Here is a 46,647-nt window from a genome sequence, read left to right on the forward strand (position 1 = left end):
GGCAGAGGCGGCGCGCGAGCGGCTCGATCGCGTAACGCCCGCCTCCCCCTACCTCAGGCTTGCTCAACCGGCAGCGCGGGCTGTCGAAATCGATGGCAATCGCCTGTGGCGGGCGCGCTTCGAATCACTCACGGCCGATGAAGCGGCGCATGCCTGTGCCGAGCTCGGCGCCCGCAATGAGCCCTGCTACACAGTCGCCCCCGGACGATAAACGCGTCGCTGTTTCAGGCCAAAAGCCGCCTGTCGGTTGACTTAGCCTGCCTGCTCGCACACTTTCCGGCGCCCTGACCGCAGCCTGGTCACCCTCATCCCGCCCCGGAAATGAACCCGATGAATGTTGTCGTCGTAGAATCCCCTGCCAAAGCCAAGACCATCAATAAATATCTCGGCCCGGACTTCATCGTGCTGGCCAGTTTCGGCCATGTGCGCGATCTGCCGGCCAAGGATGGCTCGGTCAAACCGGACGAAGATTTCGCGATGATGTGGGAAGTCGACCCGGCCTCGGCCAAGCGCGTCAAGGCGATCGCCGATGCGCTCAAGGACTCTGACCGCCTGATCCTCGCGACTGACCCGGATCGCGAGGGTGAAGCGATTTCCTGGCATTTGCTCGAGGCGCTGACCAAACGCAAAGTCCTCAAGGACGTCAAGATCGAGCGCGTGGCCTTCAACGCCATCACCAGACAGGCCGTGCTCGACGCGATGGCGCATCCACGCGCCGTCGACATGGAATTGGTCAATGCCTATCTGGCCCGCCGGGCGCTGGATTACCTGGTCGGCTTCACCCTGTCGCCGGTACTTTGGCGCAAACTGCCCGGCTCACGCTCGGCCGGCCGCGTGCAATCGGTCTGCCTGCGCCTGATCTGCGACCGCGAGCTGGAAATCGAGAAATTCCGCTCCGAGGAATACTGGTCGGTGGATGCCGACATCGCCTCGGGCAGCGACAGCTTCCGCGCCCGCCTCGTCACCCATGACGGCAAGAAGCTGCAGAAGATGTCGCTCAAGGATCGCGCCATGGCCAATGCGGCCGTCGCGGCGATCGAGGCTGGCAGTTTCACCATCAATGCCGTCGAGGCCAAGCCGACCCGGCGCAATCCGCCGCCGCCCTTCACCACCTCGACCCTGCAACAGGAAGCGGCGCGCAAGCTCGGCTTCTCGGCAACGCGGACCATGCAGACGGCGCAGAAACTCTATGAGGGTGTCAATCTCGGCGGCGAGACCACCGGTCTGATCACCTATATGCGGACCGACGGCGTCTCGATGGATGGCAGTGCCATCAACCAGGCCCGCGATGTCATCTCACGCGAACACGGCGCGCTTTACGTGCCCTCGGCGCCGCGCGCCTATTCCACCAAGGCGAAAAACGCCCAGGAAGCGCACGAAGCCATCCGGCCGACCAGTTTCTCGCGCCTGCCGGAATCGCTGAGCCTTGATGGTGATATGGCGCGCCTCTACCAGCTGATCTGGCGCCGCGCCATGGCCAGCCAGATGGAAAGCGCCCGCTTTGAGCGCACCACAGTCGACATTGACAGCGCCGACAAGAAGACCGCCCTGCGCGCCGTCGGCTCTGTTCTCCTGTTCGACGGTTTCCTGGCCCTCTACCAGGAAGGCACGGATGATGAGGAGGACGAGGCCGAAGCCCGTCTGCCAAAGGTCGTCGCCGGCCGCGATGTCGGCATCGCCAAGACCCATGCCGACCAGCACTTCACCCAGCCGCCACCGCGCTTCACCGAAGCCTCGCTGGTCAAGCGCATGGAAGAACTCGGCATTGGCCGGCCGTCGACCTATGCCTCGACGCTGCAAGTCCTGTCGGCGCGCGACTATGTCCGGCTTGAGAAGAACCGTTTCTATCCGGAGGACAAGGGCCGGGTCGTCACCGCCTTCCTCGAGAATTTCTTTGCGCGCTATGTCGAATATGATTTCACCGCGGCGCTCGAAACCCAGCTCGACAAGGTCTCGGCCGGCGAGCTCGACTGGAAGCAATTGCTGCGCGACTTCTGGACTGATTTCCGCGCCGCCATCGACGATATCGGCGAGCTGCGCATCACCGCCGTGCTTGATGCGCTGAACGACGCCCTGGCGCCGCACATCTTCCCGGAAAAGGAAGATGGCAGCGATCCGCGCCTGTGCCCGTCCTGCAAGGAAGGCACGCTGAGCCTGCGGCTCGGCAAGTTCGGCGCTTTCCTGGGCTGTTCGAACCATCCCGACTGCAAGTTCACGCGCCAGATGAGCCCGAATGATGAGGGTGCCGGCGATAGTGATCGCGAGATCACCGTCGATCCGGTCACCGGCTCGATGATCATGCTGAAGAATGGCCGTTTCGGCTGGTATCTCGAAATTCCCGGCGAGGACGAGGACGCCAAGCCCAAGCGCGCCTCCATCCCCAAGGGCTGGGATCCGCACACCCTGAGCGATGAACAGGCGATCAAACTCATCGCCCTGCCGCGCACCATCGGGGCTCACCCGGAAGACGGCGAGCTGATCACCTCGAATATCGGCCGCTATGGCCCCTATGTTCATCATGGCAAGACCTATGCGAACATTCCCAATGTCGAGGATGTGTTCGATATCGGGGTGAACCGGGCTGTCGCCGTACTGGCCGACAAAAAGGCCGGCGGCGGGCGTCAGAACTCCGCCACGACGCTGAAGGATCTCGGCGAACATGATGGCAAGCCCTTGCGGATCATGAGCGGCCGTTTCGGTCCCTATGTGAAGTATGAGAAAATCAATGCCACCCTGCCCAAGGGCACCGATCCGGAGACGGTGACCGTCGAGCAGGCCATGGAATGGGTCGAGGCCCGCGCCGCCAAGGGTGCCAAGCCGAAGAAGAAGCCGGCGGCCAAGAAGCCGGCTGCAAAGAAAAAGGCTCCAGCCAAGAAGAAGGCTCCGGCCAAGGCTGCGGCAGCAGACGCGGACGGCACGGCCAAGAAAGCGCCCGCCAAAAAGCCTGCGGCGAAGAAGGCCCCGGCCAGGAAGCCGGCCGCCAAGAAGCCTGCGGCGAAGACACCAGCTGCCGGAAAGGCGGATTGATCGCGGTGAGCGAACACGAAAAACCCTCCGGCTTCAGCCGGGAAACCCTGATCGAGGCCATCAAGCGCGGGGCCGGCGCTCTCGACAAGCGCGGCCTGGCCCGCGCGCTCGGCCTCAAGACAGGCGAACAGAAGAGCTTGCTCAGACAGGCCCTCGGCGGTCTTGAAGCCGAGGGTGTGATCCGCCGCGACGAACAACGCAATTACGCCCTGGCCGGTGAATTGCCGCCGGTCTGCGTCGTCGAGATTACCGGCCGCGATATCGATGGCGAATTGCTCGCCCAGCCACCCCGCGCCGATGGCGATACCCCGCTGATCCGGCTTGCGCCGGGCGAAGGCGCCGGCGGGCGCGGCGATGCAGCGCTCGGGGTTGGCGACAAGGCGCTGGTGCGCCTGACGCCGGACGATGAGGGCGGCTATGAAGCACGCCTGATCCGCAAGCTGGGACATTCGGTCCAGAAGATCCTCTGCGTCCTGCGCAAGCCCGCCAAGGGCCCCTATCGTTTGATCCCGGTTGATCGCCGCTCGCGGCATGAACTCGTGCCGGCCAAGGGCGAATCCGACAAGGCCAATGATGGCGATCTGGTGGTGTGCGAACTCGCCAAGGAACGCCGCAACGGGCTGAAGACGGCAACGATTCTGGAAGTCCTCGGCGATGTCGATTCGCCCGGTGCCGGCAGCGTCATTGCGCTGCACTCGCATGGCGTCCCGATGGGGTTCGCCGATCTGGAGATGCGCGAAGCGGAAACCATCGCCTCGGCGAAACGGCAAGGTCGCGAAGATCTGCGCGCTTTGCCCCTGCTGACCATCGATCCGGAAGACGCCAAGGACCATGACGACGCCGTCTGGGCCGCTGCTGATACTGATCCAAGGAATGAAGGTGGCTGGATCGTGATGGTCGCGATCGCCGATGTCGCCGCCTATGTCACGCCCGGCAGCGAGCTAGATCGCGGCGCCTTCAAGCGTGGCAATTCGGTCTATCTGCCCGACCGCGTCGTGCCGATGCTGCCCGAACGCCTGTCCAATGATTTGTGCTCCTTGCGCGAGGGCGAGGAACGTCCCTGCCTGGCTGTGCGCATGGTGTTCGACGCCCGCGGCCAGAAGAAGAGCCATAAATTCCTGCGCGGCTGGATGAAGTCGGCTGCCAAGCTCTCCTATAACGACGCCCAGGCGGCGATTGACGGCAAGGGCGACGCCAAGGCGAATGCCCTGCTCGACACAGTCCTGCGGCCGCTCTGGAGCGCCTACGCCGCCCTGTGCATCGCTCGCGCCAGACGCGAACCGCTTGAGATCGACTCGCCCGAACGGCGCGTCCGGGTCGGTGCCGACGGCCAGGTGACGGGGATTGAGCTGCGCGAGCGCTTCGACGCCCACCGCCTGATCGAGGAATGCATGATCCAGGCAAATGTCTGTGCGGCCGAGACCCTCGAGGAGCGACGCGTGCCCCTGATCTACCGGGTGCATGAAGAACCTTCCCGCGAAAAGATCGATGCACTGGCGGACTATCTGCCCAATGTCGGTTTGAAGTGGACGCGCGGCGACAAGATCGCGACCAGCCGCTTCAACCATCTGCTCAAGCAGGCCAAGGGCGGCGAACATTATGAGACCGTCAATGAGGTCGTTCTGCGCAGTCAGTCACAGGCCGTCTATCACACTGTCAATCAGGGCCATTTCGGCCTGCATCTGCAGCGCTATGCCCATTTCACCTCGCCGATCCGACGCTATGCCGACCTCACCGTCCACCGGGCCCTGATCCGCGCCCTCGATCTGGGCAATGACGGCCAGAGCGATGAGGAACGCAGCCGCCTGACCTCGATCGCCGAGGAAATCACCCAGCTGGAACGGCGCGCCATGGCCGCCGAACGCGATGCGGTTGACCGCTTTGTCGCGCTCTATCTGGCCGATCATGTTGGCGGGGAATTCCCCGGCCGCATCACCGGCGTGACACGCTTTGGCGCCTTTGTCCGCCTCGCCGCCACCGGCGCCGACGGGCTGGTGCCGATCAGCCGTCTGGGCGAGGAGCGCTTCGTCCATGATGATCGCGCCCACGCCCTGATCGGCGAACAGACCGGTGGCCGCTACCGGCTCGGCATGTCTGTCACCGTGAAAATCGAGGAAGCCACCCCGATCACCGGGGGCCTCCTGCTGGACATGGTCACCGAGGCCGAACCGGGCCCTCGCCCCAAGCGCGGTACGGGCCGCAGCGCTCCGGCTGGCGGCCGCACCGGCGGTCGGCCCTGGAAAAAGGGAAAACGGCGGTGAGTGACGAGACACGCAAACCCGCGACCAAAGCCCTGCGCCCCCGCCTGGCCGCCTCGCTAATCCTGACCCGCGGCAGCCGCCAGACGACGGAAGTGCTGATGGGGCGCCGCTCGGCACGGCATGTGTTCATGCCAAACAAATACGTATTTCCGGGGGGCCGCGTGGATCGCGCTGATCTCACAGCGCCCCTGGCGAAGGATCTCCCGTCAGACATTCTGACGGTCATGAGCCGGGTTATGCCCGAACGCCGGGCGCGGGCGGCCGCCATCGCCGCTGTGCGCGAAACGGCTGAAGAAACCGGTCTTCTGATCGCACGCGAAGCGGTGATCCGCTCGCGGCACGACAATTGGGCCCCCTTCCGGGCCTCCGGCGTCGCTCCCGATCTGTCAGGCCTGCGCCTGATCACCCGTGCGGTGACGCCACCGGGGCGATCGCGGCGTTTCGACACCTGGTTTTTTACTGCCGATGCCAGCGCCTTGTGCGATGAACGGGCGCCGGAGCCGAGCTCCGAGCTTGAAGATGTACAATGGGTGCCGCTGGACAGGGCCCGCACGCTGGACCTGCCAATGGTGACGCACTTCGTGCTCGACGAGCTCGGCCGTGTCCTGCCGCCATCACCTCAGCCAACCCGCTGGATACGCGACGTACGTGGCAAGATGGCAATCGAGACTCTGTGACCGGCCCAGGTGCACAAATCAACTGACGCACAATGCGGCGCTGCCTATAGCTGAGCCATGTTTACGCGTCTGACAGCTCCACAATATGGGAATACCCGCGCCCTGATTGCGGCGATCTGCTGCGCTGCCGTGTGCGGCATCGTATTTGGCCTGTCCATGCCGTTGATTTCACTACGTTTGGAATCCATGACCGGGTCCGCTCTCGTGATCGGCCTGAACGGCGCAGCCCTCGGCGTTTCGACCCTGGTGATGGCGCCACTGGTGCCACGCCTGATGGCGATGGTGCCGGCGCGGACGCTGTTGATCGGATCCCTCAGCCTCGCGGCGGTGACTTTTTTGCTCTTCCCGGCTTTGCCATCCGTCGCGCCCTGGTTCGTCCTTCGCTTCGTCGTCGGTTGCTTCATCACCGTGGTCTTTGTCGTCTCGGAAACCTGGATCAACCAAATCGTGACGCCGGAACGCCGCGCCTTCATGCTCGGCGTTTACGGCACCGCCTTGGCCGGCGGGTTCGGGATTGGCGGGTTGATCTTCGCCGGCTTCGGCCCGGCCGGCGATCTACCCTTCTTTCTCGCCAGCGCCGTGTTTCTGATCGGCATCGCTCCGGTTGCCCTGCTCCAGAGCCCTCAGGCCGTCGCCCCGGCGCGGGAGGACTCCTCGATGAGCGCAATCCTCAATGCAGCCGGATCGGCGCCTGCGGCCATCCTGGCGGGCCTCGCCTTCGGCGCGATCGAAACCTTGATCTTCTCGATGCTGCCCGTCTATGCCGAACGTATCACGATTGATCCGGTTTCGATTGGCATGATGGTCTTCGCCGTCGCCATGGGCGTGCTCTCCTTCCAGATACCGCTCGGCTGGATCGCTGACCGGACCGACCGGCGCGGCACACTGATCGCGATTGCTGCGGTCGCGACGCTGGGACCAGTCCTCGTCTGGATGGCGGGGACACATCTCGGCCTGCTTCTGCCGATACTCTTTATCCAGTCCGGTATCGCCAGCGGGCTCTATACGGTGGGCCTATCACTGCTGGGCGAACGCTTCACCGGCGGACGGATTGCGGCGGCCAACGCGGCCTTCATTTTTGCCTATGGGCTTGGCTCGCTGCTCTCGCCTCCGGCTGCGGGCGTGGCGATGGACGGCGTTGGGCCGGCCGGCCTGCTGGTCGTGCTGGCTGCAACCGCGGGCGCCTATCTGCTCTTCCTCGCTGCGACGCACCTGAAAGCGGCGCGTAGCAGTTGACACCTGCTGCGCCTTGCGTATGTTCGCGCGCTCTCGCGACGGCATGGGGCCGAGCGCGCGCGCAGCATCAGGACGACTGAGCCATGGCGAAACCTACTACCATCAAGATCCGCCTGAACTCCACGGCTGGCACGGGATATTTCTACGTGACCAAGAAAAACGCGCGCACCATGACCGAAAAGCTCGTGCTGAAAAAGTACGACCCGGTTGCCCGCAAGCACGTCGAGTTCAAAGAAGGCAAAATCAAGTAAGACGGGTTTCTGTCTGACTTGCCAAGCGTAGATCGGGCCGCAGCACACGCTGCGGCCTTCTGCGTGTTTGGACGACGGGTCGTGCGCAATTGCGGAAAATCGGGTGTCTGAGGCCGGAGCTGCGCGCAGAAACCCCGGCGGCAAGACTGACAGCAATGAGATGATCAACCGGTATCAGGCCGCGACGCTGGTGGCCGCCTCGACGCGGTTACGTCCCTCGCCCTTGGCGAGATAGAGCGCTTCATCCGCCCGGCGCAACAGAGATTCGGCGGTTTCGCCATCCTCGGCCTGGGCACAGCCAATACTCACCGTCACGCTGGTGGTACGGCCGTCACCGATCGCGAACGGCTCGGCCGCAATCGAGGCCCGCAGACGCTCGGAGGCGCCCCTCGCCTCTGCCAGCCCGGCCCCGGGCATGACAATCACGAACTCCTCGCCGCCATAGCGCGCCGCCAGATCGAGCGCGCGCAGATCGCGCTGTATCCGCTCGGAGAAACCGCGCAAGACATAGTCGCCGCCTTCATGGCCAAAGCGGTCATTAATGCTCTTGAAGTGATCGATATCGGCGATCAGCAGGGAGACCGGCGCGCCGCCATTATTGGAGCCTTCCATCGCCTGATGCAGGCGCGAGGCGATATAGCGGCGATTATGCAATCCCGTCAGCGGATCGGTGATCGCCATTTCCAGGCTCTCATCGAGCTGGGTGCGCAATCGATCCGCATAGCGCTTGCGCCGCAACTGGGTGCTCACACGGGCCATCATCTCGCCGGCATCGACCGGACGATGGATAATATCATTCACGCCCAGATCGAGAGCGCGCACAGCGCTCGGGGTATCCCCGGGATTGATCACGGCCAGGATCGGCATTTGCCGGGTCGCGGCGTCGGCACGGACACGGGCACAAAGCCGCAGGCCGTCAAAGCCCGGCGAGGTCAGGTCGACAATCAGAAGATCGGCGTTTTTCCGCGCCGCTTCGAGCCCCTTGACCGGGTCCGTCTCGACCTGGGTGCGGACCTGGGCGGGCATCGCCGCGGCATAGCGGGTCGCGGCGCGCGAATCGGCGCTGATCACGACGGCACAGGCCACGGATTCCAGCTCGCCGAGCGGCTCCGACATCACATGGCTCAGCGCATCGCTCGATTCGCGGTGGCGCAATTCATCGAGCACTGTCTTCAGGCGCAGAAGGGAGCGCACCCGTGCAAACAGGGTGACATCATCAATCGGTTTGGTGAGAAAATCATCGGCACCGGATTCCAGGCCGCGGATACGGTCTTCGCGCTGATCGAGCGCGGTCACCATCACAACAGGGATATGCCGGGTGCGCGGCTCGTCTTTGAGCAGCCGACAGGTCTCATAGCCATCCATGCCGGGCATCATGACATCAAGCAGAATCAGATCGGGCTGTTCAAGCTTGGCCGCTTCGATGGCCGCGAATCCGTCAACAGCCGTGCAGACGTCGAAATATTCGGCCTGAAGCTTGGCCTCAAGCAGCCGGACATTGGCCGGCTGGTCATCAACAACCAGGATTCGCGCGCTCATCGCATCGCCCCCTAATCGAGAAACTGTCGGACGGTTTCGATAAAGGTGGTCACCGTGATCGGTTTCGACAGATAGGCCTCGCAGCCCCCCTGGCGAATCCGCTCCTCATCCCCCTTCATCGCGAACGCGGTCACTGCCACAATCGGAATCGAGCACAAGGTCTCGTCATCCTTCAGCCATTTGGTGACTTCAAGGCCGGATACCTCCGGCAATTGAATATCCATCAGGATGAGATCGGGCAGATGTTCACGGGCCATTTCCATGGCCTTGAAGCCGTCCTTGGTCTGCAAGGTCTCATAACCATGAGCCTCGAGCAGATCGTTGAACAGCTTCATGTTCAGCTCGTTGTCTTCGACAATCAGGACCTTTTTGGGCATGACCTGCAGCATGTCGATGACGCGCTTCCCGTTGTTTGAGCGCTTGTAACGCGCCTGTTGAACCCCATCCGCAATAAACCCGATCTTCCTTAACCAACAATGAGTCAGCGGCCACTTTCATCGCCAAAGGGAACAAGATAAGAACAAATGACGGCCTGGGTAGTATATCGGCACCGGAAAGCGGCGAAAGCATGAATCGAATCGGCATCGATCTGGGCGGCACGAAAATCGAGGCCGTCGCGATGGACCCGCAAGGGGCGGTTATCGAGCGCCTGCGCGTGCCCGCGCCGCAGGCCTATCGCGACACTCTGGAGGCGATCGGCGGTCTGGTGAATGCGATCGAGCGCGAATATGGCGACGGCAGCCGCGTCGGTATCGGGCATCCCGGCTCGATCAGCCCGGCGACAGGCCTGATGCGTAACGCAAATTCCACATGGCTCAATGGCCATCCCTTCGCCCGCGATATCGAGGCCGCACTCGGCCGCCCGGTCCGCCTGGCCAATGACGCCGATTGCTTCACCCTGTCAGAAGCCGTCGATGGTGCCGGCCAGGGCGCCGGCATCGTGTTCGGGATCATCCTCGGCACCGGCGTCGGTGGCGGCATTGCGGTCGACGGGAAATTGCTGCACGGCGCCCAGGGGATTGCCGGCGAGTGGGGCCACAATCCCCTGCCCTGGACCAACGAATCGGATCAGCCGGCCGCCTCGTGCTGGTGCGGCCAATCGGGTTGCCATGAAACCTGGCTCTCCGGACCCGGCCTGGCGCGCGACCACGCGGCGCGCAATGGCGGCGATCTGGGCGCGGCAGACATCTTTGCCGCGGCGGAAGCCGGCGATGCCCCGGCCCGCCGCAGCGTCGAGCTTCACAGCGACCGGCTCGCCCGCGGCATCGCCAGCGTGCTCAATATTCTCGATGCTGAGGTGGTCGTGCTCGGCGGCGGCGTCTCCAATGCCCCTGGCCTGGCGGAGCGTGTCACCGCCCGCCTGCCCGATTTCCTGTTCTCCGACATCGTGCGCACCCGTATCGTCACGCATCGTCATGGCGACAGTTCCGGCGTGCGCGGAGCGGCCTGGCTGTGGCCGGCCGGGACGCCATGAGCGCGCGGGGCTATTGCCGCGTCTGCCTGACACCACTCGCCGAGCCGGTCGATGCCTGCCCCGCCTGCGGCTCACACCGGCATTTGTTTCACCCCGAACTGGGCACGCTCTCGATTGCGCATATCGATTGCGATGCGTTCTACGCGGCCGTCGAAAAGCGGGACAATCCCGAACTGGCCGACAAACCCGTCATTATTGGCGGCCGCCAGCGCGGGGTTGTCTCGACCTGCTGCTATGTCGCGCGCATGTATGGGGTGCATTCGGCCATGCCGATGTTCAAGGCATTGAAGGCCTGCCCGGACGCGGTCGTGATTAGCGGCGATCATGCCAAATATGCCCGCGAGGGCGGGCGCATTCGCGAGATGATGCGCGATGTAACGCCCTTGGTCGAGCCGCTCTCGATCGACGAGGCCTTTCTCGACCTGACCGGCACGACACGGCTGCACGGCGCGCCGCCAGCCCTGACGCTGCTCAGACTGCAGCGCCGGATCCAGAACGTGGTCGGGATCACGGTTTCGGTCGGACTGTCCTTCAATAAATTCCTCGCCAAGACCGCTTCCGATCTCGACAAGCCAGACGGTTTCGCAGTGATTGGCGAGGCCGAGGCGATGGACTTCCTCGGCCCCCGGCCGGTGCGGTCAATCTACGGCGTCGGCCCGGCCTTCGCGGCCAAGCTGGAGCGCGACGGCCTGCGCACGCTCAATGATATCCGCCGCCACAGCGACAGGGACATGGCCAGACGCTATGGCGATTTCGGTTATCGCCTGGCACGGCTGGCGCGCGGCGAGGATCATCGCCGGGTCGAACCGGAGAGCGAGCGCAAGAGCGTCTCCTCGGAGACGACATTCAATGCCGATTTCAGCGAGTTGAAGCCTTTGGAAGATCAGCTCTGGCGCCAATGCGTCAAGGTCGCCGACCAGATGAAGGCCAAGGCAATTTCCGGCTCCGTCGTGACGCTGAAACTGAAGACGTCTGACTTTCGCAGCCGCACCCGCCGTCGCACCCTGAACGAGCCGAGCCAGCTGGCCGATACGCTGTTCAAGGTCGGCCGCGAGCTGCTCGCGCCAGAGGTTGATGGCACCCGCTTTCGCCTGATCGGGATCGGCTTCTCCGCCTTGCAGGCCGCGGTCGGCGATAGCGGCGACCTGCTCGATCCGAATGCGATCCGCCGCGCGACCGCCGAGCGGGCCATGGACAAGGCGCGGGCCAAGTTTGGCGGCGACGCGGTGGTCAAGGGGCGGATGTTGAAGCCACGCCCCGATCCTGGCCCTGCAAAACCTGATCGAACCAGTTGAACGGCATCGGCCAGAAGCCCTGCGCCGCCTGTTTGAACGCTCCGAAATGGCCGATCTGGCCGGCACCGACCTCGGCCGGTGCAAGCCGCAGCAATTGCGTCTCGGCCGCGCTGTAGATCGCCAGCAGGTCCTCGGCCGCGCGCCGGCTCGCCAGGGTGTCGTCGGCGAAGGTCCAGTCGATGATCGGCGCGGTGATGCGATCGAAGACATGCGGTCCGAGAGCCGCCAGCTCATCGCCGAAATAGCCCGGTTTGAAAGCCCAGCGGCGCCATTGCTTGAACACACCGCGCGGCAGGGCCATCCCGCCCCAGGCGCCGCCCGAGGGAATATGGCCCGTCAGCGCCAGGCAGGCCGGTCCGTAGGCGAGCCAGAAGAAGAGCGCCGTCGGCCGGTAGCTCGGCTCGTGGGCGCCCCAATAGCCGGTACCGGCGCAGACAATGGCATGCGCCGCCGGCTTGAGCCCGTTATCGGCAAAGCCCAGCAAATGCCCGCCTACCGAATGGCCGAGCGTATAGAGCGGGCCGTCCGGGACCAGAGCCTGCGCCCGGTCGAGCGCGGCGGCGAAATCGAGCCGCCCCCAATCGACGATATCGGCCTGAAAGCCCCTCATCTGCTGCGGTGCCGAACCGCCAATGCCGCGATAATCATAGAGCAGGCAGGCATAGCCCATGGCGGCACCCTGGCGCGCGATGCGGCGGTAGAGTTCCTTGGGAAATCCCGTACCCGATGAGATCAGCACGGCGGCTTTCGGCGCTTCGGGCGCGATGATGAGGCCGGATAGCTGATAGCCGTCACGGGCGTCGAACCGGATGTCTGATTCGTGGATCATTGTGCTCATCGCCGCATCTTGCCTGATGACGTGCACGTCAAGTCAAGACTTGCCGTTTGCATGCCGCCAATACGCCGCTAGTCTCGCGCGAACCTACTGAATGGAGCCCCCATGTCCGCCTTCGAAACCCGCCTTGCCGAATTGGGCATCACCCTGCCCGAGCCCGTCGCACCGGTTGCCAATTACGTGCCCTTCGTGCGCACCGGTGACCAGGTCTATATCTCCGGTCAGGTCTCCATCGGCCCCGAGGGGCTGGTCAAGGGCACACTCGGTCTGGATATGGATGTCGAGGCCGGCCAGGCGGCAGCGCGGCTGTGCGCGATCAATCTGATCGCCCAGCTCAAACTCGCCTGTGGCGGCGACCTGTCGCGGCTGAAACGTGTCGTCAAGCTGGGCGGATTCGTCGCCGCCGTGCCCGGCTTCACCGACATCCCCAAAGTCATCAATGGCTGTTCCGACCTGATGGTCGAAGTCTTCGGCGATGCGGGCCGGCATGCCCGCTCGGCGGTATCCTGTCCGGTCCTGCCGCTGGGTGCTGCAGTCGAGATTGATGGCGTATTCGTGATCGCCTGACCGGCAGTCATTGCACCTTCCCCCCTCGCGCCTCTGCCCGCTCTCGTCTAGACAGGGCGGCAGGAAAAAGGATTTGTCCCATGTTGCGTCTGATTGCGATCTCTACTGCCGCCACCCTCATGCTCGGATGCCAGCAGGCCCCGGCCGATGCGCAATTGAATGACCGTTCCCGCGAGGAAGTCGGCGAGATCGTGCGCGCCTATATTCTCGAGAATCCGGAAATCATCGAAGAAGCACTGATCGAGTTGCAGCGTCGCGCCCAGGCCCGCGAGATGGAAAATGTTTATGCCGCGATCGAACGCAATGTGTCGGCGATTTACGGCGATGCCCGCGATCCGCGTTTCGGCGGCGCCGAGCCGGACGTCACCATCGTCGAATTCATGGATTACAAATGCTCCTATTGCCGCGTCGCCAATGAATGGGTGACCGACGTCAATGAGCGCTATGGCGACCGCGTCCAGTTCATTTTCAAGGAATATCCCATCCTCGGTCCCGATTCGCTGGAAGCCTCCCGCGCCGCGCTGGCGGCGCTGCGTCAGGGTCCGGAACTCTATGAGGTCTTCCACCGCTCCATGATCAATGCCAGCGGCCCGCTGCCGGCAACACGGATCGACCAGCTCGCTGCGCTGGCCGGGGTCGATGTGGCGCGGATGCGAGCCGATATGGAAGACGAGGCGATCATGAATCACATCCTCGATGTACGCGCGCTGGGCCAGGCGCTCGACGTCACCGGCACGCCCTTCTTCATCGTCGATGGTGTGGTTGTGGCAGGCGCCAATGAGCTGGCTCTGGAAGCAGCGCTGCAGACCGGGCTGGGCGGCTAGGAGGCCGTCAGATCAGGCCGGAAAGCGGGCTGGACGGGTCGGCATAGCGCTTTTTCGGCATGCGGCCGGCGAGATAGGATTGCCGGCCGGCGATGACGGCATGCTTCATCGCTGACGCCATCAGCACCGGGTCCTTCGCCTCCGCGATGGCCGTATTCATCAGCACGCCATCACAGCCCAGCTCCATCGCGACGGTCGCGTCCGACGCCGTGCCGACGCCGGCATCGACGATGACCGGCACCGATGATTGTTCGATGATCAGGCGGATATTGACCGGATTCTGGATCCCCAGGCCCGAGCCGATCGGGGCACCAAGCGGCATGATGGCGCAACAGCCGATCTCTTCCAGCTTCTTTGCGAAGACCGGATCATCGGAGCAATAGACCATGACGTCGAAGCCGTCCCTGATCAGCAGCTCGGCGGCGCGCAGGGTCTCGACCATGTCGGGATAGAGATGTTTGGGATCGGACAGGACTTCCAGCTTGACCAGGTTCCAGCCACCGGCCTCGCGGGCCAGACGCAGGGTGCGCACGGCATCCTCGCCGGTGAAACAGCCCGCCGTGTTCGGCAGGAAAATATATTGTTCCGGATCGATGAAATCGACCAGCCGCGGCTCGTCGGGATTGGACAGGTTCACGCGCCGGATCGCGACGGTGATCATCTCGGCGCCGGACGCTTCCAGGGCGCGGGCATTTTGCTCATAGCTGGCATATTTGCCGGTGCCGATGATCAGGCGCGATGAGAGTGTGCGGCCGGCGACCACCAGCGGTTTGTCCTGCAAGGCCTGCGTCATGATTGATCCGTCTTCCATTTTATCCACCTCCGACGAAGGCGACGATTTCGATGCGGTCACCCTGGGCCAGCGCATCGAGGCTGTAGCGCGAGCGGGGCACGATTTCCAGATTGCGCTCGACAGCGATCTTGCGCCCGTCCAGCCCGAGGGCATGCACCAGATCGGCGACAAGACTGCCCGCTGGCATGTTTCGCGCCTCACCATTGACTGTCAGTTGCAACACGGCTTCCGCTCACTCCGCTTGTAAGTGGGATGGCTGACGTCGTAGAACTTATGCGGGCTGTAAGGCAAGGCCATGACGAAACCGATCTACATTCTCAACGGGCCGAACCTGAATCTCCTCGGCAGTCGCGAGCCGGAAATCTACGGAGCCATGACGCTCGATGATATCGCAGCTGCCTGCGCCGCCCATGCCGGCAAGCTGGGCCAGGTAATCGAATTCCGGCAATCCAACCATGAAGGCGTGCTGGTTGACTGGCTGCACGAGGCGAATCTCAAGGCCAGCGCCATCGTCTTCAACCCGGGTGCCTACACACATACATCTGTGGCTTTGCATGACGCGGTTCGCGCGATAGAACCCCCTGTCATTGAAGTTCACTTGAGCCAGACCGCCGCCCGGGAATCTTTCCGGCACCACTCCTTCGTCGCCTCTGCAGCCAGAGGCAGCATTACCGGACTTGGTCTGGCAAGTTATCTGCTGGGAATCGACGCAGCATTGCATTGCCTGCATCACTGACGGATCCAAAAGGCCCAAATCATGAGTTCTGAGACCCGAAGCCGTTCGCCTATCGACCCTGAAATCGTGCGCGAGCTCGCCGATATCCTGCGCGAAACCGATCTGTCGGAAATCGAGGTTGAGCGCGGCGATCTTCGCCTGCGCATCGCCCGCCAGCTGCAGGCCGCCCAAGTGGTGCAGGCTGTCGCCGCACCGGCCGCCGCCGCTGCCCCGCCAGGCTATGCTGTCGAGACGCCGGGACCGGTCGCCGGCGCCGGTGACCTCAGCGCTCATCCCGGCGTCATCAATTCGCCCATGGTCGGCACCGCCTATCTGAAACCCAATCCGGAATCAGACAATTTCGTCAAAGTCGGCGAAATGGTAAAAAAGGGCGACACCATCCTGCTGATCGAAGCGATGAAAACCTTCAATCCGATCATTGCGGAAAAATCAGGCAAGATTTCGGAAATTCTTGTCGAAGAAGGCCAGCCGGTCGAATTCGGCGAGCCGCTCTTCATCCTGATCTAACGCTCACCCCTGCCGCGAGCGCCAAACATGTTCGATAAAATCCTGATCGCCAATCGCGGCGAAATCGCCCTTCGCATCCACCGGGCGTGCCGTGAAATGGGCATTCGCACCGTCGCCATCCATTCGGAGGCCGACGCCAATGCCATGCATGTGCGCCTCGCCGACGAGAGTGTCTGCGTCGGCCCGGCTTCGGCCGCCAAGAGCTATCTCAACATACCCTCCATCATCGCGGCGGCGGAAGTCACCGGCGCCCAGGCGATCCATCCGGGTTATGGCTTCCTGTCTGAAAATGCCCGCTTCGCCGAAATCGTCGAGGCTCACGACCTGACCTTTATCGGCCCGACGGCCGCGCATATCCGGATGATGGGCGACAAGATCACCGCCAAGAAGGCCGTGATGGCTGCCGGGATCCCCGTCGTGCCCGGCTCGGAAGGCGGCGTTTCCAATATCAAGGAAGCCAAGGAAATCGCGGGCGGGATCGGCTACCCCGTGCTGGTGAAGGCGGCATCGGGTGGCGGCGGTCGCGGCATGAAGGTCGCGGAAAACGAGGAAAAGCTCCAGGAAGCCATGGAGACCGCTTCGGCGGAAGCTGCGGCGGCCTTTGGCGATGGCACCATTTATCTCGAGAAGTATCTCGGCCGGCCGCGCCATATCGAAATCCAGATCCTCGCCGACATGCACGGCAATGTCGTGCATCTGGGTGAGCGCGATTGTTCCTTGCAGCGCCGTCACCAGAAAATCCTCGAAGAGGCCCCCTCGCCGGCCCTGACGGCCGAGGAGCGCGCCACGATCGGCGAGACCGTGCGCAAGGCGATCGAGGTAATCGGCTATCGCGGCGTCGGCACGATCGAATTTCTCTACGAGAACGGCGAGTTTTATTTCATCGAGATGAATACGCGCCTGCAGGTCGAACACCCGGTGACCGAAATGATCACCGGCATTGATCTGGTGCGCGAACAGATCCGTGTCGCCGATGGTGCGCATCTCGATATCCGCCAGGAAGACATCACGTTTGAAGGCCATTCGATCGAATGCCGGATCAATGCGGAAAACCCCCGCACCTTCGCGCCCTCGCCGGGCAAGATCACCGATTTCCATGCGCCAGGCGGGCTCGGTGTGCGGCTCGATTCGGCGCTCTATACCGGCTATTCCGTGCCGCCCTATTATGACAGCCTGATCGGCAAGCTGATCGTGCATGGCCGCACCCGCGCCGAGGCGCTGCTGCGTCTGCGCCGCTCGCTGGAGGAAATGGTCGTCGGCGGGATTGAGACCTCGATCCCGATCTTCCTCAACCTGCTTGAGGAACCGGAATTCGTGAATGGCGATTACCATATCCGCTGGCTGGAAGACTGGCTGGCCAGCCGCGAGGCCTAGACAGGCGGAGACTTGATGCGCGGATTCGGGGCCACAGAACTTCTCGAATGCTACGCCCGCGGGGTCTTCCCGATGGCGGAAGGTCGCGACGATCCACGCATCTACCTGCTCGATCCGGACGAGCGCGGCATCCTGCCGCTCGATGATTTTCATATCCCGCGCCGATTGCAGCGCACGGTGCGCCAGGAAGTGTTCCAGGTCAGCATCAATCTCGACTTCCACGCCGTGGTCGCAGGCTGTTGCCAGTCGGCACCGGGCCGCGAGGAGACCTGGATCAATGACGGGATTTTCAGCCTCTATGCCGAGCTGCATCGCCAGGGCCATGCCCATAGCGTCGAGTGCCGGCGCGGCGGCGAGCTGGTCGGTGGCCTCTATGGCGTCTCACTTGGCGGCGCCTTCTTTGGCGAGAGCATGTTTTCGCTGGAACGTGATGCCAGCAAAGTCGCGCTGGTACATTTGCTCGCCCGTTTGAACGCCGGCGGCTATGCCCTGCTCGACACCCAGTTTACGACAGAACACCTGGAAACCTTCGGCGCCCACTCGATCACGCGCGATGACTACAAGGCGCGGCTCGCCCGGGCATTGAAACTGGATGGGGATTTCCTGGCGTTACCGGCGCAGGTCAATGGCCAGGTGGCGCTGCAGCAGGCTCAAGCCTTGCAGTCGAGCACCCAGACATCATAGATCGCGTGCTCAAGTGGGTTTTGTGCCGGCCGCGAGGCGAACATCCAGCCGGAGAAGACCATCTCGCCCGCAATATCGACGCCAAAGCCATCGGTCCGGCGATCGACGACCTGCAGGAAGGCATAGGTCTCGGGCGTCTCTTCCGGCGGCCGGCGGCGGCAATACCGGGCTGTGATGGTCAGGGCGCCGAAATCGACACTGTCGCCAATGCGCACTTCAAAATCGCGCGTCCGCGCTGTCACCTTGTCGAGGCCGCGCAGCACAACAATTGAGCCGGGCTGGCTCGACAATTCCTGGCTTCCCCGCGCCCCGGGATCATCGCCGCGCAGACTGGCTGCGGGGTCAGACAAATTCCCGGAATTGCCATCCTGGGCCTGCAGGCCAAACGGCAGGCAGGCGGCGAGAGTCAGGGCTGTGAAAAAACGCATCATGGCTTGAAACTGCCCCGCGATTAAGGCGCTGTCGAGGCGGTTCGCCCGACAGGCGAACCGTTTTATTCCGGCGACCAGGCTTCGTAATCGCCGGTCGAGGACTGGCGCTTGCTCGCGGTGACGAGGCTGCCACTGGGCCGGTAGGCATACACCGTACCGGTCAGATTGGGATGATGATCCTTTTCCCAGACCTGACGCGGCAGCGGCGCTTCGCTGGGTGGCTGATCGAAAGTGTGGTGCAGCCAGCCATGCCAGTCGGACGGCACGCGCGAGGCGTCGGCATAACCCTTATAGATCACCCAGCGGCGCTTATTGCCGTCCGGACCGGTCACGCCGCTCTCTTCGAAATAGCGATTTCCGTAATCGTCTTCGCCAACCTTTTTGGCACCGCGACGCGAAAGCGTCAGCAAGGTGCCCGGCGTGGCATCATTCCACCAGATGAAAATCTTGGAGATAAAACCCAACATGGCGTGCGGCTCCGAGTCGGTCGCGGCGAGGAATTCCACCGTATATGCCTTCGCATGGCCATCGGGTCCAGTCTTGAACACTGCGGGGTTATGACGCGCAGCCCGGCGCGGTAGACTGAGGCCAGCTCCGGGCGATTCGGGGACCAGAGGGTGGTGTCATGAAACTCAATCGTCGCTTTGCCGAAGCGCTTGCTGCCGCTGGTGACCGCTATGCTTTCGTGTCGCGCGCGGCCGATGCCTATGGTGACCCTGACAGCGAGAAGGACGGCGATACCGCCCGCCCGATTACGGTGCCGCAGGACTGGAGCCCGGCGGCCATCCACGCCCTCGCCGATCTGCTCGACCAGCCCCGCCCTGTATCGACCCGTCCGCGCCCCGGCCTGCAGGCCTTTGGCGGCCTCTCACCACAGCTGGCCGAAGGCAGCGAGCTGGCGGCCGAGACGGGTTATGATGCCGTCATCGCGCGCATTGCCGGCTCGCTGACCTGGTCGGTCGCCCGGCATGGCGGGCTCGACAGCCCGGACGAGGCCCCGGTCTTTCTCGGGGAACTCGCCGCCAGCCTGCGCGGCCGCTATGTCATTCCCGACGCGGAATTATGCCGTCATGGCGGCATTGACTGGGCCTACGGCCTGTCAGTCCCGGCGGCGGCAATCCGGCCACAAGCCACGACCATTCACGCCGGCAGCGCCGCCGCCCCGGCGCAATTGCGGGGCGTCGCAGAAAGCGCATTGCGCGGCGGTATGCTCGATGTCGGTGCCCGCGTCACGCGCGACCGGCTGGATGCGATTGCCCAGGCCTGTCACCGCTGCTCCGGTGAGGCCAATGAACGCTTTGACCCGCGCCGCAATGCCGCCCTCGCCCGCGCCATGCGGGCCGCCTTGCGTGATGGCGTGGCGGAGGAGGCGGTTGAGCGCGCCCTCGCCCTGGCCCGCCAAGGCGTCGCTGAAGATGCGCTGACGGATCTGCAGCCGCAGAGCCAGAACCAGCCGGTCACCATACTGCAAATCCCGAACGCGCTGGGCCGCGCCATCGAGGCCGACGAGACCTGGCAGTTCGGCGGCGATGATGATCCCGGGCGCACCAGTATTCGCGCCCGCGAGCTACGCGACAATATCGCCCGCACGGTGTGGAGTTTCGGTGCTCCCTCGCTCGCTTTCCAGGCCGGCCCGGCCGCCAGCGGCCCGGCCCTGCATATCAATCTTCCCGCCTTCCTTGAGCCACAGACGGGTTTCCGCGCCGACCTGCTGGCCGATGCGATGCGGCTCTGGTCCCATGCTCTGACCCTGAGCACCGCCCGGACAGCCGAGACCGCCGGAACGCTTAATCTGACGGGCCTTGGCGCACTGTTGAGCGCCGGCGGCATGGCCTATGGCAGTCGCGAAGCGCGCGCGGTCGCGGCTGCGATCGGACGGCTGGCCAGCCTGTGCCTGCGCGAAACCGGCGGCGAGCTTGGTGCCCAGGCCCCCGGCCTCGGCCCCGATCCGGAAACGGGTGAGCTGCCCGGCCCCTTTGCCACACTGACCGCCGAGCTGGAACGGGCCTCCTCCCGCTTTGCTCCGCGTTCCGCCCTTGCCCGTCCCGGCCTGACCCTGACCAGCAGCCGGCCCGACCCGGCGATTGCCGGCCTGTTCGACAATGACAGCCAGGGTGCGGCCGCGGTCGAAGGCGCGATCATCGCCGATGGCGGCATTTCCGGCGGCCACCGCTTGCGCGATTGTGTACGCGCCGGCCTGCGCCAGCTCGGCGCCAGTCCGACAGAAATCGAAATCGCCGAGGACCATGCTGCCGGGCACGGCACATTGCGCGGTGCGCCCGGCATATCCGTCGCGGCGCTGCAACGTGCTGGCTTGCCCGACGCCGCGATTGAACGGGTGGAGGATATAATCGGTGACGGCGCCTCCGTGCGCCATGCGCTCAATCGCTGGACGCTCGGCGAAGGGGTCTGCCGCGAACAGCTGGGGCTGTCGAGCGCTGTGCTGGAGGCCGAAGGGCGCTCGCTGGCGCGCACGCTCGGCTTTGGCGAGGCCGAGATCGCTGCGGCCGACCGCCATGCTCATGGCAGCGGCACGCTGGAGGATGCGATTGATCTGCCGCTGGACTGGCGCGCCGTCTTCGCACCGGTCACGCCGCAGGATCAGCTGGCCATGAGCGCGGCGCTCGAGAGCCAGATCAACGGGAGTGTCGAGACCCAATTGGCGCTTGATGGCGAGCACACGATTGATGATGTCGCCGCGATTCTGGACCGGGCCTCGGCGCTCGGCCTGCGCCAATTGGAAATTCGCCGGACCCGTTCGGGTCTGCTCGACCTCTTGCCGGCGATCGATTTCGACAAGGGTGATTACACGACCGAGCCGGTCAAGGAACGCCTCATCGAGCGCACGGTCGAGCGCACTGTGGAACGCGTGGTCGAACAACCGGCGGCACGGCGCAAACTGCCCGACCGGCGCAAGGGCTATATCCAGAAAGCCACCGTCGGCGGCCACAAGGTCTATCTCCACACCGGCGAATTCGATGATGGCGAGGTCGGCGAGATCTTCATCGACATGCACAAGGAAGGCGCCGCCTTCCGCTCGCTGATGAATAATTTCGCCATCGCCATCTCGATCGGACTGCAATACGGCGTCCCGCTCGAGGAATTCGTCGACGCCTTCGTCTTCACCCGCTTCGAGCCGGCCGGCGCTGTGACTGGCAATGATTCCATCCAGCACGCGACTTCGATCCTGGACTATCTCTTCCGCGAGCTGGGCGTGTCCTATCTCGGACGTGAGGATCTGGCCGAACTCGCGCCGGATACCGCTGATCATGGCGGTATCGGCAAGGGCGTCGCGGAGGAAAAACTCTCGCAGACCGATGCCGCCCGATTTATTTCCAAAGGCTTCAGCCGCGGCCAGGTGCCCGACAATATCGTGATGTTCGCCAATGCCGCGCGCAAGCTTGCCAGCGGTCAGGCCGGGGGACCGGATATGGGCGAGATCGAGATGCATCATGCCGAGCCCGCATCGCGGGGCTCGAAGCGTCAGGATGTCAGCCTGTATTCCGGCGATCCCTGTCCGGAATGCGGTCATTTCACCGTCGTGCACAGCGAAAATGCGCATCGTTGCGATGCCTGCAACTGGACCTCGGGCTGATCAGCCGTCCGGCCCGGCGCGCAGCTTGCATCGGCCCCTGTATCTGGCTCGGAGCGCCTCATTATGAAACGAATTTTGGCTGCCATCGCGATCTTATTGTCGGCATCCGCAGGTGCCCACGCCCAGGACGCGGCCCAGATTGCTCGCGTTCAGGCGGGCCAGTCCTGCCCGGGCTGCAACCTATTCCAGGCCGAACTCGGCTATCTTGACCTGCCGGGTATTGACGTTTCCGGCTCGCGATTGCGCCAGGCCAATCTCGCCCTTTCGACGATGAACCGTGCCAATTTCGACAATGCGAACCTGTCGCTCGCCAATATGTTCGGCGGCCGTTTCACCAGCGCCAGCTTCCGCAATGCGGATCTCACCGGCGCAGTCCTGGTCGGCGCCTATTTCGGCAGCGCCAATCTGAGCGGCGCCCAATTGAGCGGCGTCAACATCTCCGGTGCCGAAATGACCACCGCGATCGGCCTGACCCAGAGCCAGCTCAACGGCGCCTGCGGAGACCCGTCGACCCTGCTCCCGGCCGGATTGCATGTGCGCCCCTGCCGCTAGACCATGACCGGCGCGTTGGCCGGTGATGACAGTGGGATTACTGTGATTTAAGTCGTCACCAGCTGGATCGTGCTTTATCTCTGAACCCATGCGGAACCCCGCCACCATATTGGCTCTCGCCCTGTTGAGCCTCCTGATCGGCACCCAGCCAGGATGGGCCGTGGGCGATGACCATCCACGACGCGGACTGGCCATCGGCGGCGAGTGCGAATCCTGTGACTTTTCGGACAAGAATCTCGCGGGAGCGATCTTCATCGGCGCCAATTTCGAAGGCTCGACCTTCGCGAATTCGGAGCTGGGCGGCACGACCATTGTCGAGAGCCGCTTTACCGATACCGAATTCACCCACACCATCTTGACCCATTCCCGGTTAAGTGGCGTCACCTTCCTGCGCGCCGATATGAGTGATGCCGACTTTACCGGTAGCCATATCGAACGCGTCAACTTCTCCGCCGCCTCGCTGGAAGATACGAATTTCACCGATACGCAAATGGCCTTTGCGACCTTTATCGGCAGCTCGCTGGAAGATGCGGTGTTTGCCAATGCGGTCCTCAACCAGGCCAATTTCTTCCGCTCCCAGATCGGCGACGCAAACTTTCGCGGCGCTTCCCTGCGCGGCGCCAACTTCACGGAAACCACCGGCAGTGACACAAGCTTTCTTGATGCCGACCTGCGCGGGTCGAGTTTCGAGGATGCGGTGCTCGACAACGTCAACTTCACCGGCGCCAATTTGCGTGGCGTCAATTTCACGGCGGCCGTAATCACCAATGTAACGGGCCTGTCCAAAGAGGCCATGCGCGGCGCCTGCGGCGACGAGGCGACCCGGCTCGATGGCGGTTACGAACTGCCAACCTGCAACCCGAGCCGCAGCGTCACGGTCGGTGGCGGCGATAATGTCCGCTTTGGCTGGCGCGTCAGCCGTGGCGGCGATCATGGCTCCACAATCCGCCTGGAAGCCGAGGATGGCCGGATTGTCGAACTCCTGTCAGGCAATGGCGCGGTGCCGAATGTTCGTGGCGAGACCTTCGACGAGGAGACGCTGCGCGGCGTCTCGGCGGCGGCCTTGCGCGATATTGCCCGCGCTGAGCGTGAAATCCAGCGCGCCCGGATAGAGCAGAGCGAAGCGATCGCCCACACCGAGCGCGAACGCAGCCGCGCCCTGGCGCTGGCCGAAGCCCGTGCGGAAGCCCATGTCCAGGAAATGGAACGACGTGTGGAAGAATCCCGCCGCCGGGATAGAATGATGATCGAGCTTCAAGGCGATGGCGAGCACCAGATCTGGCTGAGCCCCAATCCTCACCGTCCACCTCCGCCGCCGGACCATTAACGCCGGGCGGCGCGCCTGCCCCATAGAAACGGCCGGAGTTTGCGCTCCGGCCGTTTCTCATCCTGGTGCGGGCAAGCCGGCCTAACTGGTCTTCTTGGCTTCCGGAATCACATTGCGAATATGCAGTTCGCGCAATTGCTTCATCTCGACCTCGGCCGGCGCATTCATCATCAGATCGCGCGCCTGCTGGTCTTTCGGGAACATCACGATTTCGCGCAGATTATCGACACCGGCGAGGATCATCACAATGCGGTCGACGCCCGGAGCGATACCGGCGTGCGGCGGCGCGCCATAGCGGAAGGCATTGAGCATGCCGCCGAATTCCTCTTCCACGGTCGCGGCATCATAACCGGCATGGGCGAAGGCTTTCAGCATCACATCGGGACGGTGGTTGCGCACCGCGCCGGAGGACAGCTCGATACCATTGCAGACAATGTCATACTGGAAGGCCTTGAGACCGAGCAGGGTCTCATCATCGCCCGCCTCGATCGCCAGAAATTCCTCGGCCGAGATTTGCGGCATCGAGAACGGGTTGTGCGAGAAGTCGATCTTCTTGTTGTCTTCATCCCACTCATACATCGGGAAATCGACGATCCAGCAGAATTTGAAGACATTCTTCTCGCAAAGATCGAGTTCCTTGCCGACGACATCGCGGGCGCGTCCGGCAAAGCTGGCAAAGGCTTTCGGCTCGCCAGCGGCGAAGAAGACGGCATCGCCGGCCTTGAGGTCGAGTGAAACCCGCAGGGCTTCGGTGCGTTCCTCACCGATATTCTTGGCGACCGGGCCAGCGGCCTCGAGCACGCCATCGGTCTCGCGCCAGAAGATATAGCCCATGCCGGGCTGACCATCCTTCTGGGCCCAGGAATTCATCCGGTCACAGAAGGCGCGGCTGCCGCCGGTCGGCGCCGGGATCGCCCAGACGGCGATTTTCGGATTCTTCTCGATCATGCCGGCGAAGACCTTGAAACCGGAACCGCGGAAGGTCTCGGTGACATCGCTCATCTTGATCGGATTGCGCAGGTCCGGCTTGTCGGAACCGTACCAGGCCATGGAATCGGCATAGGTGACGCGCTCGAAGGCGGTATTGGGCACGGTGCGACCATCGGCAAATTCGTCGAACAGGCCTTTCAGCACCGGCTCGATGACATTGAACACGTCTTCCTGGGTCGCGAAGCTCATTTCCATGTCGAGCTGGTAGAATTCGCCAGGTGCGCGGTCGGCGCGGGCGTCTTCATCGCGGAAACAGGGTGCGATCTGGAAATAGCGATCGAAGCCGGAGACCATGATCAGCTGCTTGAACTGCTGCGGTGCCTGCGGCAGGGCGTAGAATTTGCCCGGGTGCAGACGCGAGGGCACGAGGAAATCGCGCGCGCCTTCCGGCGAGGAGGCGGTCAGGATCGGCGTCTGGTATTCGACGAAATCCTCATCGACCATGCGGCGGCGGATCGAGTCGATGATCTTCGAGCGCAGCACGATGCGCTTGTGCAGGCTTTCACGGCGCAGATCGATATAGCGGTGCTTGAGGCGAACCTCTTCCGACCAGTCCGGCTCACCGAAGACGGGCAGCGGCAGCTCCTCCGCTTCCGACTGCACGGCGAGATCGCGCACCCGCACTTCAATCCCGCCGGTCGGCAGGTTTTCATTGAGCGCCTCGGCATCGCGGGCGACGACATCGCCGGTAATGGTGACGACGCTTTCAACGCGCAAGCGCTCAAGCCGTTCGAAATGCTCGCTTTCCGGCTCGAGCACGCACTGGGTGATGCCGTAATGATCGCGCAGATCGATAAAGAGCAGGCCGCCATGATCGCGCTTGCGATGGATCCAGCCGGAAATCCGGGCCGTCTGACCGACTTCACTCGGGCGAAGCTGGCCACAGGTATGGGAGCGATAAGCGTGCATGGTTTTCAAGGTCCGCAATGAGCGTGAATGGAGTTGCCGCGACATGCCTGTGGCGGGGCCTCAATGTCAAGGATTTGGGGGGAAATGGTGCAGTTGTGACACGCCGCGCATACCCAAATCTCCACGCGGCTGACCGCTGGAGGTTTGAGTGGATCACCTCGCAATGGGAGGTGTGTGGGACGCCGGCGAATGCCGGAGTTGTCGTAAGTTCAGTGGGACATCCATGACGTCCCACACGTGGAGATGTGGTCGCGCCCCCTTCCCCCAAAACAAAAGGCGGCGCCGGGTTCCGGCGCCGCCTTCGTCATTCAGCTCGGCAAACGCTATTCCTGCGGCTGGTCAACCTCGTGCATATTGTGCTCGCCATGCGGCATATCATCGGCGGCTGAAGCCTCGTCAGCATGGTGTTCGGCATGGGATTCCGGTGCTGCCCCGGGATGGCGAGCAGCGTGGATCATGTCGTGGCAAGCATCGAACTTGACGCGGGTTTCGTCGTCCATGGCCGCCAGAACGGCGTCGTGAGCGGCCTGGTCGCCTTCGGCAACATCCGCCATCATTCCATCATACAACGCCAGACACTCTTCCTGTGTCGGTGCTGCGGCAGCCTCGCCGGCCATGTGGTGGTCGATGGCAAATGCCGAGGTGCCAATCAGGCTCAGGCTCGACGCTGCCATCATGGCCAAAACGAACTTATTCATGGGGGTCTCTCTCCTGGATGACCGATGGGGCTCGCGCCCCGGATAACCGCCCCGGCCAGTTGCAACGCGGTGTCCGCGCCGACGGTCAGGGCGAGTCACCATGCGCCCGCTCCCGGCCCGGTGACAAGGTCGATCCGCATACCCACACGAGGCATCACGGCGAAATCGGTGATGTAAGTAACTATTCACTTGCAGTTACGGTCACGCTATGACAAACAGCTTGTGAATGAACACTTACTTCCATGCCAGGCGAGGCCCAGCCATGACCGGAAAACTTCGAGAAGACCTGTTTGAAGGCACCGACCCGAATGTCGGCGTCACGGCGGCGCGCGGCACGACCAAGGCGCGGATCGAGCGGGCAGCGCTGAAACTCTTCGCCTGCCAGGGCATGGACGGGGTCTCCATCAAGCAGATCGCCCAGGCCTGTGAAATCTCGGATGGCGCCATGTATCGCCATTTCAAGAGCAAGGATGCGCTCGCCCGTCTGATGTTCGAGGCGATCCATGCGCGCCTGCTGCAACTGGTCGACGCCAATATCCGGCCCGATGCCAGCCTGGAAGAAACCGTGCATGCCGTCGTCACCGCCTATTGCGAACTGGCCGAGAACGATCCGGCGCAATTCACTTATCATCTCACGCATCGCAACTACTTCCTCGCCGCCTCCGGCGATGGCGGTGCCAATCCGTCAGATGTGATGAGCGCGCGCGTAACCGCCGCGATGGCCAGCGGGGAAATCCCGGCCCGCGATCCGGAACTGGCCGCCGCAATGGCGCTCGGTCTGGTGATGCAGCCGGCCGAATACCGGATTTTCGGCCGCATCGCACAGCCCATGACCGAACTCATCCCGGTTTTCACAACCGCCATCATGGCCGTGCTGCGCGCCGCCTGAGCGCCCTGCCGCCGCCCCTTTTTGCCCCAGCTTTCGGAGATCATCATGCGTTCTCTCCTCTTCAACCTCGCCTATTATTTGATCACCGCCATTTATGCCTTGGTTTGCGCCATCCTCGCACTCTTGCCGGATCGGCGGATCCTGATGCACGGGATCCGCTCCTATGCCCGGCTGACCGTGCTGCTGATGCGCTGGATATGCGGGATCCGGGTCGAGGTGCGAGGCACGCCGCCGAAGAACCAGGCGGTCATCCTGGCCGCCAAACACCAGTCCTGGGGCGATGGGCTGGTAATGATGGCCAAGTGCGGCAACGTCAATTTCATCTGCGGCGACCATATGCTGAACTATCCGCTGATCGGGTGGGTGCTGAATCGCTGCGGCGCGATCATTGTCTCCAACAAGGGCGGTGCCGCAGCGGCAGCCAGCTTGCGCGCCGGCGTGCAACGCTCCCACGGTGAAGGCCGGCCGCGCCCGATCCTGATTTATCCGGAAGGCCATCTGACCCCGGTCGGATCCGGTCTGCGCTATCGTTCCGGCGCCTGGCAGCTCTCCTCCCAGCTAGACCGGCCCGTCGTGCCCGTGGCAACCAATCTGGGCCAGTGCTGGCCGCAGCAGAAATGGACCAAATTCGCCGGCACGGCCGTGATTGAATTCCTTGATCCCATGGCACCCAGCTCTGATCGGGACACATTTCTCGCCGAACTGGAACGCCGCGTCGAAACCCGTTCCCGGCGCCTCGAGGCGGAGAATTCGGTGGCAGCGACAGAATCGGTCTTTGATCCCGAAAATGCAGGTCAAACCGACCCGGCCATGCATTAACACCTGGTCTGAATGAGCAACCAATAGCGGGAGTCGAGCGATGCGATCGCTGGTTTTCAATATCCTGTTCTGGGGCCTGTCGGCGCTGTTCGCCCTCGCCTGTTATGCCGCCGCCTGGCTGCCCTGGCGCGGCCCGCTTATGGCCGTCATAATCGCCTACGGTGCCACGACCCGTTTTTGCATGCGCTGGGTGGCGGGAATTGCCGTTGAAGTGCGCGGCCAGCCGCCGCGCGGTGAACCGGTCATCATAGCCGCCAAACACCAGGCCTATGCCGACGGCCCGTTGATGATGGCGATCGCCGGTGACCTCAATTTCGTCATTGGCAACGGGATCGAGAAATTCCCCCTGGTCAATCGCATCGTCCAGCGCGCCGGTGCGACCATGGTCGATGCCCAGGGCCATAACCGGGCCCAGGGCGCACTCAAGGAGAGCATCAGGCAGATCGCCGACGATCATCGCCCTGTCCTAATCTATCCGGAGGGGGGGATGGCGGCAGTCGGCGTAACCCGGCGTTACCGCAAAGGTGTATACATGCTCTATGCTGAGCTCGGCCGGAGCGTGGTACCGGTCGCAACCAATCTGGGCCTTCGATGGCCTGAAGAGGAATGGGACAAGCATCCCGGACCGGCCGTCATTGAATTCCTCGAACCGATCCCGCCCGGTCTGCCGCGCGAGATATTCATGCAACGCCTGCAGGATACCATCGAGACGCGCAGCCGCGAGCTCGAATCGGAGGGACGATCATGAGCGCCAAGATCGCAGGCGAGCTGATGACACAGCGGCGTTTCCTGCCGCTCTTGCTGGCGCAGTGCCTTGGCTCGCTCAACGACAACCTCTTCCGCTACGGGCTGGTGACCATGGTCACCTATAGCGGGCTGAGCCTGTTTGGACTCGAACGCGATATTCTCGTGCCGATCGCCGCCTCGATGATCACCCTGCCGATTTTCCTCTTCTCGGCGATCGCCGGACGGCTGGCCGACAAATATGACCGAACCTGTATCATGCGTGTCACCAAGCAGATCGAAATCTGGATCATGTTGCTGGCCGCCCTCGCCCTCTTCCTGCGCCAGCCACTCCTGCTCCTGCCGACCCTGTTTTTGATGGGCACGCAATCGGCCTTCTTCACCCCGGCCAAGAATTCCGCCCTGCCCTCGCTGATGGCGCCGCATGAGCTGGTCCCGGCCAATGCCCTGCTGAGCGGTTTTCTCAATGTCTCCATCCTGTTGGGTGTCGCCTTGGGAACCTGGCTCGCCGTGGTTCCGCTGGGCCCGGAAGTGATCGGCGGCGGTTTGGTGGTCATCGCGATTTTCGGCTGGATCTCGGCGCGGCAATTGCCGCGCGTTGAAGCCGCCAATCGCGACCTGCCTGTAACCTTCAACTTCATCGCCGAGACCTTCCGGGTGCTCGGTTATGCCCTGAAGGCGCCGGAAGTGCTGCGCCCGCTGCTGGGCGCGGCCTGGTTCTGGATGCTGGCCGCCTCAATCATTACCCTGATGCCAGTCTTCACCGCCTCGGTGCTCGGTGCCGACGCGACCGTTGTGTTGCTGTTCAGCGCCCTGTTCACAATCGGGGCCGCGGTCGGGGCCCTGTTGTGCGGCGCGCTCAGCGGCAAGGGAGATGCGCTGGCCTTCTCCATCGCCGGCGCGATCGGTCTGGTGATCTTCACCACCGATGTCGCCCTGGCGACCTGGTCCAACCCGATCGTGCCGGCCGGCGCGCCGCTGATCGGGGCCGGTGCCTTCTTCGCCGATCCATCGAACTGGCGCCTGCTGGCTGATCTCGGCTTCGCAGCGGTTTCCGCAGGCTTGTTTGTCGTCCCCCTGCAGGCGATGGCGCAGCGCCGGGCCGCTCCGGAAATGCGCGGACGCCTGCTCGCCGCCGGCGGCATCATGAATGCGGCAACGGCGACGCTGGGCCAGTTCACCCTCGCCTTCATCGCGCTGGGCCATCTGCCGATCCAGACCGCCTTCCTGCTGATCGCGTCGGGAAGCCTGCTGGCTGCAGCCATCATCGGCTGGCGTCTGGCGCTGCGCCGCAAGCCCGCAAGTGCGCCTTCCTGATGGTCAAATCGCAGCGCAGGCGCTAAAGGGCCAAGGCATGGACATTATCACGACAACAGATCAACTCGCCCGGGCCTGCGACGCCCTCCTCCAGGCCGAACATGTGGCCGTCGACACCGAATTCATGCGCGAGACGGTCTATTGGCCCGCCCTCTGCCTGATCCAGGCCGCCGGCGGCGAGACCGAAGTCATCATTGACCCGCTGGCTGAAGGCATCGATCTCGAGCCTTTCTGGGAGCTGATGGTCGATGAGCGGGTGATGAAAGTCTTCCACGCCGCGCGCCAGGATCTCGAGATCTTCTATAATCTCGGCGACGGTCTGATCCCGGCGCCGATGTTTGACAGCCAGGTCGCCGCCATGGCGATCGGCCTGGGCGATTCCATCGCCTATGACAATCTGGTCCAGACCCTGCTCAAACGTCCGGTCGACAAGGGTTCGCGCTTTACCGACTGGTCGCGCCGGCCGCTGTCGGACAACCAGCTCACCTATGCCATGGCCGATGTGACGCATTTGCGCGACATGTATCCGATCATGCGCGAGCGGCTGGAGCGGAAGAAACGCACCGCCTGGGTTGAGGACGAAATGGCAATCCTGACCAGTCCGGACACTTACCGGATGGACCCGGAAGATTCGTGGAAACGCCTGAAACTGCGCAAGACCCATCCCAAATGGCTCGCCGCCCTGCGCGCGGCAGCGGCCTGGCGCGAACGCGAGGCGCAGACCCGCGACATGCCGCGTCAGCGCGTGATGAAGGATGATGCGCTGTACGAAATCGCCACACTGGCACCAACCGAGGAAGGCCAGATGCAGGGCCTGCGCGCCGTGCCGCGCGGCTTCGAACGCTCGAAGCCGGCCGAGCGGCTCTATGCCGACATGAAAGCGGCGATGGCCGATCCCGAAGCCTATGCCCCCAAAGTCGAGAAACCGGCGCCGACGCCCCAGGGCATTGGACCGACAATCGAGCTGCTGAAAGTCTATCTCAAACTGGTCGCCGACGAGGCCGGTGTCGCCTCACGCCTGATCGCAACCGCGCCGGATCTCGAGAAAATCGCCTGTAGCGACACGCCCGATGTTCCCGCCATGCGCGGCTGGCGCCGCGAAGTCTTTGGCGAACCGGCGATGGGGCTCAAGCGTGGCGAGATTGCCCTGGTGCTCGAGGATGGCAAGGTTGCAGCCCGTCCGGTCGGCGCAAAGGGCAAATAGGCCGAACCCGGCTTAGCCGGCGCTGCGCAAATGTATGGCGGCCGGCGCATCGATCTGGCCGCTTTCCGCTTCGGGACCGGTCGCGTGCATGGTCGGCACAGCCCCCACCAGCGTGACCAGGGCCTCCAGATCGATCGGCCTGGAAAACAGATAGCCCTGGGCCTCGTCACAACCGAGCCGGCGGACCAGGTCGAGCTGGGCCGAGGTCTCCACGCCCTCCGCGACGGTGCGCATGCCCAGCACCCGGGCCAGCGCAATAATCGCACCGACAATCGCATCGGAACTGTCTTCCTGGCCCAGGCAATCGATAAAGGATTTGTCGATCTTGAGCTTGTCGAAATCGAATTTGCGCAGATAGCTGAATGAGGAATAGCCGGTCCCGAAATCATCCATGCTGATGCGCAGGCCGAGGGCGCGCAATTGCTGCAGCACAGCCAGATTGGCTTCGGTATCGGCCAGCAGTACGGACTCGGTAATCTCGACCTCGATTCGCTCCGGTGCGACGCCATTGGCCGCGAGGGCATTGATGAAGACGGCGCACAGATTGGGGCTGCGCAATTGCATCGGCGAGACATTGATTGCGACGCGGATATGCGGATCGATTTTCGCGGCCGCCGCGATCGCGCTGCGGATCACCCATTCGCCGACCGGCACGATCAGCCCGGAGCGCTCGGCCAGGTCGATAAAGCGATCCGGAGCGATATTGCCGAGCCGTGGATGCTCCCAGCGCAGAAGCGCCTCGCATCCGGCGATGACGCCTGTCGATGTATCGGCCAGCGGCTGATAGGCGAGATGCAATTCCTCTCCGGCTATGGCCGAGCGCAAATCATGCTCCAGCAACATCAATTCCTGCGCTTCCAGATCCATCGTCCAGTCGAATTCAACGACATGGCCGCGGCCCTGCGCCTTGGCCCGATACAGTGCCAGATCGCCCTGACGCAGCAGAACCTCCATGTCGTCATCAGTCTCGCAGACAGGACGCAATCCGATACTGGCGGAGCATTTCGCGGCACTGCCATCAATCAGATAGGGCTGCTCGATCGCATCGATGATCTGGCGCGCCAGCAGTTCGGCATTATGGCCGGGCTGGTTGATGACCACGGCGAATTCATCGCCGCCCATCCGGGCGACCAGTCCGGCACCGGTGATCACAGCGCGGATACGCCGCGCGGCTTCCACCAGCACCGCATCCCCGGCCGCATGGCCGAGCGTGTCATTGATGACCTTGAAGCGGTCGAGATCGATCAGCAGCAGGCTGCTGGCCTGTTTGCGCGCCGGCGCATAGCCGAGCACTTCACCGAGAACAGCGCGCAAGGTGCTGCGATTGGCCAGTCCGGTCAGACTGTCATGCGCGGCCAGGTGAGCAATGCGGTCAACACTCTCGCGTTCTCCGGTAATGTCGGAGGCAACGCCCTTATAGCCTGCAAAGACGCCATTTTGCCGCACGGGCTTGCCCGTCAGCGCGATCCAGCGCGCACCATTTTCCACAGTGGTGCGCACGACGTGGTTGGAGAAACTTCCGTCCCGCCGCATCAGTTCGTCAAGCTCCCGGCTTTGTGAATCGGGTTCGAAGAAAGTCAGAAAATCGTCAGTCATCCCGTGACCGGCTGCGGCGGAATCACCGACAAAACGCGCCCAGCCACCGGTTGGCCGGCCGGTCGCGTCCGTCGTCCACAACCAGTCCGAGGCCGCTTCCTCGAAGTCGCGCAGCAACATGCCGATCAGGTCGGCTTGGTCGCGTGCCAGTCGCTCACTGAGCAGACGGCCGACGAATTCCTTGCGAACGCGCGCCACGCCGTAGAGCAGTGTACTCGCATAGACCGTCAACATACCGCTGACGAAGAGATTGAGCGGCGTCGGATCCCGCAGCAGGCCGACATAGCTGCCCAGCGCCAGTAGCCCGACGAAAACCGTCGCCGCACGCGGTACCGTGCTCATGATGAAGGCGCCGCCACACATCATGCCAACGGCGACCACCGCGATCACCATCTGGTGTTGCGGGGTGGCACTGCTGAAGCACAGGGCTGGAAGCAGGGCCCAGACAATGCCCAGGATTGCGGTATCGCGCGTATTGGCTCCGATCGAGCGTTGCGACCGGGTCTGGGCCGGCGCGCGCCTGGACCGGCGCGCCGAATGCCATGCCCGCAAGGCAAGGACGAGCATCAGCGCTGTAATGGCAACGGCCCAGCCCAGGACAATCGAGCGCGCACCGGTATCGAACATCAGGCCGACCATCAGACCGACATTCAGCAGATTGGCGAGCACGATTAATGGCGCGAAACTCTGGAAGACCGTCAGCTGTTGAGCACGGACCCAGCCGGCGCTTTCCGGGGGAATGTCCACGGCAATTCCGGCCGCAACCGTCAGGCTGCTCCACCCGTCCAGGATGGTCTTGCGGATACCCGGCTGCAATGAAATCTTACGTCCCATGCCCCGGAAGTAACGGATCGCGCTTCAGAAATTGTATACTCGACGGCGCGACATGACGCATAAGTTATGCAAGCTACAGCGTCGGGCCCGAGACAACAGCGCTCGGCAGATGCCTATAAATACCGCACCTTCGCCTTGCGTCCGATCGCGGTGGCCAGGGTGCCGAGCAGGGAGACGGAGCGTTCGACATAGAGGTCCCGCACGCTCTCATCGACGTCCAGACACACCAGCTCCGGCTCGACGCGCAGGGTAAAGCGGTCGAGCAGGCTGGCCGAACGGCCTGACAACTTGGCGGCCAGGCGCAAGGTGCAGCCGAGCATCTGGGCGACATCGTGCTGGGCCTCGTCGATCAGATGGAAGACCGGCAGCTCATCCAGCGCGCTGCGGCGGCCGCCATACCGGTAATGCATCACCGCAGCAAGGAAGGCCCGTTCGGCATGATTAATGCCGGCAAAGGGGGCGTAGAGCACGCTGTCGCGGGTCAGTTCGAGACGGTGGTCGGGATGACGCCGCGCACCCAGATCGGCCAGCCGCGCAGCGGCTTCCTGCAGGACCCGGTCGCGGCGCGGCGTGAAGACGGTGTCGACACTGGCCATGGCCGGGGCAATCCATTGCGCCAGTGAGCGCCCGAAATCCGGGGTCGGCGAGACTGGCCGCGCCAGCGCTTCCGCGCCGGCAATCAAGGGGTCAATTGCCTGCACGGCAGCGGGCAGTTGCTGCATCAACACCCCTTCGCGAAGGCCATAGGCAGAGAAGACGACATTGGAAAACTTCCCCATCTCGACGATGCGGCTGAGCAGCAGGGCCGCATAGGGAATCGTCGGGGCGCGGCGCAGGGAAATGCCGGGAATGCCCGCCAGTGACGCGGTACTGAGCCGGCTGGCCAACCGCGTCAATTCCCGCACCCGCTTGGCATCGATGCGAAACTGGTGGGCGACACGCAGCGGGTAGTCAGAGCGCGCAAAGGCCAGCTGCGCCAGCGAACGCCAGGCACCGCCAATCGCGTAGAAGTCTCCGCCCTGCCCGATCAGGACACCGGCCTCACGCAAACGCTCATCAATCAGTCCGCAGACCGTATCAGCATCCCAGGGGCCCGGCGGAATAGCTTCCTGGGGGCCCAGCGCGAAAGTCTGCCCCGCACCGAGTGCACCGTGATCGATCGGGGTCAGCTCAAGGCTGGAGCCGCCCAGATCGCCCATCATGCCATCGGCGCCGGGAATACCCGTGACCAGGCCAAGGGCGGAAAGCTCGCCCTCCTCGGGCCCGGACAGAACACGCAGCTGAAACCCGGTTTCCACCGCCACGCGCTGGACGAATTCCGGCCCGTCACTCGCATTGCGCACGGCGGCTGTGGCAACCGCATAACGCTCGCCAACCCCCTTCGCATCAAGCAGACGCTCAAAGCGTTTCAGGGCCCGCATGGCGATATCGATATTGTCGGGATGCAGCGTGCCGCGCTGGCGCAGGCCACGCCCGAGTCCGGCCATCACTTTTTCATTGAAGACCGGCCAGATCGCCCGTCCCTCGAGGCGGAAATGCACCAGACGTACGGTATTCGAACCGACATCGATGACCGCGATATCCCGTTCGACTGCATTCTCCGCAAAGGCCGGATGGGTGATGTTGACCGGATCCAAGAGCGCTAACCATCCCCCGTCAGGACGGGCGGCTGGTCATTCTTGAGCGCATGGCCGCGTCCGGACAAGCTCGGATTGGTCATGAAATAGGCATGGGCGCTGAAGGCCTTCTTCATGCCCGAGGTGTCAACGCGGCGATACTCGCCGCGCCCGTCCATATACCAGCTCTGGGCCGTGTCATTGAGGTTGGCGACCATGATCTGGTCGAGCACCTGGCGATGCACGGTCGGGTTCTGGATCGGGCAGAGCAGTTCGACGCGGCGGTCGAGATTGCGCGGCATCCAGTCGGCCGAGGAAATGAACACCTTCGCCGCTGGCGACGGCATCTCGCTGCCATTGGCAAAACAGGCGATGCGCGAATGTTCCAGGAAACGCCCGACCAGGCTTTTGACCCGGATATTCTCCGACAGGCCGGGAATGCCCGGGCGCAGGCAGCACACACCGCGCACGATGAGTTCAATACGCACGCCCGCCTGGCTTGCGCGGTAAAGCCCATCAATGATTTCCGGATGTACCAGCGCGTTGAGCTTGGCCCAGATGGCCGCCGGCTTGCCCGCTCGTGCATTGGTGATCTCATTCTCCATGAGCGCCAGCAAATCCTCCTTCAGCCGCAGCGGCGAAACCGAAAGGCGTTCAAGATTTTCCGGGCGCGCATAGCCGGTGACGAAATTGAAGATCCGCCCGGCATCACGGCCGAAGGCCGGATCCGCAGTGAAGAGCGAGAGGTCGGTGTAAATTCGCGCCGTGATCGGGTGGTAATTGCCGGTGCCGAAATGCGCATAGGTGCGCAGAAGCGGACCTTCACGCCGCACGACGAGCGAGATCTTGGCGTGGGTCTTGTACTCCATGAAGCCGTAGACGACCTGCACGCCTGCGCGTTCCAGGTCGCGGGCCCATTTCAGATTGGCCTCCTCGTCAAAGCGCGCCTTGAGTTCGACCAGGGCGGTGACATTCTTGCCTGCTTCGGCGGCCTCGATCAGCGCGGCGACGATCGGCGAGTTTTTTGAGGTGCGATAGAGCGTCTGCTTGATGGTCACGACATCGGGATCGGCCGCCGCCTGCCGCAGGAATTTCACCACGACATCGAAACTTTCATAGGGATGGTGGACGATGATGTCCTTCTCCCGGATCGCCTCGAAGCAATCGCCGCCATGATCGCGAATCCGTTCCGGATAGCGCGGCTCGTAGGCCGGGAAAACCAGATCGGACCGGTCGTCAGGAATGAGCTGATCAATCTGCGCCAGTCCGAGAAGTCCGGGCATCGGCACCACATCCTGCTCTTCGGCATGAAGGTGAGCGACGATGAAATCGCGCAGGCCCGCCGGCATTTCCGCATCCAGCGTCAAACGAACAATAACGCCACGGCGGCGTTGCTTCATCAGACGTTCGAACTCGAGCACCAGGTCCTCGGATTCTTCCTCGATCTCGATATCGCTGTCGCGGATTACGCGAAACGCCCCGCGTCCGAGCATTTCATAGCCGGGGAAGAGTTCGTCGACATACATGGACAGGACGGTTTCCAGGGCCACGAAGCGCCGGTCCGGGCGGCCGCGTTGGCCATGGGCGCGGGCTGGCAATTCGACGAAGCGCTTGACCCCGGACGGCATCGGGATCAGCGCATTCATGATCTTGCCGGTGCGGTTATTGCGCAATTGCAGGGCCAGGGCGAAGCCCAGATTGGGGATGAAGGGAAAGGGGTGCGCCGGGTCAATCGCCAGCGGCGTGATCACCGGCAGGGTGTGGGAGAGGAATTCACCACGCAGCCAGGCGATATCGGCCTTCGACAGATCGGCCTCTGCCAGGACACAAACGCCAAGCGCCGCGATTTCATCGCGCAAATCACACCATAATGATTGCTGCTTGCCCATCAGCTCACTGGCCAGGACATGGATTTGTTCGACCTGCTCTGCCGGCGTCAGCCCGTCAAGACTGGTGGCGGTTACGCCATTACGGATCTGGGCCCGCAGGCCAGCCACGCGGACCATGTAGAATTCATCGAGATTACTCGCCGAAATCGACAGGAAACGCAGACGTTCAAGCGCTGGATGATTGGGGTTTTCCGCCTCGCTGATGACGCGCCGGTTGAAACGGAGCCAGGACAGTTCGCGGTTCAGGAACCGCTCCGGCGATGCCATCAGGGCGGGGATGTCCAGCGTCGTAACCGGCGTGGCGAGCTTGGTCATTCGCAGTCTCCATCATCGGGAAGGTCTTCGAGCACCGCGCGGGCCACAGCGCGGCTGACCGGCGTCTGCCGGGCCAGGGCGAGCTTGTCCATGCGGTCGACAAGACTGCGCACGGCCGAGACCGAGCGCTCCATGCGCGGCAGCATATACTCTATGACGCCGGGCCGCAGCGGCGCTCCCCGGTCCTGGAATTGTTTTCGCAGGAGCCGGGTCAGCAATTCATCATCGGGCTCGCTCAACTCGACATGCGGCAAGGCCCGCAGGCGTGAAACCAGATCCGGCAGGCTGGCACGCCACAGCACGGGCGGCGCGGCCCCCGTGATCAGCAGGGCCGGGATATCGCCTTCTGCGGCCCGGTTGATGGCGTGAAACAGCGCCGCATCATCAACGCCGCCATCGACATCCTCGACCACCAGGCAGCGCCCGGATGGCAGGATGGCCAGACAGGCGGCCAGGCCAGCCGCATCGGTGATCGAAGCGCCGGCCTGTTGCGCCCAGATAGCCGCGAGATGCGATTTGCCGGAACCGCCGGGCCCGGTCAGTGCCATCACGGCGCGCGGCCAGTCGCGCCAGCGCGACAGGGCCGCAACAGCGTCCGCATTGGCGCGGCCTTCGACGAAACTCTCCGCGCTGAAATCCACCCTTACGGGCAGATTGAGCACCAATTGGCCGGTCATGCGTTTACAGGTCCGATCCTGGCTCAGAATGCGCTGCGAATGACCCAGCCCAGCCCGGGATGCTGCTCCAGCGCCGCACCCCGTTCAGCAAGCTCGGAGGTCAATTGTTCGAGCGCGCCGCGATGGCTCACCGTCATCAGGGCACCGTCGCGCGAGATCGCATCGAGACGCGCATCGCTGACCAGTGAGGCCCCGGTCAGCGCCGCCTGCAGCGATTGCCATTCGACGAGCCCGCCATAAATCACCGTAATGCGCATTTCCTCGGTCGAGGTATTGCGCACGATCGCCTCGCGTTTCCAGGCATTTTCCCGCCCGTTGACGAAGCTCAGGGCGCCCTCGCGCCAGGTGCCATAAACGGTTTCCGGCCCCCAGGTATCGACCGCCATCTCGGCCCCAGTTTCCAGGCTCACGAGAAACCCGCCCACACGGCGCACGCCGTCACGTTCCTGACCACGCAGAATGGCGATCCGGCTGACACCGTAGAGCGCGGCAATCTCGCGCAGGCGTGTCTCGTCCAGGCCCAGCGCATCGCGCGCCGACAGGATCGAGCGGCCCGTATCGCCGTCCGGCACCATCATCGGTGCCAGGGCGTGGGCATAGGAACGGCTGGTCCAGGCCGACAACCAGGGATTATCATCCCAGAGGTAGAATTGCCCGCCGGCATCATAGACCGGCAGAACCAGGGTCGGCCGCGCCTGGGATTCGACGAAGGGAACGCCATAGCTGCTGAGCAGTCGCACCACGGCCCGCCGGTCGAAATTGACGGCCAGCTCACCGAGATAGCGCGTCGCGCTGCGCTGCTCATTATCGATCTGCAAGCCGGAGATCAGCTCGGCGATCGCGGAGGCGTCGAAGATGGAATCGATCGCGCCAGCCGAACCGAAATCGAGCGGCGTGCCGACGCGGTCCTCCGGCAGGGTCATGCGTTCGATCAGCCGCTGGGCCGCCATCGCCTGTCCACGACGCATGGCGATGGTCTGGGCGTCGAGCGCATTGCTGCCGGTGGCGTCGATTGAGACGCCGAGAATCGTATACGGGTCATCGGCGCTGGCGAGAGCGGGAATGGCGAAGAACAGGCAGATCGCGGCAAATATCGGTCGCACGGGCACGACTCCTTGGTATCGATTGAGCTTTAGTATAGCCAGACACAGTCGCGCGTGAAGCCCGTGACTTGCTTCTCAGGCAGGTTTCGACTGTACTCCGCCGCGTTTCACACAGGGCTTGGAAACCAGCATGACCGCCAGCGATGACAAAAAACTCCCGAACGGACTGACCTATGCCGCCAGCGGCGTCGATATCGATGCCGGTGACGCGCTGGTCGACCGGATCAAACCGCTGGCCAAATCGACCCGCCGCCCCGGCGCTGCGGCCGATCTGGGCGGGTTTGGCGGCGCCTTCGATCTCAAGGCGGCGGGCTATCATGACCCGATCCTGATCTCCGGCACCGATGGTGTCGGCACCAAGCTGCGGCTGGCGATCGATACCGGCAAGCTGGACACGGTCGGCATCGACCTCGTCGCCATGTGCGTCAATGACGTGCTCGCCCAGGGCGCCGAGCCGCTCTATTTCCTCGATTATCTCGCCACTTCCCGGCTCGACCCGGTGCGCGGCGAAGCGATTATTGCCGGCATTGCGGCGGGTTGCCGAGAAAGCGGCTGCGCCCTGATCGGCGGCGAGACCGCCGAAATGCCCGGCATGTATGAGGGCGAAGATTTCGATCTGGCCGGCTTTGTCGTCGGCGCGGCCGAGCGCGGCGCGCTGTTGCCCGACCATGAGCGCATGGCCGCCGGTGATGTGCTGATCGGCCTCGCCTCATCGGGCGTGCATTCCAATGGGTTTTCGCTGGTGCGCAAGGTCGTGGAACTGTCCGGCCTGACCTGGTCGGATCCCGCTCCCTTCGCCCCTGGTCTGACACTGGGCGAAGCCCTGCTGGCGCCGACACGGCTGTATGTGAAGGCCTGCCTGCCGCTGATCAAGGCCGGCCTGGTCAATGGCCTGGCCCATATCACCGGCGGCGGCCTGGTCGAAAATCCGCCGCGCATGACACCGGACCATCTCGTGCCGGTCATCAATTACGACGCCTTCGAACTTCCGCCCGTCTTCGCCTGGCTGGCAAAAACCGGCGGGATTTCGGCGCATGAAATGCACCGCACCTTCAATTGCGGCATCGGCATGCTGCTCTGCGTCGCCCCCGGCGATGTCGATGCGACGATCAGCGCGCTTGCGCAAGCCGGCGAGACCGCCATGATTATCGGCGAAATCAAACCAGCCTGACCCCGGGCCAAGCCCCAGATCGCAACCTGAGCCAAGGACGCACAAGATGGCGAAAACCCGAATCGCCGTGCTCATTTCCGGGCGCGGTTCCAACATGCAGGCGATCATCGAAGCGGCGAAGGCTGACAGCTATCCCGCTGAAATCGTGGTCGTCGTCTCCAATAATCCCGATGCCGCGGGGCTCGATTACGCCCGCGAGGCCGGTATAGAGACCGAGGTGGTCGATCATCGCGAGTTTGAAACCCGCGAAGAGTTTGAACAGGCGCTCGACGCTGTGCTGAAGCTCTACGATACCCGTATCGTCTGCCTGGCCGGCTTCATGCGCATCCTCACGCCCTGGTTCACAGAGCGCTGGCGCGACCTTCTGCTCAATATCCACCCCTCGCTCCTGCCGGCCTTCAAGGGTCTGCACACCCATGAGCGGGCGCTGGAAACCGGCGTGCGCATACACGGCTGCACGGTCCATTATGTGCGCCCGGAAATGGATGACGGCCCGATCATCGGCCAGGCCGCCGTGCCGGTCCTGCCCGATGATACGCCCTCAAGCCTGGCAGCCCGCGTCGTCGCCGCCGAACACAAGCTGTACCGGCAATGCATCGCCCTGGCCTGCGCCGGCAAGGCGCGCGTCGCCGGCGGCCGGGTCCGCCTGCAAGTGCGCGAATTCGGTGCCGAATTGCTGATGAACCCGCACGATTGAGACGATCAGGGATCTCACGATGCAAGTCACACCATCCCTGGAGATCGATGAAGCCGAACTGGAAGAGCGTTATACCCGCGCCTCAGGCCCCGGCGGCCAGCATGTCAACAAGACCGAGAGTGCGGTGCAGCTGCGCTATAATCTCGCCGCCTCGACGGCCCTGCCGCCAGCCGTCAAGGCCCGCCTGGTCCGCCTCGCCGCCAGCCGCCTGACCAAGGATGGCGTGCTGGTGATACGCGCCGAGGAAACCCGCTCGCAGGAGCGCAATCGTGCCGCCGCGCGCGAACGCCTCAGGGCGCTGATCCTCGAAGCCCTCACCCCGCCCAAGCCGCGCATCAAGTCGCGGCCCTCGCTGTCCTCGATCAAGAAGGTCAAGGCGGCGAAAGCGATCCGGGGAACGCGCAAGTCGCTGCGGCAGAAGCCGGCGGCTGAGGATTAGGGCGCAAGCTCGCCTGCATGCACTTCAATGGTGATGCGCGCGGTTCGCGTGTTCGCAGACAGCGATTGCTTGTTGAGTTCGACAGGCTTGCGCTGGTGAGCGACCAGCGAGACGACCAGCGCTAAGTGGCCGTAAAGACAATTTCGCCAATCCGGACTGGAAATGGAGGCCGCCGTGAAGCAGCCTATTTCGCCCCGCCCTCGACGCCCGGGCAGGTATAGCTGAAGAAACTGCCGTCATAACCGATCGTGCGGCAGAAAATGGTCTGCTCGCTCATCACGATATAGGCGATATTCCGGACGCCTGTCAGATTGGCTCCCGTCAGATCGGCGTCGGCGATATTCGCACGGTTCATGTCTGAATGACCGAATATCGCCGAGGTCAGGGTGGCGGCCGTGAAGTTGGCCTCGACCAGGTTCGTGCTTGAAAAATCGGTGCCGTCCAGATTCGCTCGGCTGAAATCAGCTCCGGTCAGATTGGCGCGGAACAGATTCGCCCCCGACAGATTGGCGCCGATCAGGCTGGCGCCAGCCATTTCCGAGCGCATCCACTTATTGGTGTGGATCGTGACCCCGTTCAGATTGGCCCGCGTCAGATTGGTGTCCGCGAAATTGGTCTCATCGAGCCATTGCTGCTGCAGATTGGCCCCGGTCAGGTTGGTGTTGTAAAAATCGGTAAAGCGCAAATTGGCGCCGGTCAGATTGGCGCCGGCCAGATCGACGCCCTGGAAGTTTGCGCCCGACAGGATAGCATTGTTGAGATGGACGCCGCTCATCTGCGAACCGCGAAAATCGACTTCCAGAAAGAACATTGCGCTCAGATTGGCCCCGCGCAGATCAAGTCCTGTCCAGGCATCCAGTCGCGTGTGTGCATCCATCGTCGTTTGCTGAAGATTGGTGCGCAGCAGGGTCGCGCCGCCCAGATTGGCGCCGCGCAAGATCGCTCCGGACAAATTGGCATCGGTCAGATTGGCACCGGTGAGATTGGCGCCGGTGAGATCGGCTCCGGTCAGATCGGCATGCGTCAGATTGGCCCCGGTGAAGTTGGCGCCGGTCAGACTCGCCCCTGACAGATTGGCATGGTCGAATATGGCGCGCGTCAGATTGGCGTTCGCGAAGTCTTCGCCAGACAGGGCGGCGCGGGTGAAATCGCTGCCGCTGAAATCATAATCCCCGCCCATAGTGACACCTGGACGATTCCAGCCGGCAAAATTGCAGCGGAGGCAAGCATTGGCGTCCCGCCGGCTTTGATCCCCCGCGCTTTGCGCCCAGCGCTTTGCATCGGCGCACTCGCCCGGTTCATCCAATCGCCTCAGCCGAGCCCAGCCGACACCATCATCCGCTGGCTCGACGTTGACCAGAAAGTGGCAGTCGAGCGCCTGGATGCGCGCGTTAAGCTCCGCCATGGTGAGCGACGAGCTGGAGGTGGGATACTCGCTCCTTGGCAGTTGGTTCTGCCCCCAGGCCGCCGTCTGCAGAAAGCAGGCTGCGACAAGGCAAGCGGCAATGATTTTCGCTGGAGACTTCAGAACACTCGATGGCATGGCCAACTCAACCCGCTTCATTCACGCGTTGAGCCGACCCTGCGCCGCGCACTTCCACCCGTTGGCGGAATAGTATCGCGAAACGCCCTGGGATCAAGCTGTTCAAATTCATCGCATAACGGCGATCGAACAGATCGGGCCCGGGTCAATGCGCGCACGACGCGCGCCTGTTTCACCCGGTCGCCGGATCAGACCGCCGCGACGCCCTCGCCTACCGCCGCATCAATCGCCGCCAGATGCGCCTCGATCTCAGCCGGTTCGAGGAAACTGCCGCGGAAGGAATTCTTCGCCAGCTCGATGATCTCAGCCTCGGTCAGCCCGATCGCATCGGCCGTGCGGCGGTAATTCTCGTTGATATAGCCGCCGAAATAGGCCGGGTCGTCGGAATTGACCGTCGCGCGCAAGCCGAGCGAGAGCATGGTCTTGAGCGGGTGATCCTCGAGCCGATTAATGACACACAGGCGCAGATTGGAGAGCGGACACACGGTCAGCGTCATCTTCTCGCGGCCAAGGCGGGCGACCAGCGTGCCGTCCTCCAGGGCGCGATTGCCATGGTCGAGCCGGTCGATATCCAGCATGTCGAGCGCTTCATGGATATAGGCCGGCGGCCCCTCCTCGCCGGCATGCGCGACGCGCTTGAGACCAAGCGTGCCGGCGGCAGCAAACACCTGGCGGAATTTCGACGGCGGATGGCCAAGCTCTGAACTGTCGAGACCGACACCGTCGATGCGGTTGAGATGCTCGGCCGCCATTTCCAGCGTCTCGAAGGCGGCCTCCTCGGAGAGATGGCGCAGGAAGCACAGGATGAGCTTCGAGGTGATGCCCCATTTCACGCGTCCCTCATCGAGGGCGGAGGTGATGCCATTGATCACGGTGGCAAAAGCGATACCGCGATCGGTATGGCCCTGGGGATCGAAGAAAACCTCGACATGGCGGACATTGTCGGCGTGGACACGCTCGAGATAGGCCATCGTCAGGTCATGGAAGTCCGCCTCGGTGACCAGCACATTCATGCCGACATAATAGATATCGAGAAAGTCCTGCAGATTGGAGAAATCATAGGCCTTGCGGATATCCTCGACGCTGGCGAAGGGGATTTCGATGCCGTTGCGCTTCGCCAGTTCAAACATCAGCTCCGGCTCCAGCGAGCCTTCCAGATGCAGGTGGAGTTCGGCCTTGGGCAGGCGTTCGATCAGGGCGTGAAGGGATGACATGCCGGGCCTCGCATTTGCGGTGGGATGAGTCGGGCGCAAACTGACGCGCGCCGGGCCAATCGGCAAGGGCCTCAACCGAGAAGGATCATCGCGGTCGTGACCAGGAGGATCGCCCCGATGGCGAGATTGAGGATACGCGCCGAGCGGCCATCAGCCATGAAACGCTTCAACGCCCCGCCCGTGAACACCCATAACAGGCCGCAGGGCGAGCCGAACAGAATGAAGGTGACGACCATCAGAACCGCCCGCTCCGGTGCGGTATCGGCCAGGGCGACATAGGCGCCGGCCGCCGACAGCGTCATCAACAGGGCTTTCGGATTGACCCACTGGAACAGCGCCGCCTCATAGCTCCGGATCGGACGCGAGCGCGAGGGCGCCGCCGCCTGACCCCGCGCACCCGGCTTCGCCAGACCCGCACGCAAAAACAGCCAAGCCATCCAGACGAGCCAGATCGCGCCGCCGAATTTGACCAGCATCACGGCCATCGGAAAGCGCGCCACCAGCGTGCCGAGTCCGAAAACCGCCGCGACGAGCATGATGTTGAAACCGATATTGACGCCGAGCCAGGTCGGCAGGGTCGCGCGCACGCCGAACAGGGCGCTCGAGGACATCAGCATCAGATTGTTCGGCCCCGGCGTTACCGACATGACGATGACGAAGCCGACCAGGCTCAGATATAGCGCAACATCCATCAGTCATGGCTCCCGACGCGAAGCCATTCAATCCGGCAGGCCCGGCCCGGTTTCAAGCCGGGCGCGCAGCGCGTCACCCCGCTCGCCCCGCCGTCAGGATCATCACGACCGTGGCGATGAAGACGGCGCCGATGGCGAAGTTCAGGATGCGGGCGTGCCGGTGATTGCCCATCACCCGCCGCAACATCCCGCCCGCCAGCACATAGATCAGGCCGCACGGCGTGCCGAACAGCGCGAACACGCCAAGCATCACCGCGGCCCGCTCGCCCGAGGCCTCGCCGAGCGCCGAATAGCCGCCGACGATCGACATCGCCAGCAAGAGGCCCTTCGGATTGACCCACTGGAACAGCATGGCCTCGGGCACATTCATCGGACGCGCCCCGGTCTTGGCGGCCTCGGCCGGGTCGGTGACGCCGCCGCGAATGCCGGCCCGGATATAGGTCCAGCCCATCCAGCCCAGCCAGGCGGCACCACCCAGGCGAACCAGCAAGGCCGTCCAGGCGAAGCGCTCGAATAATTCACCCAGGCCGAACACCATTGCCGTCAGCAGGATGGCAAAGCCGAGATTGGCGCCGATCCAGTGCGGCACGGCCGCGCGGGCGCCAAACAGGGCGCTCGAGGTCAGCAGGATGAGATTGTTTGGCCCCGGCGTGCCCCACATGGCGAGGATCAGGCCGGCGAGGCTTGCCATCAATGCGATATCCAGAACGCACACTCCCCTGTCTCAACAAAAAAGGCCCGGCGTTTCCACCGGGCCTCCTGCAAGCGTATCAGCGGTCAGCCCTAGCCGACCATTTCGATACCGGCGAAGAAATAGGCGATTTCTTCAGCAGCGGTTTCCGGGGCGTCAGAGCCGTGGACCGAATTGGCTTCGATCGACTCGGCGAATTCCTTGCGGATCGTGCCGGCGTCGGCCTGTTCCGGATTGGTGGCGCCCATGACGTCACGATATTTCGCGATCGCGTTTTCGCCTTCGAGAACCTGAACCACGACCGGGCCGGAAATCATGAAGGAAACGAGGTCGTTGAAGAAGGGACGGGCCGCATGGACGCCGTAAAACGTCTCGGCCTGGGCGCGGCTCAGCTGCATGCGCTTTTGCGCGATGATGCGCAGGCCGGCGGCTTCAATCTTGGCATTGATGGCGCCGGTCAGATTGCGGGCAGTGGCGTCAGGTTTGATGATCGAGAAGGTGCGTTGCAGCGCCATGATGTGAATTCCTTGGATTGGGGAGGTTGAGATTGACCGGCCCGGCCGGGGTGGAGATGTTGCGCGGGCTTATAGCGGCGCTTGCGCAATGTGTGAAGCC

The 46,647-nt window shown here is 63.4% G+C and carries 43 protein-coding genes and 1 pseudogene (1 of these 44 cut by a window edge); 25 read left to right on the forward strand and 19 right to left on the reverse strand.

The window, feature by feature from the left end:
- The 6 genes from AAC023_RS00230 to rpmG all read left to right on the forward strand — a co-directional run.
- On the forward strand, positions 1-211 hold the 3' end of the coding sequence (locus tag AAC023_RS00230) for a D-alanyl-D-alanine carboxypeptidase (RefSeq protein WP_339736908.1). It extends 1,046 nt beyond the left edge of the window; only the last 211 of its 1,257 coding nucleotides appear in the window; its start codon lies beyond the left edge, outside the window; the stop codon is at positions 209-211.
- A 119-nt stretch (positions 212-330) separates the two neighbouring features.
- Positions 331-3,027 (forward strand): type I DNA topoisomerase, encoded by a 2,697-nt coding sequence (gene topA, locus AAC023_RS00235; RefSeq protein WP_339736909.1) that lies wholly within the window; start codon positions 331-333, stop codon positions 3,025-3,027.
- 5 nt (positions 3,028-3,032) lie between these two features.
- Entirely contained in the window at positions 3,033-5,288 is a 2,256-nt protein-coding gene (gene rnr / locus AAC023_RS00240; RefSeq protein ID WP_339736911.1) for a ribonuclease R, read from the forward strand.
- Positions 5,285-5,965, forward strand: coding sequence for an NUDIX hydrolase (locus tag AAC023_RS00245; protein ID WP_339736913.1), 681 nt, complete (start codon positions 5,285-5,287; stop codon positions 5,963-5,965). The genes rnr and AAC023_RS00245 overlap by 4 nt, the downstream gene beginning before the upstream one ends.
- Positions 5,966-6,022: 57 nt before the next feature.
- Complete coding sequence (locus AAC023_RS00250) at positions 6,023-7,201, forward strand: MFS transporter (RefSeq protein ID WP_339736915.1); 1,179 nt, start codon at positions 6,023-6,025, stop codon at positions 7,199-7,201.
- A gap of 83 nt (positions 7,202-7,284) precedes the next feature.
- Positions 7,285-7,452, forward strand: a complete 168-nt coding sequence (gene rpmG / locus AAC023_RS00255) for a 50S ribosomal protein L33 (protein ID WP_009800672.1) — start codon at positions 7,285-7,287, stop codon at positions 7,450-7,452.
- Positions 7,453-7,626: 174 nt separating this feature from the next.
- Here the strand turns inward: rpmG and AAC023_RS00260 are convergent, their stop codons facing one another.
- Positions 7,627-8,991, reverse strand: a complete 1,365-nt coding sequence (locus tag AAC023_RS00260; protein WP_339736922.1) for a PleD family two-component system response regulator — start codon at positions 8,989-8,991, stop codon at positions 7,627-7,629.
- Positions 8,992-9,002: 11 nt separating this feature from the next.
- Positions 9,003-9,368: a response regulator gene (locus AAC023_RS00265; protein ID WP_339736924.1), complete on the reverse strand. Its 366-nt coding sequence runs from the start codon at positions 9,366-9,368 to the stop codon at positions 9,003-9,005.
- Between the two features lie 191 nt (positions 9,369-9,559).
- Between AAC023_RS00265 and AAC023_RS00270 the strand changes: the two genes are divergently transcribed.
- Both AAC023_RS00270 and AAC023_RS00275 read left to right on the forward strand, forming a co-directional pair.
- On the forward strand, positions 9,560-10,465 hold the full coding sequence (locus AAC023_RS00270) for an ROK family protein (RefSeq protein WP_339736926.1): 906 nt from the start codon (positions 9,560-9,562) through the stop codon (positions 10,463-10,465).
- Positions 10,462-11,760, forward strand: coding sequence for a DNA polymerase IV (locus AAC023_RS00275; protein ID WP_339736928.1), 1,299 nt, complete (start codon positions 10,462-10,464; stop codon positions 11,758-11,760). Before AAC023_RS00270 ends, AAC023_RS00275 begins: the two co-directional genes overlap by 4 nt.
- Here the strand turns inward: AAC023_RS00275 and AAC023_RS00280 are convergent.
- Positions 11,696-12,598, reverse strand: coding sequence for an alpha/beta fold hydrolase (locus tag AAC023_RS00280; RefSeq protein ID WP_339736930.1), 903 nt, complete (start codon positions 12,596-12,598; stop codon positions 11,696-11,698). The two genes, AAC023_RS00275 and AAC023_RS00280, sit on opposite strands and share 65 nt — an antisense overlap.
- A gap of 102 nt (positions 12,599-12,700) precedes the next feature.
- Here AAC023_RS00280 and AAC023_RS00285 point away from each other — a divergent pair, with 102 nt between their 5' ends.
- On the forward strand, positions 12,701-13,162 hold the full coding sequence (locus tag AAC023_RS00285; protein ID WP_339736932.1) for a RidA family protein: 462 nt from the start codon (positions 12,701-12,703) through the stop codon (positions 13,160-13,162).
- 80 nt (positions 13,163-13,242) lie between these two features.
- The gene (locus AAC023_RS00290; protein ID WP_339736934.1) at positions 13,243-13,986 is read left to right on the forward strand and encodes a thioredoxin domain-containing protein; all 744 of its coding nucleotides are present in this window, start codon (positions 13,243-13,245) and stop codon (positions 13,984-13,986) included.
- 7 nt (positions 13,987-13,993) lie between these two features.
- On the opposite strand, the gene AAC023_RS00295 is transcribed toward AAC023_RS00290, so the two are convergent.
- Together AAC023_RS00295 and thiS are read right to left on the reverse strand one after the other, a co-directional pair.
- A complete protein-coding gene (locus AAC023_RS00295; protein WP_339736994.1) occupies positions 13,994-14,779 on the reverse strand; it encodes a thiazole synthase in 786 nt (261 codons plus the stop codon).
- Positions 14,780-14,798: 19 nt separating this feature from the next.
- Positions 14,799-15,002, reverse strand: a complete 204-nt coding sequence (gene thiS / locus AAC023_RS00300; RefSeq protein ID WP_339736936.1) for a sulfur carrier protein ThiS — start codon at positions 15,000-15,002, stop codon at positions 14,799-14,801.
- Between the two features lie 72 nt (positions 15,003-15,074).
- Between thiS and aroQ the strand changes: the two genes are divergently transcribed.
- From aroQ to aat, 4 genes are read left to right on the forward strand one after another with little or no spacing between them, the layout of a single operon-like run.
- The gene (gene aroQ / locus AAC023_RS00305; RefSeq protein WP_339736938.1) at positions 15,075-15,515 is read left to right on the forward strand and encodes a type II 3-dehydroquinate dehydratase; all 441 of its coding nucleotides are present in this window, start codon (positions 15,075-15,077) and stop codon (positions 15,513-15,515) included.
- A 21-nt stretch (positions 15,516-15,536) separates the two neighbouring features.
- A complete protein-coding gene (gene accB / locus AAC023_RS00310; RefSeq protein WP_339736940.1) occupies positions 15,537-16,022 on the forward strand; it encodes an acetyl-CoA carboxylase biotin carboxyl carrier protein in 486 nt (161 codons plus the stop codon).
- A 27-nt stretch (positions 16,023-16,049) separates the two neighbouring features.
- On the forward strand, positions 16,050-17,396 hold the full coding sequence (accC, locus tag AAC023_RS00315) for an acetyl-CoA carboxylase biotin carboxylase subunit (protein ID WP_339736942.1): 1,347 nt from the start codon (positions 16,050-16,052) through the stop codon (positions 17,394-17,396).
- A gap of 15 nt (positions 17,397-17,411) precedes the next feature.
- Entirely contained in the window at positions 17,412-18,080 is a 669-nt protein-coding gene (gene aat / locus AAC023_RS00320; protein ID WP_339736944.1) for a leucyl/phenylalanyl-tRNA--protein transferase, read from the forward strand.
- Here aat and AAC023_RS00325 read toward each other — a convergent pair.
- Both AAC023_RS00325 and AAC023_RS00330 read right to left on the reverse strand, forming a co-directional pair.
- Complete coding sequence (locus AAC023_RS00325; RefSeq protein WP_339736946.1) at positions 18,047-18,511, reverse strand: DUF2155 domain-containing protein; 465 nt, start codon at positions 18,509-18,511, stop codon at positions 18,047-18,049. The two genes, aat and AAC023_RS00325, sit on opposite strands and share 34 nt — an antisense overlap.
- A gap of 62 nt (positions 18,512-18,573) precedes the next feature.
- On the reverse strand, positions 18,574-18,978 hold the full coding sequence (locus AAC023_RS00330) for an NADH:ubiquinone oxidoreductase subunit NDUFA12 (RefSeq protein WP_339736948.1): 405 nt from the start codon (positions 18,976-18,978) through the stop codon (positions 18,574-18,576).
- Positions 18,979-19,136: 158 nt separating this feature from the next.
- Between AAC023_RS00330 and AAC023_RS00335 the strand changes: the two genes are divergently transcribed.
- From AAC023_RS00335 to AAC023_RS00345, 3 genes are all read left to right on the forward strand, one after another.
- A complete protein-coding gene (locus AAC023_RS00335) occupies positions 19,137-22,106 on the forward strand; it encodes a hypothetical protein (RefSeq protein WP_339736950.1) in 2,970 nt (989 codons plus the stop codon).
- Between the two features lie 63 nt (positions 22,107-22,169).
- A complete protein-coding gene (locus AAC023_RS00340) occupies positions 22,170-22,658 on the forward strand; it encodes a pentapeptide repeat-containing protein (protein WP_339736952.1) in 489 nt (162 codons plus the stop codon).
- An 88-nt stretch (positions 22,659-22,746) separates the two neighbouring features.
- Complete coding sequence (locus AAC023_RS00345; protein WP_339736954.1) at positions 22,747-23,985, forward strand: pentapeptide repeat-containing protein; 1,239 nt, start codon at positions 22,747-22,749, stop codon at positions 23,983-23,985.
- 81 nt (positions 23,986-24,066) lie between these two features.
- Here AAC023_RS00345 and aspS read toward each other — a convergent pair whose 3' ends face one another.
- Together aspS and AAC023_RS00355 are read right to left on the reverse strand one after the other, a co-directional pair.
- Positions 24,067-25,884 (reverse strand): aspartate--tRNA ligase, encoded by a 1,818-nt coding sequence (gene aspS / locus AAC023_RS00350; RefSeq protein ID WP_339736956.1) that lies wholly within the window; start codon positions 25,882-25,884, stop codon positions 24,067-24,069.
- 323 nt (positions 25,885-26,207) lie between these two features.
- Positions 26,208-26,582 (reverse strand): hypothetical protein, encoded by a 375-nt coding sequence (locus tag AAC023_RS00355; protein WP_339736958.1) that lies wholly within the window; start codon positions 26,580-26,582, stop codon positions 26,208-26,210.
- A 262-nt stretch (positions 26,583-26,844) separates the two neighbouring features.
- Between AAC023_RS00355 and AAC023_RS00360 the strand changes: the two genes are divergently transcribed.
- The 5 genes from AAC023_RS00360 to rnd are packed head-to-tail and all read left to right on the forward strand — an operon-like array spanning position 26,845 to position 31,555.
- A complete protein-coding gene (locus tag AAC023_RS00360) occupies positions 26,845-27,471 on the forward strand; it encodes a TetR/AcrR family transcriptional regulator (RefSeq protein ID WP_339736960.1) in 627 nt (208 codons plus the stop codon).
- Positions 27,472-27,516: 45 nt separating this feature from the next.
- A complete protein-coding gene (locus AAC023_RS00365) occupies positions 27,517-28,290 on the forward strand; it encodes a lysophospholipid acyltransferase family protein (protein WP_339736962.1) in 774 nt (257 codons plus the stop codon).
- Positions 28,291-28,330: 40 nt separating this feature from the next.
- On the forward strand, positions 28,331-29,038 hold the full coding sequence (locus tag AAC023_RS00370) for a lysophospholipid acyltransferase family protein (protein WP_339736964.1): 708 nt from the start codon (positions 28,331-28,333) through the stop codon (positions 29,036-29,038).
- Positions 29,035-30,351, forward strand: coding sequence for an MFS transporter (locus tag AAC023_RS00375; protein WP_339736966.1), 1,317 nt, complete (start codon positions 29,035-29,037; stop codon positions 30,349-30,351). Before AAC023_RS00370 ends, AAC023_RS00375 begins: the two co-directional genes overlap by 4 nt.
- Before the next feature lie 37 nt (positions 30,352-30,388).
- On the forward strand, positions 30,389-31,555 hold the full coding sequence (rnd, locus tag AAC023_RS00380; protein WP_339736968.1) for a ribonuclease D: 1,167 nt from the start codon (positions 30,389-30,391) through the stop codon (positions 31,553-31,555).
- 12 nt (positions 31,556-31,567) lie between these two features.
- Here rnd and AAC023_RS00385 read toward each other — a convergent pair whose 3' ends face one another.
- The 5 genes from AAC023_RS00385 to AAC023_RS00405 form a co-directional block, all read right to left on the reverse strand.
- On the reverse strand, positions 31,568-33,985 hold the full coding sequence (locus AAC023_RS00385; protein WP_339736970.1) for an EAL domain-containing protein: 2,418 nt from the start codon (positions 33,983-33,985) through the stop codon (positions 31,568-31,570).
- Between the two features lie 113 nt (positions 33,986-34,098).
- Positions 34,099-35,622, reverse strand: a complete 1,524-nt coding sequence (locus AAC023_RS00390; RefSeq protein ID WP_339736972.1) for a Ppx/GppA family phosphatase — start codon at positions 35,620-35,622, stop codon at positions 34,099-34,101.
- A gap of 5 nt (positions 35,623-35,627) precedes the next feature.
- On the reverse strand, positions 35,628-37,805 hold the full coding sequence (locus AAC023_RS00395; RefSeq protein ID WP_339736974.1) for an RNA degradosome polyphosphate kinase: 2,178 nt from the start codon (positions 37,803-37,805) through the stop codon (positions 35,628-35,630).
- The gene (locus tag AAC023_RS00400; protein WP_339736976.1) at positions 37,802-38,482 is read right to left on the reverse strand and encodes a hypothetical protein; all 681 of its coding nucleotides are present in this window, start codon (positions 38,480-38,482) and stop codon (positions 37,802-37,804) included. The genes AAC023_RS00395 and AAC023_RS00400 overlap by 4 nt, the downstream gene beginning before the upstream one ends.
- Positions 38,483-38,505: 23 nt before the next feature.
- The gene (locus AAC023_RS00405) at positions 38,506-39,585 is read right to left on the reverse strand and encodes a DUF2066 domain-containing protein (protein WP_339736978.1); all 1,080 of its coding nucleotides are present in this window, start codon (positions 39,583-39,585) and stop codon (positions 38,506-38,508) included.
- 130 nt (positions 39,586-39,715) lie between these two features.
- On the opposite strand from AAC023_RS00405, the gene purM reads away from it, so the two are divergent.
- The 3 genes and pseudogenes from purM to arfB form a co-directional block, all read left to right on the forward strand.
- Positions 39,716-40,756 (forward strand): phosphoribosylformylglycinamidine cyclo-ligase, encoded by a 1,041-nt coding sequence (purM, locus tag AAC023_RS00410; RefSeq protein WP_339736980.1) that lies wholly within the window; start codon positions 39,716-39,718, stop codon positions 40,754-40,756.
- 46 nt (positions 40,757-40,802) lie between these two features.
- A complete protein-coding gene (gene purN / locus AAC023_RS00415) occupies positions 40,803-41,453 on the forward strand; it encodes a phosphoribosylglycinamide formyltransferase (protein ID WP_339736982.1) in 651 nt (216 codons plus the stop codon).
- Between the two features lie 16 nt (positions 41,454-41,469).
- Positions 41,470-41,892: pseudogene (gene arfB, locus AAC023_RS00420) on the forward strand (alternative ribosome rescue aminoacyl-tRNA hydrolase ArfB); the annotation flags it as partial.
- A gap of 184 nt (positions 41,893-42,076) precedes the next feature.
- On the opposite strand, the gene AAC023_RS00425 reads toward arfB, so the two are convergent.
- From AAC023_RS00425 to ndk, 5 genes are all read right to left on the reverse strand, one after another.
- Positions 42,077-43,072, reverse strand: a complete 996-nt coding sequence (locus AAC023_RS00425; RefSeq protein WP_339736984.1) for a pentapeptide repeat-containing protein — start codon at positions 43,070-43,072, stop codon at positions 42,077-42,079.
- A gap of 551 nt (positions 43,073-43,623) precedes the next feature.
- Positions 43,624-44,649 carry an adenosine deaminase gene (locus AAC023_RS00430; RefSeq protein ID WP_339736986.1) on the reverse strand — a complete coding sequence of 342 codons (1,026 nt, stop codon included), beginning with the start codon at positions 44,647-44,649 and terminating at the stop codon, positions 43,624-43,626.
- 71 nt (positions 44,650-44,720) lie between these two features.
- Positions 44,721-45,341 carry a LysE family translocator gene (locus tag AAC023_RS00435; RefSeq protein WP_339736988.1) on the reverse strand — a complete coding sequence of 207 codons (621 nt, stop codon included), beginning with the start codon at positions 45,339-45,341 and terminating at the stop codon, positions 44,721-44,723.
- Between the two features lie 73 nt (positions 45,342-45,414).
- Positions 45,415-46,032 carry a LysE family translocator gene (locus tag AAC023_RS00440; protein ID WP_339736990.1) on the reverse strand — a complete coding sequence of 206 codons (618 nt, stop codon included), beginning with the start codon at positions 46,030-46,032 and terminating at the stop codon, positions 45,415-45,417.
- A 92-nt stretch (positions 46,033-46,124) separates the two neighbouring features.
- Complete coding sequence (ndk, locus tag AAC023_RS00445; RefSeq protein ID WP_339736992.1) at positions 46,125-46,547, reverse strand: nucleoside-diphosphate kinase; 423 nt, start codon at positions 46,545-46,547, stop codon at positions 46,125-46,127.
- Between the last annotated feature and the right edge of the window lie 100 nt (positions 46,548-46,647).

It is taken from the genome of uncultured Maricaulis sp., assembly GCF_963976135.1.
In the GTDB taxonomy this organism is placed as follows: domain Bacteria; phylum Pseudomonadota; class Alphaproteobacteria; order Caulobacterales; family Maricaulaceae; genus Maricaulis.

Bases quoted from the DNA above. Each gene is read 5' to 3' on its own strand.
- topA (WP_339736909.1), top strand. From the start codon at position 331: ATGAATGTTGTCGTCGTAGAATCCCCTGCCAAAGCCAAGACCATCAAT.
- AAC023_RS00250 (WP_339736915.1), top strand. From the start codon at position 6,023: ATGTTTACGCGTCTGACAGCTCCACAATATGGGAATACCCGCGCCCTG.
- rpmG (WP_009800672.1), top strand. From the start codon at position 7,285: ATGGCGAAACCTACTACCATCAAGATCCGCCTGAACTCCACGGCTGGC.
- AAC023_RS00260 (WP_339736922.1), bottom strand. From the start codon at position 8,991: ATGAGCGCGCGAATCCTGGTTGTTGATGACCAGCCGGCCAATGTCCGG.
- AAC023_RS00265 (WP_339736924.1), bottom strand. From the start codon at position 9,368: ATGCCCAAAAAGGTCCTGATTGTCGAAGACAACGAGCTGAACATGAAG.
- AAC023_RS00270 (WP_339736926.1), top strand. From the start codon at position 9,560: ATGAATCGAATCGGCATCGATCTGGGCGGCACGAAAATCGAGGCCGTC.
- AAC023_RS00275 (WP_339736928.1), top strand. From the start codon at position 10,462: ATGAGCGCGCGGGGCTATTGCCGCGTCTGCCTGACACCACTCGCCGAG.
- AAC023_RS00280 (WP_339736930.1), bottom strand. From the start codon at position 12,598: ATGAGCACAATGATCCACGAATCAGACATCCGGTTCGACGCCCGTGAC.
- AAC023_RS00285 (WP_339736932.1), top strand. From the start codon at position 12,701: ATGTCCGCCTTCGAAACCCGCCTTGCCGAATTGGGCATCACCCTGCCC.
- AAC023_RS00290 (WP_339736934.1), top strand. From the start codon at position 13,243: ATGTTGCGTCTGATTGCGATCTCTACTGCCGCCACCCTCATGCTCGGA.
- AAC023_RS00295 (WP_339736994.1), bottom strand. From the start codon at position 14,779: ATGACGCAGGCCTTGCAGGACAAACCGCTGGTGGTCGCCGGCCGCACA.
- aroQ (WP_339736938.1), top strand. From the start codon at position 15,075: ATGACGAAACCGATCTACATTCTCAACGGGCCGAACCTGAATCTCCTC.
- accB (WP_339736940.1), top strand. From the start codon at position 15,537: ATGAGTTCTGAGACCCGAAGCCGTTCGCCTATCGACCCTGAAATCGTG.
- accC (WP_339736942.1), top strand. From the start codon at position 16,050: ATGTTCGATAAAATCCTGATCGCCAATCGCGGCGAAATCGCCCTTCGC.
- aat (WP_339736944.1), top strand. From the start codon at position 17,412: ATGCGCGGATTCGGGGCCACAGAACTTCTCGAATGCTACGCCCGCGGG.
- AAC023_RS00325 (WP_339736946.1), bottom strand. From the start codon at position 18,511: ATGATGCGTTTTTTCACAGCCCTGACTCTCGCCGCCTGCCTGCCGTTT.
- AAC023_RS00330 (WP_339736948.1), bottom strand. From the start codon at position 18,978: ATGTTGGGTTTTATCTCCAAGATTTTCATCTGGTGGAATGATGCCACG.
- AAC023_RS00335 (WP_339736950.1), top strand. From the start codon at position 19,137: ATGAAACTCAATCGTCGCTTTGCCGAAGCGCTTGCTGCCGCTGGTGAC.
- AAC023_RS00340 (WP_339736952.1), top strand. From the start codon at position 22,170: ATGAAACGAATTTTGGCTGCCATCGCGATCTTATTGTCGGCATCCGCA.
- AAC023_RS00345 (WP_339736954.1), top strand. From the start codon at position 22,747: ATGCGGAACCCCGCCACCATATTGGCTCTCGCCCTGTTGAGCCTCCTG.
- aspS (WP_339736956.1), bottom strand. From the start codon at position 25,884: ATGCACGCTTATCGCTCCCATACCTGTGGCCAGCTTCGCCCGAGTGAA.
- AAC023_RS00355 (WP_339736958.1), bottom strand. From the start codon at position 26,582: ATGAATAAGTTCGTTTTGGCCATGATGGCAGCGTCGAGCCTGAGCCTG.
- AAC023_RS00360 (WP_339736960.1), top strand. From the start codon at position 26,845: ATGACCGGAAAACTTCGAGAAGACCTGTTTGAAGGCACCGACCCGAAT.
- AAC023_RS00365 (WP_339736962.1), top strand. From the start codon at position 27,517: ATGCGTTCTCTCCTCTTCAACCTCGCCTATTATTTGATCACCGCCATT.
- AAC023_RS00370 (WP_339736964.1), top strand. From the start codon at position 28,331: ATGCGATCGCTGGTTTTCAATATCCTGTTCTGGGGCCTGTCGGCGCTG.
- AAC023_RS00375 (WP_339736966.1), top strand. From the start codon at position 29,035: ATGAGCGCCAAGATCGCAGGCGAGCTGATGACACAGCGGCGTTTCCTG.
- rnd (WP_339736968.1), top strand. From the start codon at position 30,389: ATGGACATTATCACGACAACAGATCAACTCGCCCGGGCCTGCGACGCC.
- AAC023_RS00385 (WP_339736970.1), bottom strand. From the start codon at position 33,985: ATGGGACGTAAGATTTCATTGCAGCCGGGTATCCGCAAGACCATCCTG.
- AAC023_RS00395 (WP_339736974.1), bottom strand. From the start codon at position 37,805: ATGACCAAGCTCGCCACGCCGGTTACGACGCTGGACATCCCCGCCCTG.
- AAC023_RS00400 (WP_339736976.1), bottom strand. From the start codon at position 38,482: ATGACCGGCCAATTGGTGCTCAATCTGCCCGTAAGGGTGGATTTCAGC.
- purM (WP_339736980.1), top strand. From the start codon at position 39,716: ATGACCGCCAGCGATGACAAAAAACTCCCGAACGGACTGACCTATGCC.
- purN (WP_339736982.1), top strand. From the start codon at position 40,803: ATGGCGAAAACCCGAATCGCCGTGCTCATTTCCGGGCGCGGTTCCAAC.
- AAC023_RS00425 (WP_339736984.1), bottom strand. From the start codon at position 43,072: ATGGGCGGGGATTATGATTTCAGCGGCAGCGATTTCACCCGCGCCGCC.
- AAC023_RS00430 (WP_339736986.1), bottom strand. From the start codon at position 44,649: ATGTCATCCCTTCACGCCCTGATCGAACGCCTGCCCAAGGCCGAACTC.
- AAC023_RS00435 (WP_339736988.1), bottom strand. From the start codon at position 45,341: ATGGATGTTGCGCTATATCTGAGCCTGGTCGGCTTCGTCATCGTCATG.
- AAC023_RS00440 (WP_339736990.1), bottom strand. From the start codon at position 46,032: ATGGCAAGCCTCGCCGGCCTGATCCTCGCCATGTGGGGCACGCCGGGG.
- ndk (WP_339736992.1), bottom strand. From the start codon at position 46,547: ATGGCGCTGCAACGCACCTTCTCGATCATCAAACCTGACGCCACTGCC.